This is a genomic window from Blastococcus sp. TF02A-30, from assembly GCF_003319185.1.
GTDB lineage: Bacteria > Actinomycetota > Actinomycetes > Mycobacteriales > Geodermatophilaceae > Blastococcus.
In genome coordinates this window covers 844,740-891,418 of record NZ_QOHJ01000001.1, presented here as the reverse complement: position 1 = coordinate 891,418, position 46,679 = coordinate 844,740, and the positions used below count along the sequence as shown (strand labels likewise).

Below are 46,679 nucleotides of genomic sequence, written 5' to 3'. Positions count from 1 at the left end.
CCGTCCCAGTCGCCGACGTACACCTCGTCGGCGGGCTCGCCGTACCGGAAGACCCGGTTGGCCACCCCGGTGAACCTGTCGTCGAGGAAGTACGCGGACCCGCTGCCCCCGATCGCACTGGAGTTCTCCGCCGGCCCCGCCCACACCGGCGCCACCCCGATGATGATCTGCGGCTGCGCATCGGGGCGGAGCCACCGCAGGATCCCGACCAGCGCATCGCGGTCCATCGACACGCAGCCAGCGGTCGGCCGACCGTTGGAGACGTGCAGGAAGAAGGCGGACCCGGCGCCCGGGACACGGGCCAGGTTGTAGCCGATGTTGACGGCGTAGTCGTAGGACGCCCCGGTGCGGTAGAGGTTCTCGCTAGCTCCGCCCGGGCTCGTCGTCCGCCGCACGTGGGTGTTGTAGGTGGGTGACGACGGGTTGCTGTCCCACCAGTCCGAGGTGTCGCTCCGGAAGTAGGGCATCGCGGTGCCGGGGTTCGGCAACCTGCCGAAGGCCTCGGTCAGCGGAAAGGTCCCCTCCGGTGTGGTCGCGCTCCCTTCCCGCGCAGCGCCGACACCGTTGGCGCCCACGAAGACGCTGTAGGGGCCGGCGACCAGCCGCCAGCCCCCGCCGGACCTCTCCCACGCCCGCAGCTGGCCGGTGCTCGCAGTGCGCGAGGACGTCTCCACGGTCAGCACCTGGCTGCTCGCTGCCGGTGGCGCGGCCTGTGCCGTGCGGAGCGGCCACCCCAGTCCGAGCACCAGGAGCGCGAGCACCAGCGAGGTGCCCAGGAACCGGCGCAGGTGGATCGCGCGTCGTCGCGTGCTGTCGTCGCCCACGCGGTCATCCAACAGGTCGGACCCGCGGGCCGGAAGCGAGCCGCCTCCCAGGCCCCACCCGGCGCACCAGCTCCCCTCCTCGACGCGTCCGGAGCGGCCTGCCCTGGCGGCCCGCCGGCGAGGTGGGCCTCACGGTCTGGCTACAGTGCGCTGGGTTCTACGGAGGAGGCTGGCTGTGCAGAAGGTCTTGATCGCCAACCGTGGTGAGATCGCGGTGCGCGTCGCGCGTGCCTGCAAGGACGCCGGCCTGACCAGCGTGGCGGTCTACGCCGAGCCCGACCGTGACGCGCTGCACGTCCGCGTGGCCGACGAGGCGTTCGCCCTGGGCGGCACCACGCCCGGGGACTCCTACCTGGTCATCGAGAAGATCATCGAGGCCGCGCGGCAGTCCGGCGCCGATGCGATCCACCCCGGCTACGGCTTCCTGTCCGAGAACGCGGACTTCGCCCAGGCGGTCCTCGACGCCGGCCTCACCTGGATCGGCCCCTCCCCCGAGGCGATCATCGCCCTGGGTGACAAGGTGCAGGCCCGGCACATCGCCACCAAGGCCGGCGCCCCGCTGGTGCCCGGCACCAAGGACCCGGTCGGCGGCGCCGACGAGGTCATCGCCTTCGCCGAGGAGCACGGCCTCCCGATCGCCATCAAGGCGGCGTTCGGCGGCGGTGGCCGCGGCCTCAAGGTGGTCCGCGAGAAGGGCGAGATCGCCGAGCTGTTCGACTCCGCCGTGCGCGAGGCGGTCTCCGCGTTCGGCCGCGGCGAGTGCTTCGTGGAGAAGTTCCTGGACAAGCCGCGCCATGTCGAGGCCCAGGTGCTGGCCGACACCCACGGCAACGTGATCGTCGTCGGCACCCGCGACTGCTCGCTGCAGCGGCGCAACCAGAAGCTGGTCGAGGAGGCGCCCGCGCCGTTCCTCACCGAGGAGCAGCGCGCCCGCATCCACTCCTCGGCCAAGGCCATCTGCAAGGAGGCCGGCTACCACGGCGCGGGCACCGTCGAGTACCTCGTCGGCGCCGACGGCTCGATCTCCTTCCTGGAGGTCAACACCCGCCTCCAGGTCGAGCACCCGGTGTCGGAGGAGACCTCCGGCATCGACCTGGTGCGCCAGCAGTTCCGCATCGCCGAGGGCCTGCCGCTGGAGATCACCGAGGACCCGGCGCCGCGCGGGCACAGCATCGAGTTCCGGATCAACGCCGAGGACGCCGGCCGCAACTTCATGCCGGCCCCCGGCCCGGTGGACCGCCTGGAGATCCCGCAGGGCCCGGGCGTGCGCTGGGACTCCGGCGTCGAGACCGGTGGCGAGGTGGCCGGCGCGTTCGACTCGATGCTGGCCAAGCTGATCGTCACCGGCGCCACCCGCGAGGAGGCCCTGCAGCGGGCCCGGCGCGCGCTGGACGAGCTCGTGGTCGAGGGCATGCCCACGGTCATCCCGTTCCACCGCGCCGTCGTCCGCGACGAGGCTTTCACCAGCGAGCCGTTCACCGTGCACACCCGGTGGATCGAGACCGAGTGGGACAACCAGGTCCAGCCCTACGCCGCCGCCCCGTCCGACGAGGACGAGCAGGCGCCCCGGCAGACCGTCGTCGTCGAGGTCGGCGGTCGCCGCCTGGAGGTCTCGCTGCCCGCCGGCCTGGCCGCCGGTGGCGGGGCTGCGGCGGGCGCCCCGGCCAAGCCCCGCAAGCGCGGTGGCGGGGGCAGCGGGTCCGCGGCCTCGGGGGACTCCCTCACCTCGCCCATGCAGGGCACGATCGTGAAGGTGGCCGTCGAGGACGGCGCCACCGTCGCGGCCGGCGACCTGGTCGTGGTGCTCGAGGCGATGAAGATGGAGCAGCCCATCGCCGCGCACAAGGCCGGCACGATCAGCGGCCTCTCGGCCGAAGTGGGCGCGACCGTCACCAGCGGCGCGGTCATCTGCACCATCGCCGACGCCGAGTAGGCCAGGGCGCACGGAGCCCCGGGACCGGTCACCGGTCCCGGGGCTCTGCCGTCAGCGCAGCCGCGCGGCCCGCATCCGGCGCACGAGGAGCAGGGTCGCCCCGGCCAGCGCGGCCCCGGCACCGGCCACCAGCAGCCCGCCGCTCGCCGTCGTCTCCGCGACCGGCTCCAGCCGGGTGGAGCGGGTCAGCGCCGATGCGTCGACGTCCGGGTACCACGGCATCGGCAGCGGCGCCGCCTGCGGCGCCGGCGCAGCGGCCGCGGCGGCCGCAGCGGCTGCTGCGTCCGCCGTCGCGGTGCTCGGCAGCACCCGGCCGGTCCCCCGCTCCCGCGGCGCGGCCGGTGCCGCGGCGGTCCCCGGCGCCGGCGCCGTGGGGACGACGTCCAGGACCGCACCGGCGGCGGTCGCCGCGCGCAGCGTGACGGTGAAGTCGCCACCCGACAGCGGCACGGGGACGCCGACCGGGAGCGCGGACCGGAAGTCGGCGTCCCACCCGGCCGCGCTCGACGGCGTGCCGTCCAGCAGCAGGGAGGTGTCCGGGTAGCCGGCGGAGCGGCGGACCAGGACGCCGGTCTCCAGCTTGTAGCGGTTGGCCGCGGTGCCCAGCCAGGCGTCCTGCCCGGTGGCCGTCCGGTACTCCAGCCAGTAGTCGGTGCCCTCGGCGTCGGTGAGCCGCAGCGCGCGGGTGCCCGCGGGGGCAGATGCGGGGGCGAGCGTCACCGCGGTCGTCGCGTCCGCCACCGTCAGCCGCTGCTCGCGGGCGGCGGGGAGGACGCCGAGCAGCGCGGCCTGGGCGGGGTTCAGCGAGCCGACCTGCGCCCACGTGACGCCCATGACGTCGTAGTAGTCGCGGTACCCGGCGGTGCGGCAGGCGCCGGACTCGACGGCGCCGTCGCACTGCAGGCCCGAGGAGTGGTTGAGGCCGAAGTTGTGCCCCAGCTCGTGGGCGATGCTCGAGGCCAGCTGCTCGGGCTTGGCCAGCCGCTCGCGGACGTAGAGCCGGCCACCGGTGCCGGCACCGCTGCCGATCTCGGCGAGCGCGTAGGCGCAGTTCGGGTCGCTCTTGGCGCCGCCGCTCAGGTACAGCAGCAGGTGCTTGCCGGGCCCGGGCTGGAACCGCACCGCCGTGGCCACCTCGTTCCAGAGGACCCGGGCCTCGGCGCAGGCCGCGGCGGTGCTGACCCACTCCTCGTGCACGGCACCGACGCCGACGCGGATCGCTCCGCCGGTCTGGCCGGACCAGTACTGCGCGACCGGGCCGGCGACGAGCGCAGCCACCTGCGCCGCCGTCACGTCGGTGTCCGGCGTAGCGCCCGCGGGGGCGACGAGGGCGATCGTCACCTCGTTGGTGACCGGGCCGGACAGCGGCGGCTGGACCGGCGGCGGGGTGACCGCGTCGGTGCTCACCACGTCGAGCGGCCGCTCCGCCGTCGCCCCGTCGGCCGGACCGTCGACCGTGAGCCGCACCGAGGAGCCCGACGGGACGTCCTCGACGTCGCCGCCGGCGACGGGCACCGCGCCCTGCGCGGTCTCCACCCAGGCGAGCGTCTCGGGCGCGAGGGCGCCGTGCTGCTCGACGTCGGGCACCGCCTGCACGAGGCGGCCGGTGACCGAGACGCCCTCGTCGGCGGCCGCGACACCGGGCAGGACGACGGTGGAGCCCGCGAGGGCGCCGGCGACCACGAGGGCACGCAGGAGGCGGACGGGACGGGAGGTCCGGGCAGCAGGCATCCACTCCTGCATCGGCGGGCCACGCGCGCGTCGGCACCGACCGCGACGGATCAAGCCGAAAGAGTCGTCACACCGGTCGCACGGATCACGGCGCTCCCTCCAGGCAACTCCTACGCCAGGTGGTCGGCTCCCATGAGCCGGCGGCCGGCCTCGGTGATCGAGCCCGACAGGGACGGGTAGATCGCGAAGGTCTGCGCCAGGTCGGCCACGGTCAGCCCCTTGGTCACCGCGAGCGCCAGCGGCAGGATCAGCTCCGACGCCCCCGGAGCGACGACGACGCCGCCCATGACGACCCCGGTGGAGCGGCGGGCGAAGAGCTTCACGAAGCCGTCGTGCAGGTCGCCCATCTTGGCCCGCGCGTTCGTGGACAGCGGCAGCCGGACGACGTCGACGTCCGACTCGTCCGGGAGGCTCTTCTCCTGGACGCCGACGGTGGCGATCTCGGGGTGGGTGAAGACGTTGGCCGCGACGGTCTTGAGCTTGATCGGCTGCACTGCCTCGCCGAGGGCGTGCCACATGGCGATCCGGCCCTGCATCGCCGCGACGGAGGCGAGCTGGAAGACCCCGGTCACGTCACCGGCGGCGTAGATGCCGGGCACCGAGGTGCGGGAGACGCGGTCGACGACGACGTGGCCGGACTCGGTCACCGCCACACCGCACTGCTCCAAGTTGAGCCCGGCGGTGTTCGGGACGGTGCCCACGGTCATGAGCGCGTGCGAGCCCTCGACCGTGCGGCCGTCGGTGAGCTCGACGACGACGCCCTTCTCGCTGCGGCGCACGCCGGCGGCCCGCCCGCGCTCGAGCTTGCCCCCGCGGGACTGGAACACCTCCTCCAGCACCTCGGCGGCGTCGGAGTCCTCACCGGGGAGGACGCGGTCGCGGGAGGACACCAGGGTGACCGGCACGCCGGCCTCCAGGTAGCCGGACGCGAACTCCGCGCCGGTGACGCCCGAGCCGACGACGACGAGGTGCTCGGGCATCTCGGCCAGGTCGTAGACGTCGCGCCAGTCGAGGATCCGCTGGTGGTCGGGCTCGGCACCGGGCAGCACGCGCGGGTCGGCGCCGGTGGCGATGAGGACGACGTCGCCCTCGAGCTCCTCGGTGACCGCGCCGTCGCCGTCGAGCACCTGCACCCGGTGGGCGGCCAGGCCGCGCAGCTCGTCGGAGAGCCGCGCACTGCCGGCGACGATCCGCACGCCCTCGGCCTCGAGCCGGGCGTGGATGTCGGCCGATTGCGCCATGGCAAGGTGCTTGACCCGCTGGTTCGCGGCGGCGAGGTCCAGACCGACAGCGGCCAGCTCGGCCCCGTGCACGCCGAGCGCGGCGGAGTCGCGGACCGAGGTCATGGCGCCGGCGGAGGCGATGAGGGTCTTGGAGGGCACGCAGTCGGTGAGCACGCTGGCTCCCCCGATGCCGTCCCGCTCGATGACGGTGACCTGCGCGCCGAGCTGCGCGGCGACGAGCGCGGCCTCGTAGCCGGCCGGTCCGCCGCCGATGATCACGATGCGGGTCATGAGGTCCTTCTCCGTCGCGGTGCAGGTGGTCCGGGGCCCATTGTCCCCGGTCGGGGTGTGGCGCGTCCCCACAGGTGCATCGGCTGGAGGGGCCCGGTGGTTAACCTCGGCGGCGATGGGCCTCTACGCCGCCTACGGGTCGAACATGGATCCCGCGCAGATGCTGCGCCGCTGCCCGGCGTCCCCGCACACGGGGACCGGCTGGATCAGGGGCTGGCGGTTGACGTTCGGCGCGGAGGAGTACGGCTGGGAGGGCGCGCTGGCCACGCTCGTGCCCACCGACGACGACGCACCGGGCGTGTTCGTCGCGCTCTACGACCTCACCGAGGCCGACGAGCGTGCCCTCGACGCGTGGGAGGGCGCCGACCACGGCCTCTACCGACGGCTGCACCTGCGGGTGCACACGCTGGCCGGTGACGTCGTCGCCTACGTCTACGTGCTCGACGCGTTCGAGGGCGGGCTGCCCTCGGCCCGGCACCTCGGGGGCATCGCCGACGCCGCCGAGGCGGCCGGCGCCCCCGACGACTACGTCCGCGAGCTCCGGTCCAGGGACTGCCGCACCGCGTTCTGATCGAGGGAGCTCAGCCCTCGAGGAAGGTGTCCAGGATCTGCCGGGCCGCCAGCGCGGGGGTCAGCTCGCCCGCCAGCACGGCCTTCTCCAGCTCGGGCGCGGCCGAGCGCACGCCGGGGTGCGAGCGCAGCGCGTGCTCCAGGCCGTCGCGGACCACCTGCCAGGTCCAGCGCACCTGCTGGGCCCGGCGGCGCTCGTCGAAGCGGCCGTCGGCCTTGGCGCGGTCCTGGTGCTCGACCAGCTTCGCCCACACCTCGTCGAGCCCCTCGCCGGTGAGCCCGGCGCAGGTCAGCACCGGCACCGTCCACGCCTCGTCGTGCCCGCGCAGCATCCGGATCGCGCCGGCGAGCTCGCGCGCCGCCTTCCTGGCGGCGGGCGCGCCGTCGCCGTCGGCCTTGTTGACCGCGATGACGTCGGCGATCTCGAGGATGCCCCGCTTGATCCCCTGCAGCTGATCGCCGGTGCGGGCCAGGGTCAGGAAGAGGAACGAGTCGACCATCTCTGCGACGGTGATCTCCGACTGGCCGACACCGACGGTCTCCACCAGGACGACGTCGTAGCCGGCCGCCTCGACCACCACCATCGACTCCCGCGTCGCCTGCGCGACCCCGCCGAGGGTGCCCGACGTCGGCGAGGGCCGGATGAAGGCGTTCGGGTCGACCGCCAGCCGGGCCATCCGCGTCTTGTCGCCGAGGATGGAGCCACCCGAGCGCGCCGACGACGGGTCGACGGCGAGCACCGCCACCTTGGAGCCGGCCGCGGTCAGCGTGACCCCCAGGTGGTCGATGAAGGTCGACTTCCCGACGCCGGGCACGCCGCTGATGCCCACCCGCCGCGCGCCCCCGGCGTGCGGCAGCAGCTCGACCAGCAGCTCCTGCGCCCGGTCGCGGTGGTCGGCCCGCCGTGACTCCACGAGGGTGATGGCCCGCGCGACGGCCCGCCGGTCAGCGGCGAGGACGCCGTCGACCAGGTCGGCGACCCCCATCAGTGGCCGAGGCGCTGGGACAGCGTCCGCAGCAGCTCCTGCGCCGCCTCGGCGATGACCGTGCCGGGCGGGAAGACCGCGGCGGCGCCCATCTCCTTCAGCGTCGGCACGTCGTCGGGCGGGATGACGCCGCCGACGACGATCAGCACGTCGTCGGCCCCGAGGTCGGCCAGCGCCTGCTTGAGCGCCGGGACCAGGGTGAGGTGACCGGCGGCCAGCGACGAGACGCCCACGACGTGCACGTCGGCCTCGACCGCCTGCCGGGCGACCTCCTCCGGCGTCTGGAACAGCGGGCCGACGTCGACGTCGAAGCCGAGGTCGGCGAAGGCGGTGGCGATGACCTTCTGCCCGCGGTCGTGGCCGTCCTGGCCCATCTTGGCCACGAGGATGCGGGGGCGGCGGCCCTCGGCCTCCTCGAACTGCTCGGCCATGCGGCGGGTCTCCTCCATGGGGCCCGATGCTCCTGCCTCGTCGCGGTACACGCCGGAGATGGTGCGCACCTGGCCGGCGTGCCGCCCGTACACCGCCTCGAGCGCGTCGGAGATCTCCCCGACCGTGGCCTTCGCGCGGGCGGCGTCGACGGCGAGCTTGAGCAGGTTCGCGTCGAGGTCGCTCCCCCGCCGGCCGTCGGCGGCCGCGCGGGCGGCGTCGGTGAGCCGGCGCAGCGACTCCTCGACCGCGCCGGCGTCCCGCTCCGAGCGCAGCTGCTCGAGCTTGGCCTTCTGCTGGGCGAGGACGTCCTTGTTGTCCACCCGCAGGACCTCGATGGCCTCGTCGGCCTCGACCCGGTACTTGTTCACACCGATGACCGGCTGGCGACCCGAGTCGATGCGGGCCTGCGTGCGGGCCGCGGCCTCCTCGATGCGCAGCTTCGGGATGCCGTCGTCGATGGCCTGGGCCATGCCGCCGTGCTCGTCGACCTCCTGGATGTGCGCCCACGCGCGCCGGGCCAGGTCGTAGGTGAGCTTCTCCACGTAGGCCGAGCCGCCCCACGGGTCGATGACCCGCGTGGTGCCCGACTCCTGCTGCAGCAGCAGCTGGGTGTTGCGAGCGATCCGGGCGGAGAAGTCGGTGGGCAGCGCCAGCGCCTCGTCGAGTGCGTTGGTGTGCAGCGACTGGGTGTGCCCCTGGGTGGCGGCCATGGCCTCCAGGCAGGTGCGGACGACGTTGTTGTAGACGTCCTGCGCGGTCAGCGACCAGCCGGAGGTCTGCGAGTGCGTGCGCAGCGACAGCGACTTCGGGTTCTGCGCCCCGGCGTCCTTCACCAGCTTGGCCCACAGCAGCCGGCCGGCGCGGAGCTTGGCGACCTCCATGAAGAAGTTCATGCCGATCGCCCAGAAGAACGACAGGCGGGGCGCGAACGCGTCCACGTCCAGGCCCGCGGCCTGACCGGCCTTCAGGTACTCCACGCCGTCGGCCAGCGTGTACGCCAGCTCCAGATCGGCCGTCGCCCCGGCCTCCTGGATGTGGTAGCCGGAGATCGAGATGGAGTTGAACCGCGGCATCTGCTGGGAGGTGAAGCTGAAGATGTCGCTGATGATCTGCATCGAGGGCTTGGGCGGGTAGATGTAGGTGTTCCGCACCATGAACTCTTTGAGGATGTCGTTCTGGATGGTGCCGGTCAGCTGTTCCGGCTTCACCCCCTGCTCCTCGGCCGCGACGATGTAGAGCGCCAGCACCGGCAGGACGGCGCCGTTCATCGTCATCGAGACGCTCATCCGGTCCAGCGGGATGCCGTCGAACAGCTGCCGCATGTCCAGGATCGAGTCGATCGCCACGCCCGCCATGCCGACGTCGCCGACCACGCGCGGGTGGTCGGAGTCGTAGCCGCGGTGCGTGGGCAGGTCGAAGGCGACCGACAGGCCCTTCTGCCCGGCGGCCAGGTTGCGCCGGTAGAAGGCGTTGGACTCCGACGCGGTGGAGAAGCCCGCGTACTGGCGGACGGTCCACGGCTGGGTGGCGTACATCGTCGGGTAGGGGCCGCGCAGGAACGGCGGCAGACCCGGGAGGGTGTCGAGGAAGTCCAGACCCTCCAGGTCGGCCGGCGTGAACAGCGGCGGGACGGCGATGCCCTCGGGGGTCTCCCAGGCCGCCTCCTCCACGCCGCGGCCGGTGGTCTCCTCGAACGCCTTGGCCCACTCGTCCGCCGAGGCACCGGGGCCCGGACGGCCCAGCTCGACGCCGCTGAAGTCCGGGATGCCGCTCATGCCTGAACTCCTCCGATGCCCAGCTCCGCGTGCACGGTCCGCAGCGCCGCGAGGGCGTCGCACCCGGTGAAGACGTACCCGTCGACGCCGTCGACGGCCAGGTCCGGCTTGCCGGCCAGCCACACCTGCGTGGCGCCGGCGTCCTTCAGCTCGCGGACCAGGCCCGCCGCCTCGGCGGCGTAGTCCTTGTCGGTGCCGCAGATGCAGGCCACCGTCGTGCCGGCGTCGGCCAGCCCGGCGGCGCCGTCGCCGGACGGCGTGGCCAGACCACCGGCCTGGAACAGGTTGCCGGCGAAGGCTGCCCGCGCGGTGTGCCTGGCGATCGGGCCGATGGTGGCGAGGTAGACCGCCGGCCGCTCCCCCACGGCGTCGGCGGCGTCGCGCAGCGCCTCGAACTCCTGCGCCGCGCGCACCCGCGGCAGACCGCCGCTCGGGTGCAGGTCCGCGGCGGGCTGCCGCTCGGGCAGCTTCTCCGCCAGGTTCGGGAACTCGCTGACGCCGGTGATGGCGTCCGCGCGCGTGGCCAGCCGGGCGGCGCGCTCGTCCCACGCGGCGCCGATCCGCTCGCGCACCAGGCCGGAGTCGAGCGCCGCGACCAGGCCGCCGTTCTTCTCGATCTCGGTGAACCACTCCCAGGCGGCCTCGGCCAGCGCGTCGGTCAGCGACTCGACGTACCAGGAGCCGCCGGCGGGGTCGAGGACGCGGGCCAGGTGGCCCTCCTCGACCAGCAGGTTCTGCGTGTTGCGGGCGATCCGCCGGGAGAAGGAGTCCGGCAGGCCGAGTGCGGCGTCGAACGGCTGCACGGTGACGACGTCGGCGCCGCCCACCCCGGCGGCGAAGCAGGCGACCGTGGTCCGCAGCATGTTGACCCAGGGGTCGCGCTTCGTCGTCATCACCGAGGAGGTGACGGCGAGCTGGCGCTGGGCGCGGGCCTCGGGCGAGGCGCCGCTGACCTCGCCGACGCGGTCCCACAGCCGGCGGGCGGCGCGCAGCGCGGCGATCGTCGTGAACTGGTCGGCGGTCGCCGCGTAGCGGAACTCCAGCTGGCCGAAGGCCTTGTCGACGGGCAACCCGCCGTCGGTGAGCGCCCGCAGGTAGGCCACGCCCGCTGCCAGCGAGCAGCCGAGCTCCTCGACGGCCGAGGCGCCGGCGTCGTGGAAGACGGTCGCGTCCACGACGACGGCGCGCATCCCGGCGTGGCCGGCGGCACGACGGGCGACGTCGGCCAGGCCGGACAGGTCCTGCGACCGGCCGGAGGCGGCGTGCACGCCGAGCGGGTCGAGGCCGAGGCTGCTGCCGGGGGCCAGGTCGGTGCGGCCCTCGACCAGGTCGAGGAAGGCGGTGGCCGCGGCCTCGCCGCCCTCGACGGTCACCGGGGCCAGGTCGAGCAGCACGTCGGAGAGCACGTCGCCCAGCCGGTCGACCGGGACGGCGCCCTCGCCGACGACCAGCCACAGCGAGGTGACGCCGTTCTCCAGGTCGGCGGCGATCGCCTCGCGGGTGACCTCGACGTCCGGGTGGGCGTGCCGCTGCCGGACGTCCCAGCCGCCGGGCGCGCCGCCCTCGGCGCCACCGGCGGCGGTCACCTCGGCCGATCCCGCCGGATCGCCCCCGGGCCGGGCGCCCCGGACGAACGGCGGCAGCCCCGGCACGCCGACGGCGCGCGGCAGGTCGCCGGCGTCCTCCGCGGTGTAGAGCGGGGCCACGGTCACGCCGGGGGCGACGGCCACGCGCAGCGCGTCCTCGACCGGGTCGGGCAGGTTCTCGCGGCCGGCCTTGCGGAGCACGCCGGCGACCAGCTCCCGCCACTCGTCGCGGGTCACCGCGGGGAACTCCCCGGCGAGCCGCAGGTCCTCGGGGACCGCGTGCTCGGCCGGGACCTCGGCGTCAGCCTTCTCGGGACTGCTGGTCTGGTCGGTGGAACTCATCGTCGGGTTCCCGCCTCTCGTCGACGGCACGTCGGGCAGAAGTGTCCCCGGGGGCGCGTTTGCCCGTGCGGGTGGGTCCCGCATCGGCCTCCAGCGCGTGCAGCGCGGTGCGCGCCATGAGCCGCACGCCGACGCCGATGGCCCGCTCGTCGACGTCGAAGGTGCCCCGGTGCAGGTCGAGCGGCGCGCCACCGCCGTGGGTGCCCAGGCGGGCCAGCGCGATCGGCATGACGTCGGCGAACCAGCCGAAGTCCTCCCCGCCCATGCTCTGCGGCGAGAGGACCAGGCCCTCGGTGCCCACGGTCTGCAGCGCGGCCGAGCGCAGCAGCGCGACCGAGCGCGGGTCGTTGACCACGGGTGGCACCCCGCGGACGTAGTCGACCTCGACATCGGCGCCGGTGGTGGCGGCCACCCGCTCGACCAGCGAGCGCAGCAGGTCCTCGGCGTCCTTCCAGGTGTCGCGGTCCAGGATGCGGACGGTGCCCCGCAGGTGGCCGCGCTGCGGGATGGCGTTGGCGGCGATGCCGGCGTTGACCGCGCCCCACACCAGCGACATCCCCGCGCGCGGGTCCACCTGCCGCGACAGCAGGGCGGGCAGGTCGGTGATCAGCCGGCCGAGGGCGTCGACCAGGTCGACGGTGAGCTGCGGGCGGGCGGTGTGCCCGCCCGGCCCGATCAGCGTGACGTCGAGCCGGTCGCAGGCGGCGGTGATCGCGCCGGTGCGCAGCCCCACCTTGCCGGCCGGGACCGACGGGTCGCAGTGCAGCGCGAACGCCCGCGTGGCCCCGTCGAGGACGCCGGAGGCGACCACCTCCGAGGCGCCGCCGGGCAGCGTCTCCTCGGCGGGCTGGAAGACGCCGCGCACGGTGCCGGGGAAGCCACCGAGCTCGGCCAGCGCGATGAGCACGCCGAGCAGCACGGTCGTGTGCACGTCGTGCCCGCAGGCGTGGCACAGCCCCTCGCGGTTGGAGGCGTACGGGACGTTCTTGAGGTCGGCCAGGGGCAGCGCGTCGATGTCGGCGCGCAGGACGACGGTCGGCTCCCCCGACCCCACCTCGCAGACCAGCCCGGTGCCGGTCGGCAGGCGCCGGGGCGCGAGCCCGTGCGCGCGCAGCCGCTGCTCGAGGAAGGACGTCGTCTCGAACTCGGCGAAGGCCAGCTCGGGATGGGCGTGCAGGTGCCGGCGGGTGGCGATCAGCTGCGGGGTGTGGGCGCGGACCCACTCGTCGACGCCCGCCCCCACCTTCTCGACGACGGGGTTCACGCCGCGTGCCCCCCGGCGTCGCCGGCGGGTCCGGCAGCGGGGAGACCGTCGCGCAGCTCGGCCAGCAGGCTGTCGACGACGGCGGTCAGGTCGCCGTCGTGCGCGGCGGCGACGGCGCGCTGCCGCTGGTAGGAGGCGCCCAGCTCGACGATCCGGACGACGTCGGCGAGCTCGGCCTCGCAGCCCAGCCGCTTCGCCGTCGGGGTGAGCTCCTCGACCAGGTCCAGGATCGCCTGCCGGACCGGCCGGACGGTGCCCTTCTCGTCGACCACGATGTCGGCGTCGAGGCCCCAGCGGACCGCACGCCACTTGTTCTCCCGGATCACCCACTCGGCCGGCGTGGGGAGCGTGTAGCCGCGGTCGAGCTGGGTGTCGAACTGCTCGACGAGGCACTGCGCCAGGGCGGCGACGGCCCCGATCTCGTCGAGGGTCGGCAGCCCGTCGCAGATGCGCAGCTCGACGGTGCCGAAGTCGGGGTGCGGCCGGACGTCCCACCACACCTCGCGGACGCTCTGGATCGCGCCCGTGCGGATGAGCGTGTCCATGTACTCCTCGAACTCGGCCCAGTCGGCGAGCTGGTGCGGCAGCCCGCCGGTGGGCATGCCCTCGAAGACCTTGGTGCGGGCCGAGGCCAGCCCGGTGTCGCAGCCGGACCAGAAGGGTGAGGACGCCGACAGCGCGAGCAGGTGCGGCAGGTACTGGGTCAGCGCGTTGACGATGGGGATGATCTTGTCCGGTGAGCGGACGCCGACGTGCACGTGGACGCCGAAGATCTGCAGCCGGCGGGCCAGCCACTGCATCCGCTCGACCAGCTCGAGGTAGCGCTCCTTGGGCGAGATCTCCTGCGAGTCCCAGCGGGTGAACGGGTGGCTGCCCGCGCACATCACCCCGAGCCCCCGCCGGTCGGCTGCGGCCACCACCTCGGCCAGCGTGCCGGCGAGGTCGGCCTTCGCCTCGGCGACCGTGGTGCAGACCCCGGTGATGATCTCGACGGTCGACTGCAGCAGCTCGTGCTTGGCCTTGGGGTGCTCCTCGGCGCCCTCGGGCCGCAGCTCCTCCAGGATCTCGACGGCGCCGGCGGTCAGCTCGCGCGTCTCGCGGTCGACGAGCTGCAGCTCCCACTCCACGCCCAGGCTGGCGCGCTCGGAGGAGCGGAAAGGGATCTCCACCTCCGGAAGTCTAGGGAGGATCGGCGCGGCCCACCGGGCGAGATCGGCCCGTCACCCGCCCGGAGGAACGCCCAGGTCAGCGGGCCGGCCGCGGGTCGTCGGGCAGCAGCGAGTACATGACGTCGTCGACCTCCTGGCCCCGGTGCACCGAGCGCCGCCGCAGCACGCCCTCGCGGACGAACCCGGCGCTCTCCGCGGTGCGGCACGAGGCGGTGTTGCGCACGTCGGCGACCAGCTCGACCCGGCGGACGTCGGGCCGGTCCAGCAGGTGGGTGGCGAGGACCCGCAGCGCCTCGCCCGTGTACCCCCGGCCCCGGTGCTCGACCGCGGTCCAGTAGCCGATGCTCGCCACGCCCTCGCGCAGCGCCAGCAGCGACATGCTGCCGACGAGCGGACCGCCGTCGCGAAACTCGACGGCGAAGAGCGCGCCGCCCCGCTCGGCGGCCGACGGGGCGACCTCGAGCACGAACGCCTCGGCGTCCTCCCGGCGGTAGGGCACCGGGACCGTCGTCCAGCGCTGGACCTCGGGGTCCTGGCAGGCGGCGAGCACGGCGTCGACGTCGTCCGGCCGCCAGGGGCGCAGCCGCACCCGCGGGCCGGTCAGGGTCGGCTGCTCTGCGGAGGGCAGGGAGGGCACCGCCGGAGTATCGCCTCGGCGTCGTCCGGTGTCGTCTGCGTTAGCGTCCCTGCGTGAGCCAGCCCCCCGGAACCGACCCGCAGACCCTCGCCACCCTCGCCGCCGAGGAGCTGGCACGCACCGTCGGCGGCCCGCACGACGTCGCCGTCGTCATGGGCTCCGGCTGGGCGCCGGCCGCCGAGGCGTTCGGTGAGCCGGAGTCGACCGTCGCCATCGGCGACCTCCCCGGCTTCGCCGCCCCCACGGCCGTCGGCCACGGCGGCTCCATCCGCTCGGTGCGGGTGGACGACCGCAAGGTGCTGCTCTTCCTCGGGCGCACCCACTTCTACGAGGGCCGCGGCATCGACCCGGTCGTGCACGGAGTCCGCACCGCCGCGGCGGCGGGCGTGAAGACCGTGGTCCTCACCAACGCGGCCGGTGGGCTGGACCCGCAGCACCGGGTGGGCCAGGCGGTGCTGATCTCCGACCACCTCAACCTCACCGCGCGCTCCCCGCTGGTCGGCGCGAACTTCGTCGACCTGACCGACCTCTACTCCTCGCGGCTGCGCGCGCTCGCGCGCGAGCTGGACCCGTCGCTCGCCGAGGGCGTCTACGCCCAGCTGCCGGGCCCGCACTACGAGACGCCGGCCGAGATCCGGATGCTGCGGACGCTCGGCGCCGACCTGGTGGGCATGTCGACGGCGCTGGAGGCGATCGCGGCGCGGGCCGCGGGCGTCGAGGTCGTGGGCCTGTCGATGGTGACCAACGCGGCCGCCGGCATCACCGGCGAGAAGCTCGACCACGAGGAGGTGCTGGCCGCGGGTCGCGAGGCCGCCGGGCGGCTGGGTGAGTTCCTCGTGCAGTTCATCGGCCGGCTCCCGTGACGGCTGCGCCCGACCAGCTCCTCGCCACCGCCCGCGCCTGGGCCGAGGCGGACGCGCACGCCGGTGACGCCGCGGAGATCCTCGCGCTGGTCGAGTCCGGGGACGTCGCCGAGCTCGGCCGCCGGTTCGCCGGCCCGCTGACGTTCGGGACGGCGGGGCTGCGCGGTCCGCTGCGCGCCGGACCGGCCGGGATGAACGCCGCCGTCGTCACCCGTGCCGCCGCAGGGCTGGGCGCGTGGCTGTCCGGCTCGGGATCCGCGGGCGGAGGCATCGTCATCGGCTTCGACGCCCGCCGTCGCTCCGACGAGTTCGCCCGGATCTCCGCGGCCGTCCTGTCCGCGGCCGGGTTCGCGGTGCAGGTGATGCCCCGGGCGCTGCCCACGCCGGTGCTGTCCTTCGCCGTCCGCCACCTCGGCTGCGTCGCCGGGATCATGGTGACGGCCAGCCACAACCCGCCCGACGACAACGGTTACAAGGTCTACCTCGGCGACGGCGCGCAGCTGGTGCCGCCGGCCGACCGGGAGATCGAGGCCGCGATCGCCGCAGTCGGCGCCCCCCGGGACGTCCAGCTCTCCGACGACTGGGTCACGCTCGGCGACGACGTCGTCGACGACTACGTGGCCGCCGTCGTCGCCGCGCTGGAGCCGACGCGGGTGGCCTCTCGCGGCGAACTGGTCGTCGCCTACACGGCGATGCACGGCGTGGGTGCGGAGACGACGCGCGCGGTGTTCGAGGCGGCGGGCCTGGCCCGGCCGGTGAGCGTGCCGGAGCAGGACGAGCCCGACCCGACCTTCCGCACCGTGGCCTTCCCCAACCCCGAGGAGCCCGGGGCGACCGACCTGCTCAAGGCGCTGGCGCCCCGCGTGGGCGCGGACGTGGCGATCGCCGAGGACCCGGACGCCGATCGCTGCGCCGTGGTGTGCGGTGGGCGGCAGCTGACCGGTGACGAGGTCGGCGCGCTGCTGGCCGACTGGCTGCTGCGGCGCGGAGTGCGCGGGACGTACGCCTCGTCCCTGGTGAGCGGCTCGCTGATGCACGTGGTCGCGGCCGCGCACGGGGCGCCGTCGGCGGAGACCCCGACCGGCTTCAAGTGGATCATGCGCGCGGGCTCGCCCGAGGCGCCGCTGGTGTACGGGTACGAGGAGGCGCTCGGCTACTCGGTGGCGCCGTCGGTGGCGCGGGACAAGGACGGCATCTCGGCCGCGCTGGCCGTGGCGCTCCTGGCCGCGGAGCTGAAGGCCTCGGGGCGGACGCTGCTGGACCGGCTGGACGAGCTGGCCCGCGAGCACGGGTTGTTCGTGACCGGGCAGCTGTCGGTGCGCGTCGAGGACCTGACGCTGATCTCCGACGCGATGGCCCGGCTGCGCTCGGCGCCGCCCGCGACGTTGCTGGGGCGGCCGGTCGCCTTCGCCGACCTGGCGGAGCAGACGCCGTCGGTCGACGCGGTCCGGCTCCTCGGGGACGGCGTGCGCGTGATCGTGCGGCCCTCGGGCACCGAACCCAAGCTCAAGGCCTACCTCGAGTCGGTGGTGCCGGTCCACGACGACGCGGGGCTGATCGCGGCTCGCGGCCGCGGCGAGGACGAGCTGGACCAGCTGCGTGCGGAGATGTCGGCGGCACTCGGGCTCTGAACGCTCCCGGGCCGTGGATGACCCGGAAGCGCGAACTGGGCCCCGGGAGCGATCGGGTGGTTGTCCACAACCGGGAGTGCGTGCGGGTTCCTGATCTGCGTAGTCTCCGCTCGACCGAGATCAACACGGGGGTGACGACGTGACGCGACGCTGGTCCCTGCGGCTGCTGGCCTGCCTGGGCGCGGGCGCGCTCGTGCTCACCGGCTGCTCGGAGAAGCAGGAGGCGAGCGATGCGCTGCCGTCGAGCAGCAGCGCCGCCCCCACCGAGGACGAGCTGCCGCCGCTCGGCCCTGAGGACATGCCGATGCCGGAGGAGGCGCGAACCCAGGACGCCGCCGGCGCCGAGGCCTTCGTCCGGTACTACATCGACCTGATCAACCGGACCTCGACGGTCATGGACGCGAAGCCGCTCCGCGACCTCAGCGACGGCTGCCGCGACTGCGACCGCATCGCCACGAACACGGAAGCGGATGGCGCCGCTGGGCACAGCTATCGGGGCGGAGAGATCGAGATCGCCAGCTTCCCGGCTCCGCTTCTGAAAGAGTCGACGGCTTCTATCGCCCTGCGCATCAACCAGGCCCCGCTAAGCGTGGTTGATGCGGCTGGCCAATCGATAGACGGTGGGTCGGACGCTTACACGGACCTCCCTGCCGGGATCGGGCTTGCGTGGGACGCATCGCGGTCCACATGGCTCATGACGGACTTCACTGTCGGATGATCAGACGACAAGTCGGGGTGGTCCTGTCGCTCCCACTCATTGCGCTGATCGCAGTCATACCCTCCGCATCTGCAGCGGACTGCGGCGCTCGGCTCTGTCCGGAGGTCGACTACGCGCCGGGATCGCTGACAGCTGCCCACGTAGATCGCGGGTCGGGCGGACTGTGGACGGCTACCAACGCTGCAGCGTCTGAGGAGCCGTACACCTATCGTCTGTCGACTCCGTGCGTGGCGGACGATCGCGAGAACCAGGGGTGCCGCAGCACCGACTTCTTCGAATGCCCTCAGCCTGATGGGCGCGTGGTCGAGGATCTGGTTCTTGAGCAAAGGCGCCTCGTGCTCGCCAATAACAGCACCGTGGACGGCTACCCCACGGCGGGCGGCGCCCCGGGCACCGCGGTTGGCGAGTGGATGCGCGTTGTGCGAGCTTGTTTCGACGTCACGGCGTTGAACCCGCCGCCGTCGCCGGACGAGGTGTTCCGCTACTTCCAGACGCTTCCGCTCCCCCAACTGCCCACCCAGCAGCAGCCACCGGGCAACGGTTTGGTCGGCCTGCCGATCATCTTCTTCACCGACGGCCCGACAACCCAGACGTTCACCCTGGACATCCGCGGCTTCAGCGTCGACATCGTCGCCCGCGCCACCGGCTTCACCTGGCACACCGGCGACGGCACGGACCTCACGACGACCACCCCGGGCGCCCCCTACCCGGACCACACGATCAGCCACGACTACCGCAGCGGCACGTACACCGCCTCGCTCACCACCACCTGGTCGGCCAGCTTCAGCGTCGACGGCGGAGCGAGCGTCCCCGTCCCGGGCAGCACCACGACCGAGGGCCCACCGGTCACCTTCGAGGTCCTGCAGTCGCGGCCGGTCCTCACCAACCCCTACGACTGACGCGCACCGCCCGGGTCAGCGGGCGACGGTCTCCCGGCAGCCGGTCTCCAGCGCGCGCACCGCGGTCTCCAGCACCTGGACCACGTCGCGGCCGAAGCCGACGTCGCACGGGTGGACCCCGCCGGCGACCGCGGCCTGGCCCAGCTCGTCGACGGCCACGGAGAACGCCTGCACGGCGGTCTCGGTGTCGGGCAGCAGCACCAGCCGGCCGGCGTCGCCGTGCACGAAGAACTCGATGCCCGTCGACATCGGGGTCACGGTGTGCGACAGCGTCACCGTCGACGCCACCCCCGACTCGTGGGTCAGCACCAGGTGCACCGTGTCGCGCAGCCCTGCGCCGGCCTGGACGGCGACGACCGGACCGAGCGCGGGGACCAGCAGCGACAGCGCGTGCGGGCCGATGTCCCACAGCGCCCCGTGCTCCTGCCGCCACGGCGAGGCCGCGAACGGCGTCCCGGCCAGCGACGACAGCCACGACCCGGCCCCACCAGCCAGGTGGGTCCGCGCGGCCTGGGTCAGCCAGGTCGAGGTGGCCGCCTGGAACCGGAACGTGAAGAAGACGACCGACGCCACGCCGGACGCCTGCACCGCCGCGACCACCCGGTCGGCGGCCTCCGTCGTGAGCGCGATCGGCTTCTCGAGGAGCAGGTGCTTGCCCGCGGCCGCGGCTCTCTCCGCCAGTGGCGCCTGCACGTCCGGCGGCAGCGCGATCGCCACGGCGTCCACCTGGCCGAGCAGCTCGTCCACGTCGGCGAACCCGGGCACGTCGAACTCCGCGCCCAGCGCCTTGGCCTTGGCGACGTCGCGACCCCAGATCCCGACCAGTTCCGCGGTCGGGTGCGCGGCCAGGGCCGTGGCGTGCACGGCCCGCGCCCAGTGGCCGGTGCCCAGCACCCCGAAGCGCACGGTCAGACCGCGCCGAACTGGCGATCGCCGGCGTCGCCCAGACCCGGGACGATGTAGGCGTGCTCGTTGAGCCCCTCGTCGACGCTGGCGGTGAACACCCGCAGCGGGAGGCCGCTCTCCTCGAGCCGCTGGATGCCCTCCGGCGCGGCGAGGGCGCAGAGCACGGTGATCTGCGTGGCGCCGCGGGCGGTGAGCAGCCCGCAGCAGTGCACCAGCGAGCCGCCGGTCGCCAGCATCGGGTCGAGCACGAAGACGTGCCGGTCGACCAGGGTCTCCGGCAGCGAGGCCATGTACGCCTCGGGCTGGAAGGTCTCCTCGTTGCGCGCCAGGCCGACGAAGCCCATCTGCGACTCCGGCAGCATCCCGTGCGCCGTGTCGGCCATGCCGAGGCCGGCGCGCAGCACCGGGACGATCAGCGGCGGGGCGGCCAGCCGGTAGCCGGTGGTCTCGGTGACCGGCGTGCGGATCGGGTCCTCGGCGATCTCGAGGTCGCGGGTGGCCTCGTACACGAGCATCTGGGTCAGCTCGGCGAGCGCGGCCCGGAACGAGGCGTTGTCCGTCCGCTCGTCCCGCATCTTGCTGAGACGGGCACGGGCCAACGGGTGGTCGACGACGGTCAGCTGCACGGGCTGCACGGTAGCGGCCCCGGGGCCAGGGCGTTCCCGCGGGAACGCCGGAACCCCGATCCCGCTCCCCCGGGTGAGCGGGTTCGGGCCTCGGCGGCACCGCAGGGGAGAATGGCCGCATGACCCACGTGCTCGACCCCGACGCGCTGTCGCACGACGCGCGTGCGCTCGTCGCACCGCTCCCCCCGTACGACGACGTCACCAGGTCCGATGCGGCGTTCCGCGCCTTCCTGCACGGCCTGCCGGGTGTCGACCAGGTGGGCGCGGAGGCGCGCGCGGCCCAGCTCGGCACCCGGTCGATCAAGACGACGTCGAAGGCGTGGGCGATCGACACCGCGATCTCGATGGTCGACCTCACCACGCTGGAGGGCGCTGACACCCCCGGCAAGGTGCGCAGCCTGGCCGCCAAGGCCAAGCAGCCCGACCCGACCGACCCGACCACGCCGAAGGTCGCCGCCGTCTGCGTCTACGGCGACCTGGCCGGCGTCGCCCGCGAGGCCCTGCAGGGCACCGGCATCCACGTCGCCGCGGTGGCCACCGCGTTCCCGAGCGGCCGCGCCAGCAAGGCGGTGAAGCTGGCCGACGTCCGCGACGCCGTCGACAACGGCGCAGACGAGATCGACATGGTCATCGACCGCGGGGCCTTCCTGGCCGGGCGCTACCTCGACGTCTACGACGAGATCGTCGCGGTCAAGGAGGCCTGCGGCGACGCGCACCTCAAGGTCATCCTCGAGACCGGTGAGCTGAAGACGCTGGACAACGTCCGCCGCGCCAGCTGGATCGCGATGCTGGCCGGCGGTGACTTCATCAAGACCTCCACCGGCAAGATCAACCCCGCTGCGACCCTGCCGGTGTGCCTCGTGATGCTCGAGGCGGTGCGCGACTTCCGCGCCGCCACCGGCCGCCAGATCGGCATGAAGCCCGCCGGTGGCATCCGCACCACCAAGGACGCGATCAAGCACCTGGTGATGATCAACGAGACGGTCGGCCCCGACTGGCTGGACCCCGACTGGTTCCGCTTCGGCGCCTCCAGCCTGCTCAACGACCTCCTGCTGCAGCGGCAGAAGCTGCGCACCGGCCACTACTCCGGCCCCGACTACGTCACGGTGGACTGACCGCAGATGACCAGCACGCCTTTCGAGTACGCCCCCGCCCCCGAGTCGCGGTCCATCGTCGACATCGCCCCCTCCTACGGGCTGTTCATCGACGGCGAGTTCGTCGACGGCACCGGTGAGGCGTTCAAGAGCGTCAACCCGGCCACCGAGGAGGTCCTCTCCGAGGTGGCCTCCGGCAGCGAGGCCGACGTCGACCGCGCCGTCCGCGCCGCTCGTCGCGCCTTCGAGAAGACCTGGGGCCCGATGCGCCCCGCCGACCGCGGCAAGTACCTGTTCCGCATCGCCCGGCTGCTGCAGGAGCGGGCCCGCGAGTTCGCGGTGCTCGAGTCCCTGGACAACGGCAAGCCGATCCGCGAGTCCCGCGACGTCGACGTCCCGCTCGCCGCGGCCCACTTCTTCTACTACGCCGGCTGGGCCGACAAGCTCGAGCACGTCGGCCTGGGCACGCAGCCCCGCCCGCTCGGCGTCGCCGGGCAGGTCATCCCGTGGAACTTCCCGCTGCTCATGCTGGCGTGGAAGGTCGCCCCCGCCCTGGCCGCCGGCAACACCGTCGTCCTCAAGCCCGCCGAGACCACGCCGCTGAGCGCGCTGCTGTTCGCCGAGATCTGCCGCCAGGCCGACCTCCCGGCCGGCGTGGTCAACATCGTCACCGGCGCCGGCGACACCGGCCGCGCGGTCGTCGAGCACCCGGACGTCGACAAGGTGGCCTTCACCGGATCGACGGACGTCGGCCGCTCCATCGCCCGCGCCGTCGCCGGCACCCGCAAGAAGCTCACCCTGGAGCTCGGCGGCAAGGCGGCGAACATCGTGTGCGACGACGCCCCGATCGACCAGGCCGTCGAGGGCATCGTGCAGGGCATCTTCTTCAACCAGGGGCACGTCTGCTGCGCCGGTTCCCGGCTGCTGGTGCAGGAGTCGATCCACGACGAGGTGATCGCCAGCCTGCAGCGGCGGATCGGCACGCTGCGCGTCGGCGACCCGCTGGACAAGAACACCGACATCGGCGCCATCAACTCCGCCGAGCAGCTGGCCCGCATCCGCGAGCTGTCGGACATCGGCGAGGCCGAGGGCGCGCAGCGCTGGCAGCCGGCGTGCGAGCTGCCGGCCAAGGGCTTCTGGTACCCGCCGACCGTCTTCACCGACGTCTCCCCCGCGCACCGCATCGCCCGCGACGAGATCTTCGGGCCGGTCCTGAGCGTGCTCACCTTCCGGACGCCCGACGAGGCCGTCGCCAAGGCGAACAACACCACGTACGGGCTGTCGGCCGGCATCTGGAGCGAGAAGGGCTCCCGCATCCTGAAGATCGCCGACCAGCTGCGCGCCGGCGTGGTGTGGGCCAACACCTTCAACAAGTTCGACCCGACGTCGCCCTTCGGCGGCTACAAGCAGTCCGGCTACGGGCGTGAGGGCGGCCGCCACGGCCTGGCCGCGTACCTGAAGGGTGCTGACCAGTGATCGGCAACGACCGGCTCGCCGTCCGCAAGACCTACAAGCTCTACGTGAACGGCGCCTTCCCGCGCTCGGAGTCCGGCCGCACCTACGAGGTCACCGACGCGAAGGGCCACTTCCTGGCCAACGCCGCGTGGGCCAGCCGCAAGGACGCCCGCGACGCGGTCGTCGCCGCCCGTGGCGCCTTCGCGAAGTGGTCCGGGGCCACCGCCTACAACCGCGGCCAGGTGCTCTACCGCGTCGCCGAGGTGATGGAGGGCCGGCACGCGCAGTTCTGCGAGGAGGTCGCCGCCGGCGAAGGGCTGTCGTCGTCCAAGGCGCGGGCCGCCGTCGACGCCGCCATCGACCGCTGGGTCTGGTACGCCGGGTGGACCGACAAGCTCGGCGCCGTCCTCGGTGGGTCCAACCCCGTCGCCGGCCCGTACTTCGACTTCAGCCTCCCCGAGCCGACCGGCGTCGTCGCCGTCCTCGCCCCGCAGCAGTCCAGCCTCCTGGGCCTGGTCAGCGTGTTCGCGCCGGTGCTCGCCACCGGCAACACCGCGGTGGTCGTCAGCTCCAAGGAGCGCCCGCTGCCGGCCGTGACCCTCGGCGAGGTGCTGGCCACCAGCGACGTCCCCGGCGGGGTGGTCAACCTGCTCACCGGCGACGCCGAGGAGCTCGGGCCGTGGCTGGCCGAGCACGCCGACGTCGACGCCATCGACCTCACCGGCGCCCCCGCCGGCCGGGCGATGGAGTTCGAGCGGGAGGCGGCCGGGACCATCAAGCGGGTCGTGCGCGCACCGGCCGGCGGCGAGCCCGACTGGGCCGCCGACCCGGGCATCACCCGCATGACCCCGTTCCTGGAGACCAAGACGGTCTGGCACCCGATGGGGCTGTAGGCCTCACCGCCCGCGCGGCCGGTCGCCCGACCGGCCGCGCGCGTGCAGCAGCAGCGCCGCCGCGGTGGCGACGACGAGGTGCTCGTGCGCCGCGGGGTCGTCGACCGAGTGCCCCAGGAGCGCCTCGATCCGCTCGAGCCGCTGGTACAGCGACTGGCGGTGCACGTGCAGCGCCCCCGCGGACCGCACCCGGCTGCCGTGGCGCAGGTGCACGGCGAGGGTGTGCACGAGGTCGCTCCCGTGGGCCCGGTCCCAGGCCACCAGCGGCGCGAGCGCGTCGTCGACGAGCCGCACCAGCGCCGCGTCGTCCAGCTCGCCGAGCAGCCGGGGCAGGGTGAGCTCGCGGGTGGGAACCGTGCCCCGGCCGAGCACCGCTGCCGTGGGCAGCGCCGCGTGCGCCTCGCGCAGCGAGTGACCGGCCTCCGCCATCGGCACCGCCGGCCCGATCGCGGTCAGCACCCCGTCGAGGGCGAGCACCTCCGCGAGCCACCCGGCCGGGTCGCTCCGATCCGGGCCGACCGGGACGGCGACCAGCCCCAGCGGCTCTCCGCGCACCCGGTCGGCGAGCAGCTCCAGCCGGTGCGCGTGCGCGACGTGCGCCCAGGCGGCGATGACCTGCCGCGGGTCGGGCGCCGTCGCGGCCAGCCCCAGCACGCGCGCGGACGGCGACGGGTGGAAGTCGGCCAGTCCCGCCCGCAGCAGCAGCTCACGCGTTCCGGGCACGGTCCCCGCGAGGAGGTCGGCCAGCAGCGGCGCGGCGGGATCGCCGTCCGTGCCGGTGCCGGACTGGCCCACCGCCACCGCGGCCACCCCGGCGAGCCGATCGGCGAGCAGTTCCAGCCCGGGCAGGTCGGTCCCCGGCCCGCTGCCGAGCAGGACGGCACCCCAGTCCAGGTCCCAGAGCCGCACGGGCGCAGCGGCAGCGGGCCGGCGCAGCAGCCGGTCGGTCGCCCGCTGGTCCCGCATGCCGGCTGCGGCCACCACCTGACCGGACCTGGTCACCAGCGCCGCCGGACCGCCGGTGGCCTCGGCGGCGACGGCGACCAGCCCCGGCGTCCCTCCCCCACCGGCCAGGGCGGCGTGGACGCGGCCCAGCACGGCGTCGACCAGGCGCAGCCGGCCGGCGTCGGCCTGCAGGATCGCCCCGTTCGCCTCCTCGCAGACGCGGATGAACGGCACCACCCGGTGCAGGACGTACAGGGGGACGCCGGCCCGGCGTGCCTCGTCGAGCAGCTCGTCGGGCAGCGTCGGCAACGAGCGGCCGAGCTCCAGCGCGACGGCCGCCACCCCGCGGGCGGCCAGCTCGCGCACCCAGTGCCGGCGCGCGCCGGCGTCGACGCCGGCCAGCCCCAGGCCGGTCGTGAGCAGCAGGTCCCCCGCCGAGAGCAGCGGTCCGATCTCGTAGATCTCGCTCGAGTGCACCCACCGGACGGGGACGTCGTCGGCGCGCGGGGTGACCGCGGGCTCGGGCGCGGCGTCGCGGACGGCGGGGAGCTCCAGGAACCGGGCGAGGGTGAGCACGGGCGCCTCCGTCTTCGACTGACGATCCGTCCAGGACCGCAGGGCCGATCCGGAACGTCCTGAGCATTGCGGCTCGGCGCCCGCTGCAACAGCCTCCTAGGCCATCGGCGCGGGAACCGGCCCGCGTCCGCACCCGGGAGGACACGCGTGAGCGCACCGCACCCACCACTGGACCCGTCGACGGCGCGCAGCTGGCTCGCCGTCGCCCTGGAGGAAGCGCGGGCGGGGGGCGCCTCCGGGGGCGTGCCCATCGGCGCCGCGCTGATCGCCCCCGACGGCACCGTGCTGGGGCGCGGTCACAACCGGAGGGTCCAGGACGGCGACCCCTCGGTGCACGCGGAGACCGCCGCGTTCAAGGCCGCGGGCCGCCAGCGCAGCTACCGCGGCACCACGATGGTCACCACCCTCTCGCCCTGCTGGTACTGCAGCGGGCTGGTGCGCCAGTTCGGCATCTCCCGCCTCGTGATCGGCGAGGCGACGAACTTCAGCGGTGGCCACGACTGGCTCGCGCAGCACGGCGTCGAGGTCGTCGTCCTCGACGACCCCGACTGCACGGCGCTCATGACCGCCTTCATCGAGGAGCACCCCGAGCTCTGGCACGAGGACATCGGTTCCGACCACGACGAGTACGAGGCGAGCACCCGATGAGCAGCAGCGTGCGGAACGACCCGGTCGGCGAGGTCGACCCCGACTACCCCATCGATCCCGTGCCGTCGGCGGCGCGGAAGTCGCTGTTCTCCCTGGCGATCGTGCTGCTCGGGTTCACCTTCTTCACGCCCACCATGCTGGCCGGCGCCCAGGTGGGCACGGCGTTCTCCGCCGGCACGCTGTTCTGGGTGCTGCTGCTGGGCAGCGTCGTCCTGGGGATCTACGTGGCCGCGATCGGCGGCATCGGCGCCCGCACCGGGCTCACCACGGTGATGATGTGCCGCTACTCCCTCGGGACGACGGGCTCGAAGCTCGCCTCGCTGCTGCTGGGCGGCACGCAGGTCGGCTGGTACGGCGTCACGGTCGCCACCTTCGCCGGGCTCACCGCCAGCGCGCTGGAGTGGGAGGGCCGGGCCGCCGAGGTCGGGCTCATGCTGGCCGGGGGCGCGGTGATGGGCGTGACCGCCTACTACGGCTACAAGGGCATGTACGCCCTGTCCGTGGTCTCGGTACCGCTGATGCTGGTGCTGGCCGGCTGGGTGACCTGGCGCTCGCTGGACGAGGTCGGCGGCTGGAGCGGGCTGAGCGCGATCGAGCCCACGAGCTCCATGACGATCGCCGTCGCGGTCACCGTCGTGGTCGGGACGTTCGCCTCCGGTGGCACCCAGGCGCCCAACTGGACCCGCTTCGCGCGGACCCCGGCAGCCGGCTTCTGGGCCTGCCTGGTCGCCTTCCTCATCGGCGAGTTCCTGATGCTCTTCTTCGGCGCGATCGGGGCGCTGTCCTTCGGCGAGGGCGACTTCGTGCTCGTGCTGTACCAGCTGGGCCTGGTCGGCTGGGGCCTGGTGTTCCTGGTGGCCAACCTGTGGACCACGAACGACAACACCGCCTACAACTTCGGCGTCGCGGGCGCGGAGATCGCCAACTCCCGGTCCAAGAAGCCCTTCGTCGTCGGCGGCGTGGTGCTGGGGACGCTCCTGGCCGTCACCGGGATCTACGACAACCTCATCGAGTACCTGGTGTGGCTGGGCATCCTCGTCCCGCCGCTGGGCGGCGTCGTGATCGGTGACTTCCTCGCCCGGTGGCGCGGCGGCATGACCGTCGCCGCGGACCGGCTGCCGGCCGTCGAGTGGCGCAACCTCGCCGTGTACGCGGTGGCCGCGGTCGCCGCGTGGTGGAGCAACGAGGCGGAGTGGTTCATCCCGCCGGTCGTCGGCGTCGTGGTCGCGATCGCGGGGGTGCTGGCCGTCCAGCGAACCGGTCGCACGGCGGCAACCGCGGCGTGACCCGCGGTGGGCCGCCCGTCCTCCCCGCACCCAGGGAGGACGGGCGGCCCATCTGGCAGGGTGTGCCCGTGGCCAGGCCGAGCATCGTTCCCATCGCACTGACCCTCGACGACCGCACCGGGTACACCCTGTGGGCCCCGCCGTGGGAAGAGGACGGCGAGGAGTGGCAGGCGTTCCTCGGCACCACCGTCGAGGTCCGGGCCGACATCAACGACGACGACCCTGAACCGCCGACGTCGACGGCCGTCGTCCACCTCTTCCCGTCGCCGGCCGCGCTCGCCGCGTTCTGCCGGTCCAGCACCGACCACGACCTCGCCGACCACCCGGTGTGGCCGGTCGTGGCCGGGCTCGGCGCCGCCGACCTGACCCCCGACGACGACCACCGCTACGACTTCGACGGCGTGTACGACATCGCCGCCGAGAACCCCGACCGCTGGGCGGTCGAGGAGCTGGCGGCGACCGTCGACATCGTCAGCCGGCTCGCCGAGTGCCTGGACGCCGGTGGCGACGAGGACGACGACGAGTTCGACGAGGACGAGACCGAGTTCGAGGCGGTGGCCGAGCTGGTCGCCAAGCCCGAGATCGGCTCGCTGGGCCTGGGTGTGGACGCCTTCGCCGGCCGCTCCGGCGAGGACGCCTGGATCGGCGTGGGCAGCGCCTTCGACGACCTGTGGGAGGACGTCGTCGAGGAGCTCTCGGCGCACCTGGACTGGACCGGCGCCGGCACCGCCTCGCTGGACGACTACCCGTCGGTCGCCGAGGCCGAGCCCGACATCGTCGACCTGCCGGACGAGGACGAGGAGGCGCTGGACGACGACGCCGTCGCCGCGCCGGTGCGCACCATCGCCCGGGGCAGCCGGCTGAGCCACGACCCGGCCGCGGTCGCCGCGGCCGCCGCCTTCTGGGAGGGCGTCGGCATCCTGCCCGTGGAGGTCGTGGTCCCCGAGGGCGCCGGGGTCACCCTGCGCTGCTACGTGGAGGACGTCGCCCGGTTCCTGGGCCGCGACGGCGAGGTGTTCCTCTTCGCCTCCCCCACCGACCTGGCCCGCTTCTGCGCGGGCACCGAGCCGCACGACCTCACCGAGATCGCCTCCTGGCCCGAGGTGGTCGACACCGGCACGCTGCCCCTGCCGGCCGAGCAGGACCGCTACGACCTGACCGAGCTGTCGGAGGTGCTCGCCGAGGTCGCCGACGGCGCCGCGGGGCTGGTCGACCACCGGGCCTTCGTCCAGCCGGTCGAGGGCGTCCGCGACCTGGCCGAGTACACCGGCCTGGCCCGCGTCGAGGAGCTCCTCTCCCCAGCCGAGCCGCTGGGCCGGGCCGTGGCGCGCGCCGAGCGGGACCCGTCGGCCGCGCTCCGGGCCGAGGACGCCGCCGTCCTGCGCCCGGCGTGGGACGAGGTCGTGGGCCTGGTCAGCGGGAAGCTCGTCTTCCGCGACTGAGCGGACCCCGTCAGACGCCGAACGGCCGGCCCGGGGAGTCCCGGACCGGCCGTTCTGCCGTTCAGCTCAGCTGCTGTGCCGCGGCGGGCGCCCGGAGCGCTCGCCGCCGAACCGCCGCTCGCCGCCACCGGAGCGCGGGCCCCGGTCGCCGTAGGAGCGGCGCGGGCCACCGCGGTGGCCGCCGCCGGGGCGGTCACCGTCGCGGCGCGGACGCCCACCCGGGCCACCGGAGCGACGCGAGTCGCGCACCGGGCGCTCGACCGGCTCCACGTGCACGCCGCTGGCGACGAGGTCCGCGATCTCCTGGTCGCCGGGGGTGATCCGGCGCAGCGCCGGGTCGACCTTGGCCTGGCGGAAGCGGCGCTTGGACTGGCCGACCTGGTCGGGCAGCAGCAGCGACACGACCACACCCGCCGCACCGGCGCGGGCGGTGCGGCCCGAGCGGTGCAGGTAGGTCTTGGAGTCCGCCGGCGGGTCGTAGTGCAGGACCAGCGAGACGTCGTCGACGTGGATGCCACGGGCGGCGACGTCGGTGGCGACGAGCACCGGCGAGCGCGCGTCGGTGAACGCCTCCAGCGCGCGCTTGCGCGCCGACTGCGGCAGACCGCCGTGGATCGCGGCGGCCTTGATGCCGGCCTCGAGCAGGTGCTCGGTCAGCCGGTCGGCCCCCAGCTGGGTGCGGACGAAGATGATCGTCCGGCCGGGACGCCGGGCCAGCTCCTTGGTTAGCGCGACCTTGTCGCGGAAGGCCAGGGTGTAGGCGCGGTGCTCGGCCGGCGGGGCGTCGTCCCCGGGGCGCTTGACCTCGTGCCGCGCCGGGTCCTTGAGGTAGCGGCGCACCAGCGAGTCGACCTCGCCGTCCAGCGTGGCCGAGAACAGCAGCCGCTGGGCGTCGGGGGCGGTCTGGTCGAGCAGCTCCTGCACGACCGGCAGGAAGCCGAGGTCGGCCATGAAGTCGGCCTCGTCGAGGACGGTGACCACGACCTGGTCGAGGGTGGCCTCGCCCTGGCTGATCAGGTCCTGCAGCCGGCCGGGGGTGGCGATGACGACGTCGACGCCGCGGCGCAGCTGCTGGATCTGGCGGTACATCGGGGCGCCGCCGTAGACGGTGGCGACGTGCACGCCGATGGCCTGCCCGAGCGGGGCCAGGTTGTCGGCGACCTGCTGGGCGAGCTCACGGGTGGGCACGAGCACCAGGCCGCGCGGGGCGCGCGGTCCGCGGCCGAGCTCGGCGCCGATGCGGGCGAGCAGCGGCAGGCCGAAGGCCAGGGTCTTGCCCGAGCCGGTGGCAGCCTTGCCGAGCACGTCGCGCCCGGCGAGGGCGTCGGGCAGCGCGGAGGTCTGGATGGCGAACGGGCGGTGGATGCCGCGCCGCTCGAGGGCGGTCACGAGCTGCTGGGGCAGGCCCAGCTGGCCGAAGGTGGGTCCGGTCGGCTCGGCGGGCGCCTCGACGACGGTGTTGCTGTTCTCAGAGGTGTTCTCAGCGTTGTTCGACTCGAACGACACAGGGTTGACCAACGTCATGCGGGGTGGGGCTCCGATACTGCTCGGAGCGCGTCCCGTGGAAGAGGAGGAGTGCCGCGGACTGCCGGCGTCCTCACTTGGCGATCGCTAGCGCCCAGAAGTGGAACGCGGGATCTGCACGGATGCGCTCATGCCCGGACAAACCGTCCGGGAGGATGACCGGCCTTGTGCCGGTACTCCCACCGTAGCAGCGGGAACGCGGCGGTGATTCCCGCGAACGGGGGTGACCGTCGGCACCCGGTCAGCCGGCGAGCGCGGCGTACCCCGGCCGGACGACCTCGTCGAGCAGCCGCTGCTTGTCGGCCTCGGGCAGGAAGGCGGCGGTGACCGCGCGCTCGGTGACCGTGCGGACGTCGTCCCACGTCCAGCCGAACGTCGTCGCCACGTCGGTGACCTCGCTGGTGACCGAGACGCCGCTCATCAGCCGGTTGTCGGTGTTGAGGGTGACGGCGAAGCCGGCGCGGTGCAGCCGGTCGACCGGGTGCGCCGCCAGCGACGGGTAGGCGCCGGTCTGGACGTTCGACGACGGCGCGACCTCCAGCGGGATCCGCTGGTCGCGGACGCGCTGCGCCACCGGCCCGAGGGCGCCGTCCTCGGGCACCTCGTCGGCGATCCGGACGCCGTGGCCCAGGCGCTCGGCGTGCGCGCCGTCCAGCGCGCCCCGGATCGACCCGATACCGGCCGCCTCGCCGGCGTGCACGGTCCGGTGGGCGCCGGCGCGGTCCAGCAGCGCGAGCGCCGACGGGATGCGGTCCGGCGGGAAGCCGTCCTCCGGTCCGGCGAGGTCGAAGCCGACGACGCCGGCGTCCCGGTAGCGGACGACCAGGCCCGCGACCTCCTCCCAGCGGTCGTTCTGGCGCATCGCGCACAGCAGCGTGCCGACGCCGATCGGGGTCCCCGCCGCGGCGGCCTCGCGGCTGCCCTGGGCGTAGCCGTCGAGCATCGCCTCGACGGCCTCCTCGATCCGCATCGCGGTCAGCAGCTCCGGCGCCATGCGCACCTCGGCGTGCACGACGCCGTCGGCGGCGAGGTCCAGCGCGCACTCGCGGGCGACCCGCTGGACGGCGGACGGGGTCTGCATGACCGCGACCGTGTGCGCGAACGTCTCCAGGTACTGCACCAGCGAGCCGGAGTCCGCGGCCTGGCGGAACCAGCGGCCGAGGCTCTCGGCGTCGCCGGCCGGCAGGTCGCGGTAGCCGATCTCGTCGGCCAGCTCGAGCACCGTCTGCGGGCGCAGACCGCCGTCCAGGTGGTCGTGCAGCAGGACCTTCGGGGCGCGGCGGACGTTCTCGGCGTTCAGCGGTGCAGGCACACCGGGAACGCTACAGAGCCGTGACGCACGGCCCGCCGACCCCCACGGCGACCGATCCTCCGCTCCGCGGCCGCCTTCCGTGGCAAGGTGCGCCCAGCCGAGACGAAGGAGCGCCCCGGGTGCAGGACCTCGATCAGCTGCGGGACGTCGCCGAGGCCCGGGTGCCGGTGGTGACCGAGCAGGAGCTGGGCGCCCACCTGGAGCGCTCGGGCCGGCGGGTCGTGGAGCACCGCGGCCGGCTCTGGACGCAGTCCATGCCCGGCTTCTACCGGCCGGTGCACCTCCTGGCGCGGCTCTCCGCGCGCGAGGCCACCCGCCCGGTGCGCGCCGCCTGGGGTTACCAGGCGTGCCTCGCTCCCGCTGACGCCGGCCGGGCCAACGCCGCCGTCCCCACCCACCTGGTGACCGACCTGGCCGCCTTCGACGAGCCGGCGCTGTCCAAGTCGCGCCGGCGCAGCCTCCGCAAGGCGCGCGAGCGGGTCCGGTTCGTCGAGCTGACCGGCCCGGCGCTGCTGCGCCGTGAGGGGTACGAGGTGCTGCGCTCCGCCCACGAGCGCACGGGGGCGGGGCGCCTGCCGAACCGAGAGGGCTACCTCGCCGAGGTGGAGCACGTGGGCCGGCCGGAGCACGGCCTGGTGATCGCCGGCCTCGTCGACGGGCGGCTGGCCGGCTACACCTCCGGCCACGCCGTCGACGGCACCGCCTACGCCCGCGACATGGTCGTCGCGTCGTGGGCGCTGGACACGAGCATCAGCGCGGGGCTGGTGTACGAGTTCTTCTGGGCCTGCCGGCGCAGCGGCCGGGTGCACGAGGTGGTCGACGGGCTGCACGCCCGCGAGGACGAGGGGCTGTGCCGGTACAAGGAGATGATCGGCGTCCCCGTGCACCGGGTGCCCGCGCGGCTGTCCATGCTGCCCGGCGCGGCCACCGTCATCCGCCGCCGCGCCCCGCACAAGTACTACCGGCTGAGCGGCCGGGGCTGAGGCCCCGGCCCCCGGCTCAGCCCGTGCCGCGGTCCTGCCAGCGGAAGGTCCTGACGCACAGCAGGAGGCCCACGACGCACCAGACCGCCAGCACGAGCGCGACCCGGCCCAGCTCCCACGAGCCGGCCGGCTCGTCGGCCGCCAGGGCGTCGGGGAGGAAGACCGACCGCAGGCCCTGGGCCATCCACTTCAGCGGGAAGACCGAGGCGACGGTCTGCATCCAGGTCGGGATCTCGCTGAACTGGAAGAAGACCCCGGAGATGAACTGCAGGACCAGCGCGAACGGCGTCACCGTCGCCGACGCCGACCGGCCGTTCTTCGCCAGGCTCGACAGCGCGATGCCCAGCAGCGTGCAGGCGGCCGCGCCCAGCGCGGACACCCAGGCGAACACCAGCCAGTCGGAGCCCGAGGGCAGGTCGATCCCGTAGAAGACCACGCCGATCAGCAGCAGCACGACGATGATCGCCACCGTCACCGCGAGGACCTGCACCACCTTGCCGACGAAGAAGGCGCTGCGCGGCATCGGTGTACCGGACAGGTGCTTGAGCGTCCCGTCGGACCGCTCGGTGGCGATGCTGATCGCCATGTTCTGCAGGCTGGCGCCGAGGATGCCCGCGGCGATGATCCCGGCCATGAAGTACTGGGTGAAGCTGACGCCGGAGCCCAGGTCGAAGTTCAGCACCGCGCCGAAGACGACCAGCAGCAGCACCGGCAGCAGCAGCGTGAACACCACCGACTCGCGCTGCCGGAAGAACTCCTTGAGCTCCACCGTGGCCCGCGAGCGGTAGACCGACGGCAGGGACGGCAGCGCCGCCTCGGGTGCGGGGGCGCTCATCGCTCGTGGCCGATCATCTGCAGGTACACGTCCTCGAGGGTGGGTCGGGCGACGGCCAGGTCGGGCACCTCGCCGGAGAAGCGCTCGGCGAGCGCGCGGACGAAGGCCGTCGGCGTCGCGGTGGCCTCCGTGCGGCGGGCGCCGTCCTCGGTCCAGCTGACCACCGCCGGGGCGGTCTCCCGCCCGCCCAGGGCGCTGGGGACGGCGACCTCGACCAGCCGCCCGCGCGCGATGACGCCGACCCGGTCGGCCAGCGCCTCGGCCTCGTCGAGGTAGTGCGTGGTGAGCAGCATGGTGGTGCCCAGGTCGCGCAGCGAGCGGATCAGCGACCAGAACTGCCGGCGCGCCTCGGGGTCGAACCCGGTGGTCGGCTCGTCCAGGAAGAGCAGCTCCGGGCGGCCGACGATGCCCAGCGCCACGTCCAGCCGGCGGCGCTGCCCCCCGGAGAGCGCCCGGCCCCGGACGCCGGCCTTCTCGGTCAGCCCCACCAGCTCGAGGACCTCGTCCGCGTCGCGCGGGTCGGGGTAGTACGACGCCTGCGCCCGGACCAGCTCGCGGACGGTCAGCTGGCTGTCGCCGCCGCCGCTCTGCAGCACGATGCCGAGCCGGGCCTTCCACCGGCGGCTGCCCTCGGCCGGGTCGGCGCCCAGCACGCGCACCTCCCCGGCGTCGCGGCCGCGGTAGCCCTCGCAGATCTCCACGGTCGTCGTCTTGCCGGCGCCGTTGGGTCCCAGCAGGGCGAAGATCTCGCCCCGGTGGATGTCGAGGTCCAGGCCGTCGACGGCGGTGAACTCCCCGTACCGCTTCACCAGGCCGCGGATCGAGATCGCGGCGGTCGGGTCGAGCGGATCACCGGGCGCGGGCCGCACCGCGGCGGCCGCGGGAGTACTCGTCACGGGTGGACAGTCTCCTCTCCGATCCCGGGCCCGCTGCCGCGCACCCCCCGCGATCGGGTCAGGCGGTGATCCGCTCCAGGACCAGGGGCAGGGGCTCGTCGTCGGTGTCGACACCGATCGCGCCCTCCAGCGCCTCCAGGGCCCGCGGGATGCGGTCGGCGTCGTCGGTGTGCAGCTCCAGCAGGGGCTGCCCGGCGGTCACCTGCTCCCCCACCCCGGCCGTCCAGGTGATGCCCGCCGCGGCCTGCACCGGGTCCTCCTTGCGGGCCCGGCCGGCGCCCAGCCGCCAGGCGGCCACGCCGAGCGCGTAGGCGTCCAGCCGGGTGAGCGTGCCGGTCGCCGGCGCGGTGACCACGTGCGTCTCCGCCGGACGCGGCAGCGGCGCGTCGGGGTCGCCGCCCTGCGCGGCGATCATGCGGCGCCACACGTCCATGGCCCGGCCGTCGGCCAGCGCCGCGGCGGGATCGACGTCGGGACGCCCGGCACCGGCCAGCATCTCCCGTGCCAGCGCGAGGGTCAGCTCGACGACGTCGGCCGGCCCACCCCCGGCGAGCACCTCGACCGACTCGGCCACCTCGACGGCGTTGCCCGCCGCGCGGCCCAGCGGGCGGTCCATCGCCGTCACGAGGGCGACGGTCCGCACACCCGCCGCCTCACCGAGGCCGACCATCGTGCGGGCCAGCTCCACCGACGAGGCGACGTCCTTCATGAACGCACCCGAACCGGTCTTGACGTCCAGCACCAGCGCGTCGGCACCCTCGGCGATCTTCTTGCTCATGATCGAGCTGGCGATCAGCGGGATCGACTCGACGGTGCCGGTGACGTCGCGCAGCGCGTAGAGCTTCTTGTCCGCCGGCGCGAGGTCGTGCCCCGCGGCGCAGATGACCGCCCCGACGTCGCGCAGCTGCGCCAGGTAGGCCTCCTCGTGCACGTCGGCCCGCCAGCCGGGGATCGCCTCCAGCTTGTCCAGCGTGCCGCCGGTGTGCCCGAGTCCGCGGCCGGACAGCTGCGGCACCGCGACGCCGCAGGCGGCCACGAGCGGCGCCAGCGGCAGGGTGATCTTGTCGCCCACGCCGCCGGTGGAGTGCTTGTCGGCGGTCGGGCGGCCGAGGGAGGAGAGGTCCTTGCGCTCCCCCGAGTCGATCATCGCCTGCGTCCAGGCGGCGAGCTCCTCCGGCGCCATGCCCCGGAAGAAGACGGCCATGAGCAGCGCGCTCATCTGCTCGTCGGGCACCGCGCCGCGGGTGTAGGCGTCGATGACCCAGCGGATCTGCTCGGCCGAGAGCTGCCCGCCGTCGCGCTTGGTCCGGAGGACGTCGATCGCGTCCATCAGCCCTGCCCCCGCTCCGCCGCCGCTGCACCGTCGGCCGACCGCGCGGCGGCAGCCGTCAGGTCGTCGGGACCGAACGCGTCGGGCAGCACCTCGCGCATCGGCACGATGCCGAGCGAGACGGTCTCGATGAGCATCTCCGCGCCGCCGTGCTCCCACAGCAGCTGCCGGCACCGGCCGCACGGCATGAGCGGCTGCCCGTCCCCGCCGACGCAGGCGACGGCGACCAGCCGGCCGCCGCCGGTGCGGGCCAGGTCGCTGACCATCCCGCACTCCGCGCACAAGCCGAGCCCGTACGAGGCGTTCTCGACGTTGCACCCGGTGACCACGCGACCGTCGTCGACCAGGCCCGCGACGCCCACGGGGAACTCCGAGTACGGCGCGTACGCGTGGGTCATCGCCTCGCGGGCGGCGGCACGCAGGCCGTCCCAGTCGATACCCACTAGTGCTCCCCTCGCCGGTAGACCAGGCCGTCGGCCTTCGGCATCCGCAATCGCTGCGAGGCCAGCGAGAGCACCAGCAGCGTGACCAGGTGCGGGGTGAACGACACGATGCCCGGGGGCAGCTCGTCGATGGTCAGGTAGGCGATCAGGCTGCCGACGGCGAAGATCCCCGCGGTCACGCCCTGCAGCAGCTTGCCGCGCAGCACCTGCACGACTGCGACGGCCGCCAAGAGCACGGCCAGCAGCAGGAGCAGCGCGACGACGGCGCTGCGGCTGCGCAGCTGCAGCGCGTCGGCGTAGCCGAACAGACCCGCACCGGCGGCCAGGCCACCGGGCCGCCAGTTGCCGAAGATCAGCGCGGCGAGACCGATGAACCCGCGCCCGTTGGTCTGCGCCTCGCGGTAGATGCCGGCGATGAAGACCAGGAAGACGCCGCCCATGCCGGCGAGCCCGCCGGAGACGATGACCGCGATGTACTTCAGCCGGTAGACCGGGACGCCGAGGGAGTCGGCGGCCGCCGGGTTCTCGCCGCAGGACCGCAGGCGCAGCCCGAACGCCGTCCGCCACAGCAGGAGGTAGGACGCCGGCACGAGCAGCACCGCCAGGATGGTGAGCACGCCGACGCCGCTGGTGAGGCCGCGCAGGATGCCGGCCGCGTCGCTGAGCAGAAACCAGCCCTGCCGCTCCAGGTCACCGAGCAGGTCGGGCCCTGAGGAGAGCACCGGCAGCGAGAGCTCCGGCGGCCGGCTGGACAGCGCCGGGGACTGCGTGACACCACCGCCGGCCGGGTTGTCGGTGTAGAAGAGCTCGGAGAGGAAGCGCACCAGGCCCGCCGCGAGGATGTTGATCGCGACGCCGGAGACGACGTGGTCCACCCCGAAGGTGACCGTCGCGACGGCGTGCAGCAGCCCGCCCAGCGCGCCGAACAGGATGCCGCCCACCAGCGCGGCGGCCCAGCCCCACTGGTAGCCGGCGAACCCGGCTCCCCAGGTGCCCAGCGTCATCATCCCGTCGAGGCCGATGTTGACGACGCCCGCGCGCTCGGCGAACAGACCACCGAGCGCGGCCAGCCCGATCGGGACGGCGAGCAGCAGCGCGGCCGCGATCGTCGACGACGAGGTGAGCGCCTGCTCGCCGCTGATGACGCGCACGGCCGAGAACAGCACCACGATCGCGACGAGGATCCAGGTGACGCGGCGGGCCGTACCGCCGCCGAGGAAGAGCTCCGCGACCGGCCCGCGGGCCGGTCGGGCGTCCGATGTCCTGAGCGCGCTGCTCACGCCTGGGCCCCCTGCCGCTGGTCGGTACCGCCGGACGGCGGGGTGGTCGGAGGTGCTGCCTGCGACGCCGGACCGGTGCCGCCGTCACCGGCGACGGGTGCCGGGGCCGGCGCGGCGCCACCGCGCTCGGCCGAACGCCGGGCGATCCGCCGGGCCAGCTCGTTGGCGACGACGACGGCGAGCACGATCGTGCCCTGGATGATCGTCACCACCGACGCCGGGTAATCGGCGATCTGCAACGGGACGAGCGACCGGTCGAGGAAGGCGAACAGCAGCGCGCCGAAGGCGATGCCGACCGGCTTGTTCCGGCCCAGCAGCGCCACCGCGATGCCGAGGAAGCCCAGCCCGGCGGTGAAGTCGGTCGTGTAGCGGTGCGTCTGCCCCAGCAGGTCCGGGAGACCGATGAGGCCGGCGACCGCACCCGAGAGCAGCATGGTCTTGATGACCATCCCGCGGGCGTCGACGCCGCTGGCGGTCGCGGCCGACGGCGACAGGCCCGACGCCTTGAGGTCGAACCCGAAGCGGGTGCGGTTGAGCAGCACGGCGATCACGACGCCCACGACGATCGCGATCGGCAGGAAGCCGTAGAGCTGCCGCGGTGGGCTCGCCAGCCCGATCGCGGAGAAGATGGAGTTGAGCCCACCGAGCTGGCCGGACGCCGGGATCTCGGCGGTCGCGATGATCGAGGCGCCCTCCTCGCTGCCCCGGAACGGCCCGGTGAGCAGGTAGGACGCCAGCCCCAGCGCGATGAAGTTGAGCATGATCGAGCTGATGACCTCGCTGACGCCGCGGGTCACCTTGAGCACCGCGACGATCGCCGCCCAGATGGCGCCGACGCTCATGGCCACCACGATGATCAGCAGGATGTGCAGCCACCCGGGGAGCGCGACCGCGGCCCCGACGGCGGCGGCGATGATCGTGGCCAGCCGGTACTGCCCCTCGACGCCGATGTTGAACAGGCCCATCCGGAAGGCGATGGCCACGGCGAGACCGGCGAGGAAGAGCGGGATGGCCCGGTTGAGGACGACCACGAGCGCGGTCACCTGCTGGCTCGGGGAGTCCCCGAAGTCGAGCATGACCTCGTAGACCGCGAACGGGTTCACCTGCAGCGCGGCCATCACCAGTGAGGAGATGACGAGCGCGACGACGACGGCGAGGACGGGCGCGAAGAGCGAGACGCCGATCCGGCGGAGGGCGCTCACGCGGCACCTTCCGCGGTCCGCGCGCCGGTCATGTAGCCGCCGAGCTCCTCGGGGGTGACCCCAGCCGGGTCCAGGGTGGCGACGAGCCGGCCCCGGAGCATCACCTTCAGCGTGTCCGACAAGCCGATCAGCTCGTCCAGGTCCGCGGAGATCAGCAGGATCCCCATCCCTTCGGCTCGGGCGTCCTTGAGCAGTTCCCAGATGGCGGCCTGGGCGCCGATGTCCACGCCGCGGGTGGGGTGCGCTGCGATGAGCAGGCGCGGGTTCGAGCTCATCTCCCGCCCGACGATCAGCTTCTGCTGGTTGCCGCCGGACAGAGCGACGGCGAGCGTGTCCGGCCCCGGCGCTCGGACGTCGTACTCGCGCATGATCCGCTCGGTGTCGGTCCGGGCCGCCCGGCGGTCGATGAACAGGCCCTTGGCCGCCGGCGGGCGGGTCTGGTGGCCGAGGATCCGGTTCTCCCAGAGCGGCGCGTCCAGGAGCATGCCCTGGCGGTGCCGGTCCTCGGGGATGAAGCCGAGGCCGGCCTCGCGACGGGCGCGCGTGCTCCACGCGGTGATGTCCTCGAGCGCGGGACCGCCCCGGTCGGCGCTGCCGTCGCCGGTCACGCCGCCGTCGAGCCGCACGGTGCCGGAGGCGAGCGGGCGCAGCCCCATGATCGCGTCCACGAGCTCGGCCTGCCCGTTGCCCTCGACGCCGGCCAGCCCGACGACCTCGCCGGCCCGGACGGTCAGGGCGACGTGGTCGACGAGCGCGCGCCCCTCGGGTGTCAGGACGGTGAGGTCCTCCAGGACCAGGACCGGCTCGTCGCGGACGGTCGAGGTGCGGGTCTCGGGCGAGGGTAGCTCCGCCCCCACCATCATCTCGGCGAGCTGGCGCACCGTCGTCGTGCGCGGATCGGCCTCGCCCACCGTGGTGCCGCGCCGGATGACGGTGATCGCGTCGCAGACGCGGCGGACCTCGTCGAGCTTGTGCGAGATGAAGATGACGGTGAGGCCTTCGGCGGTCAGCTGCCGGAGGTTGCCGAAGAGCTCGTCGACCTCGTGCGGCACCAGCACGGCGGTGGGCTCGTCGAGGATGAGGATCGTCGCCCCGCGGTAGAGCACCTTGGCGATCTCGACCCGCTGGCGGGCACCGACGCCGAGGTCCTCCACCAGGTCGTCGGGGTCGAGGTCGAGCGCGTAGCGCGCGGAGATGTCGCGGATCCGGCGGCGGGCCTCGGCGCGGTCGAGCCGGCCCCCCTTCGTCGGCTCGCTGCCCAGGACGATGTTCTCGAGGACGGTGAAGTTGTCCGCCAGCATGAAGTGCTGGTGGACCATGCCGATCCCGGCCTCGATGGCGTCGGCCGGGCTCTTGAAGTGCACCTCGCGGCCGTCGACCAGGATCGAGCCCTCGTCCGGCCGGTGCATGCCGTAGAGCGTCTTCATCAGGGTGGACTTGCCGGCGCCGTTCTCGCCGACGATGGCGTGCACCTCGCCGCGGCGGACCCTGAGCTCGATGTCCTTGTTGGCGACGACGCCGGGGAAGCGCTTGGTGATCCCACGCAGCTCCACCGCGTAGGGGGCGGTACCCGCCGGGGCTCCCTCGACGGAGCCGGCCCCGGACGCGCCGGTCCCTGCTGTTGCGGCCATGGGTCGGCCTCTCCCTCGTGTGCCACCACGGGGTGCGCGGTGCACGTTCTGCTGTCTGAGTGGGCCTCGGCGGGGTCGACCGCGGGCTCGCCGCATGATGTCGCACCTCGGGGTCGCACGGGACCCTGGGGGGTCGTCGTCACCCGGTCGCGGGTGGTCGGGACCACGACGGCGGGCCCGGGCGACGTGCGCCCGAGCCCGCCGAGGGGGTGGTCCTGGGGGCGCGGGCCGCCGCTGCGGCCCGCGCCCAGGCATCACGGGGTGGTCGGGACCTCGATCTCGCCGTCCACGATCTGCTGGCGGTACTGGTCGATCTGGTCCTGGATGTCGTCGATGAACCCACCGGTGGTGGACAGGCCGACGCCCTCGGACTCGAGGTCGTAGACGACGTCCTCGCCGCCCTGGACGTTGCCCTCGACGAAGCTGTCCAGGAACTCCTGGACGGCGTTGTCGACCCGCTTCAGCATCGAGGTCATGATCACGGCCTGGAGGGCCGGGTCGTCCACGGTGTTGTACTGGTCGGAGTCGACGCCGATGGCGCGACCGTTCGACGCGGCAGCCGCCTGGAACACGCCGATGCCCGAGCCGCCCGCCGCGTGGTAGACCACGTCGGCGCCGGCGTCGAACATGCCCTGGGCCACGATCTGACCGCGGGCCGGGTCGTTGAAGCCGGAGAAGTCACCGGCCGGCGAGATGTACTGCCGGTCGATCACGATCTCGGGCTTGACCGCCTGGGCACCGGCCACGAAGCCGGCCTCGAACTTCTGGATCAGCGGGGTCTCGACGCCACCGACGAACCCGACGTGGTCGGTCGTCGTCTTGGTGGCCGCCGCGACGCCGGCCAGGAAGGAGCCCTGCTCCTCGGCGAACAGCAGGCCGACCAGGTTGTCCTGGCCCAGCTCGGCCACCGACGAGTCGACGATGGCGAAGGTGGTGTCCGGGTACTGCTCGGCCACGTCACCGATGATGTCGCCGTAGGCGAACCCGACGGCGATGACGGGGTTGTAGCCCTCGTCGGCCAGCTGGGTCAGCAGGTCGGCCCGGTTGGACGCGTCGGAGTTCGGGGAGAGGTCGCGGACCTCACCGCCGTGCTCCGCGATCGCGGCCTCGACGCCGGCGATCGCCGAGTCGTTGAACGAGCGGTCACCACGACCGCCGGTGTCGTACGCGACACCGACCTTGAGCTCGTCACTGCTGCCGCCGCCGTCGCCGCCGGCGGAGCCGCTCGGCTCCTCGTCGCTGGCGCAGGCCGACAGGGCCAGGCCGCCGGCCAGCAGCAGCGCCGCGGCCTTCGTCATCCGCGCTCGGCGCAAGACGATCTCCTCTCTGGGGGGACGGGCCGGCCCGGGGGCCAGCGCGTCCCGGTGGAATTCCTCCCGTGCACCACCGGACCGGTCCGGTACGCGGCGACACACGACGCGAAGCACGCTAACCGCGCCCTCGCGCGGGGCCACCAGCCCCGGCATGGACTGAGACACGATCGTTGCGAACACCGCGGCGCCGCCGTCCGGACGGGTGACGGGTGGGTGTCCTGCGTCACGCGGGACGGCGCTCCGGGGCGGCGGCGTCACCCCCGGAGGCCTAGGTTCGCCAGCCATGGGACGACGGCGCCGGGTGCGCGCCCTGCTGACGGCGGCGCTGGTCGGGTGCGTCGTCGTCCTGCCCGCCACCGGCGCGCACGCCGAGCAGCCCCGGCCGACCGCGGATCCCGGAGCACCCACCCCCACCGCGCCGCGGACCGCGCCCCCGCCGCAGGGGTCGGCGCCGGACGGCAGCACCGTCGGCGGCGAGCGGCTGGGCACCCGGGGCCAGGTGGTGGCCGCCGGCGCGCCACCGCTGCCGGACGGGCTCGCCGCCTCCGGCTGGCTCGTCGCCGACGCCGGCAGCGGGGCGGTGCTGGCCGCCCGCGACCCGCACGGCCGCTACTACCCCGCCAGCACGCTCAAGACGCTGACCCTGCTCACCCTGGCGCACCGGCTGGACCCGGCCGCCGTCGTCGTCGGCACCGCCGAGGAGGAGCAGGTGGAGGGCAGCCGGGTCGGGCTGGTCACCGGCGGCGAGTACCCGGTACCGCTGCTCCTCCGGGCGCTGATCCTGCAGTCGGGCAACGATGCGGCCACGGCGCTGACGCGTGCCGCCGGCGGGACCGACGCCGTGGTCGCCGCGATGACGAGCACCGCCGAGTCGCTGGGCGCCTACGACACCGTCGTCGGCCACCCGTCGGGGCTGGACGTCGCCGGGCAGTCGACCTCCCCCTACGACCTGGCCCTGTTCTTCCGCGCCCTCGTCGAGGACCCGCTCACCGCCGAGGTCCTCACCACGCCCACCGCGCAGATCCCCGAGGTGCCCGGCCGCGCTCCCGGCTTCCAGATCCAGAACCAGAACCCGCTGGCCGGCTACCCCGGCACGCTGGGCGGCAAGACCGGCTTCACCGACGCCGCCCGGCACGCCTTCGTCACCGGAGCCGAGCGCGACGGCCGCCGCCTGGTGGTCAGCGTCCTCGACACCGAGAACGAGCCGCTGCGGGCCGCCGACCAGGCGCGGCTGCTGCTCGACTGGGGCTTCACCGTGCCGGCCTCCGCGCGGGAGGTGGGCCGGCTGGTGCGCCCCGGCGACCTCGCCGCGTCGACGCCGGCGCCCGCGCCGTCCGCTGCGCCCACCCCGGATGCGGCTCCCGCCGCGACCGCCGAGGACGACGACGGGGCGGCACCGCTGCTGGCCGGGCTGGCCGGCGGCGCCGTCGTCATCGCGGGAGCGGCTCTGGCGCGGCGGCGGTGGGCGCGGCGTCGAACCGCCGCAGGGTCGCCGTCCACGCGGCGGTGAAGAAGGCGAACCGCGCCACCACGTTGATCCAGACGAGCAGCCCGACGGCGCCGCCGAACGCCGAGGCCGTGACGCTGTCGGAGATCAGCGCCAGGTAGTAGCCGCCGACCAGCTTGAGCACCTCGAAGCCGGCCGCGCCGAACAGCGCACCCAGCAGCAGCGCGCGCAGCGGGTGGGACACCGAGGGCACCACCCGCAGCAGCCACAGGAAGACGACCACGTCGGCCCCGATCGCCAGCGCGACGCCCACCACCCAGGTGAGCAGCCCGTAGCCGGGCTCATCGGCCAGCCCCAGCCAGTCGAGCACGTGCGAGGTGGCCTGGGTGGCCGCCCCGGTCAGGCCGAGGCTGAGCAGGCCGACAGCACCGAGCGCCACCAGCGCCACGACGTCGGCGATGTTGTCGCGCAGGACATCGGGCTCGTCGACCCGGCCCTTCCAGATCTGCTCCATGCCGATGCGCAGCTTGTCGATGGTGCGCAGCCCGGCGTAGACGAAGCCCACCAGGCCGATCAGCCCGACGACCCCCGCGGAGTCGATGGCGTCGTCCAGCTGCTCGGCCAGCCGCCTCCCCAGGCTCCCGGGGAACGCCTCGCGGATCGAGTCGTACAACTCCTGCTGCAGGAGCGCGTCACCCGCAAGGAACAGGCCGACGACGGACGCGACGAGCAGCAGGACCGGGAACAGGCCGAGGAAGGCGAAGTAGGTGACGGCGGCGGCCAGCAGGTCGCCCTGGCTGCGCTGGTAGCGACCGCCGGCGCGGGCCAGGTGGTCGAACCACCGCCAGCGGCGGCGCAGGTCGGTGATCCCCCGTTCCACCGCCGACCAGACCCGGGCCGTCCACGCGCGCACCGCCCGAGTCTGGGGCCTTACGCCGGCGGCGGCCCGGTGAGCGGGTACTCGTGGGCGATCGCCCAGGCGCCGCCCGGCGTCTGCTCGAACTCGGTGAAGTGGCCGACGTGGAACTCCGCCTGCAGGTCGGCCAGCCCCGCGTAGGCGAGCTCCAGCATGTCGGGGTCGACGTCGTGGGCCACGGTCACGTGCGGGTGGTACGGGAACGCCAGCTCGCGCTCGAGCGGGCCGGACCGCACGTCGTTGGCGATCAGCTCGCAGTTGCCGATGCCCCGGGCCACCGCGATGAACACCACGTCGGAGACCGGCTTGAACGTGCCGGTGCCCGACAGGTGCATGTCGAAGGCGGCGTGCCGCCGGGCGACGTCGGCCAGGTGCGCGCTGACGGCGGAGCGCTCGGCCACCGGCACCTCGGTGGGCGGCAGCAGGGTGACGTGCGGCGGCACGAGGTTGGCCTGCGGGTCGCCGACCTTGGCGCGCCAGTCGACCAGCAGCTGGGCCCACGGCTCCGGGACGGCGACGACGACGCCGATGACCGTCGTCTCGTCGGTCACGCGGGCGCTCCCGGGGCGAGGAAGCCCACCTTGTCGTAGACGTCGGCCACCGTGCGGGCGGCGACCTCCCGTGCACGGGCGGCGCCGGCGGCCAGCAGCCGCTCCAGCTCGGCGCGGTCGTCCAGCAGCTCCTGCGTGCGGGCGCGCACGGGGGTGACGAAGTCGGTGACGACCTCGGCCAGCTCCTTCTTGAGGTCGCCGTAGCCGCGGCCGGCGAAGTCCTGCTCCAGCTCCGGGATCGTGCGCCCGGAGAGCGCGCTGTGGATGGTCAGCAGGTTGCTGACGCCGGCCTTCTCCGCCGGGTCGAAGACCACCTCGCGGCCGGTGTCGGTGACCGCGGACCGGATCTTCTTCGCCGTCACCTTCGGGTCGTCGAGCAGGAAGACGCAGCCGGCCGGCGGCAGGCTCTTGCTCATCTTCTTCTCCGGCGACTGCAGGTCCATGATCCGCGCGCCGGCCTCGGGGATGAACCCGGAGGGCACGGTGAAGGCCTTGCCGAACCGGTTGTTGAACCGGGTGGCGACGTCGCGGGTCAGCTCGAGGTGCTGCCGCTGGTCGTCACCCACGGGCACCTGGTCGGCCTGGTAGATCAGGATGTCGGCGGCCATGAGCACCGGGTAGGTGAACAGCCCGACCGAGGAACCGTCGGTGCCCTCGCGCTGGCTCTTGTCCTTGAACTGCGTCATCCGGCTCGCCTCGCCGAACCGCGCGATGCACTCGAGCACCCAGGACAGCTGCAGGTGCTCCGGCACGTGGCTCTGCACGAACAGCGTGCTGCGGGACGGGTCGACGCCCAGCGCGAGCAGCTGGGCCGCCGAGGCCAGCGAGTTCCGCCGCAGCTCCTCGGGGTCCCAGTCCGCCGTGATCGCGTGCAGGTCGACGACGCAGTAGAAGGTCTCGGCGGCGTCCTGCAGGGCCACCCACTGCCGCACCGCACCCAGGTAGTTGCCGAGGTGGAAGGAGCCCGCCGTCGGCTGGATGCCGGAGAGGACACGGGGAAGAGGCACGTCCGCCATCAAACCAGCCGACGGGCCGCCGCGTTCCGGCCTCCCCCGTTCCGTGGCCCCTCCGGGGGACGGCTCAGCGCGGGACGGCGACCCCGCGGACGTCGTCCAGGACGGCGTCGAGCGCGGCCAGGAACGCGTCGTCCTCCTCGGGCGCGCCGATGGTCACCCGCACGCCCTCACCGGCGAACGGACGGGTGATGACCGCCCGCGCCTCGAGTGCCGCGGCCAGGGGGGCCGCCTGCTCGCCGACCGGCAGCCAGACGAAGTTGGCCTGGCTGTCGGAGACCTCCAGGCCCCGCTCGCGCAGCGCGGCGGTCAGCCGGCCGCGCTCCTCGACGACGGCCGCGCAGCGGGCGCGGACCTCGTCCTCGCTGGCCAGGGCGGCGACCGCGGCGGCCTGGGCCACCATCGAGACGCTGAACGGCACGTGCGTCTTGCGCACCGCCTCGGCGACGGCGGGGTCCTCGGCCAGCAGGTAGCCCACCCGGAGCCCGGCCAGGCCCCACGCCTTGGAGAACGTGCGGAGCACCGCGACGTTGGGCCGGCCGCGCATCAGCTCCACGCCGTCGGGGACGTCGGGGTCGCTGACGAACTCGCGGTAGGCCTCGTCCAGGACGACGAGCGTGCCGGCGGGGACCGCGTCGAGGAACCGCTCGAGCTCCGCCCGCCGCACCGCCGTCCCCGTCGGGTTGTTGGGGTTGCAGACGAAGACCAGGCGGGTGGTGTCGTCGATGGCGGCGAGGAGGGCGTCGAGGTCGTGGGTGTCGGCCGGCCCGCCGGGCCGCCCGGGCACGAGCGGCACCTGGATCGCGCGGGCGCCGGCCACCCGCGCCAGCAGCGGGTACATCTCGAAGGAGCGCCAGGCGAAGGCGATGCTGGAGCCCGGGTCGTTGTAGGCCTGCGCCAGCTCCTGGCACAGGGTGACCGCTCCGCAGCCGGTGGCGACCTGCGCCGGGTCCACGCCGTAGCGCCGCGCGAGGGCATCCGTGAGGACCACCGCCCCGTTGTCGGGGTAGCGGTTGGTCTCGGCCGCGGCCGCGGCGACGGCCTGGACGACGGCCGGCAGGGGCGGGAACGCCACCTCGTTGCTGGCCAGCTTGATCGCCCGGTCCACGCCGATCTCACGGGCCAGGTCGGCGGGGTTGCGGCCGGGCTTGTAGGCCGGCAGGGCCTGCACCGCCGGGCGTGCGATCACCACGGAACCTCGGACCTCCTCCGCGCCACCCCTAGGGTGGCGGTATGCGCGTTCTGGTCGCCGGTGGGG

The 46,679-nt window shown here is 74.1% G+C and carries 41 protein-coding genes (1 of these 41 only partly in view); 15 read left to right on the top strand and 26 right to left on the bottom strand.

Annotated elements, in window-relative coordinates; all coding sequences use genetic code 11:
• The coding region (locus tag DQ241_RS04345; protein WP_113828852.1) for a L,D-transpeptidase at positions 1-824 on the bottom strand (824 nt) is incomplete at its 3' end.
• Between the two features lie 175 nt (positions 825-999).
• Between DQ241_RS04345 and DQ241_RS04340 the strand changes: the two genes are divergently transcribed.
• The gene (locus tag DQ241_RS04340; protein WP_113828851.1) at positions 1,000-2,757 is read left to right on the top strand and encodes a biotin carboxylase N-terminal domain-containing protein; all 1,758 of its coding nucleotides are present in this window, start codon (positions 1,000-1,002) and stop codon (positions 2,755-2,757) included.
• A gap of 51 nt (positions 2,758-2,808) precedes the next feature.
• On the opposite strand, the gene DQ241_RS04335 is transcribed toward DQ241_RS04340, so the two are convergent.
• Positions 2,809-4,488 (bottom strand): hypothetical protein, encoded by a 1,680-nt coding sequence (locus tag DQ241_RS04335; RefSeq protein WP_147252323.1) that lies wholly within the window; start codon positions 4,486-4,488, stop codon positions 2,809-2,811.
• Positions 4,489-4,598: 110 nt separating this feature from the next.
• Positions 4,599-6,002, bottom strand: a complete 1,404-nt coding sequence (locus DQ241_RS04330; RefSeq protein WP_113828849.1) for an NAD(P)H-quinone dehydrogenase — start codon at positions 6,000-6,002, stop codon at positions 4,599-4,601.
• A 115-nt stretch (positions 6,003-6,117) separates the two neighbouring features.
• On the opposite strand from DQ241_RS04330, the gene DQ241_RS04325 reads away from it, so the two are divergent.
• Entirely contained in the window at positions 6,118-6,573 is a 456-nt protein-coding gene (locus DQ241_RS04325) for a gamma-glutamylcyclotransferase family protein (RefSeq protein WP_113828848.1), read from the top strand.
• Positions 6,574-6,583: 10 nt separating this feature from the next.
• On the opposite strand, the gene meaB is transcribed toward DQ241_RS04325, so the two are convergent.
• The 6 genes from meaB to DQ241_RS04295 all read right to left on the bottom strand — a co-directional run bounded on the left by meaB (position 6,584) and on the right by DQ241_RS04295 (position 14,763).
• Positions 6,584-7,558 (bottom strand): methylmalonyl Co-A mutase-associated GTPase MeaB, encoded by a 975-nt coding sequence (gene meaB, locus DQ241_RS04320; RefSeq protein ID WP_113828847.1) that lies wholly within the window; start codon positions 7,556-7,558, stop codon positions 6,584-6,586.
• Complete coding sequence (gene scpA / locus DQ241_RS04315) at positions 7,558-9,765, bottom strand: methylmalonyl-CoA mutase (protein ID WP_113828846.1); 2,208 nt, start codon at positions 9,763-9,765, stop codon at positions 7,558-7,560. Before scpA ends, meaB begins: the two co-directional genes overlap by 1 nt.
• Positions 9,762-11,693 (bottom strand): methylmalonyl-CoA mutase subunit beta, encoded by a 1,932-nt coding sequence (locus DQ241_RS04310; RefSeq protein ID WP_113828845.1) that lies wholly within the window; start codon positions 11,691-11,693, stop codon positions 9,762-9,764. The genes scpA and DQ241_RS04310 overlap by 4 nt, the downstream gene beginning before the upstream one ends.
• Entirely contained in the window at positions 11,653-12,957 is a 1,305-nt protein-coding gene (locus DQ241_RS04305; RefSeq protein ID WP_113828844.1) for an amidohydrolase, read from the bottom strand. Before DQ241_RS04305 ends, DQ241_RS04310 begins: the two co-directional genes overlap by 41 nt.
• Complete coding sequence (locus tag DQ241_RS04300) at positions 12,954-14,126, bottom strand: glutamate--cysteine ligase (protein WP_113828843.1); 1,173 nt, start codon at positions 14,124-14,126, stop codon at positions 12,954-12,956. Before DQ241_RS04300 ends, DQ241_RS04305 begins: the two co-directional genes overlap by 4 nt.
• A 76-nt stretch (positions 14,127-14,202) precedes the next feature.
• On the bottom strand, positions 14,203-14,763 hold the full coding sequence (locus tag DQ241_RS04295) for a GNAT family N-acetyltransferase (RefSeq protein ID WP_158545868.1): 561 nt from the start codon (positions 14,761-14,763) through the stop codon (positions 14,203-14,205).
• Between the two features lie 53 nt (positions 14,764-14,816).
• On the opposite strand from DQ241_RS04295, the gene DQ241_RS04290 reads away from it, so the two are divergent.
• From DQ241_RS04290 to DQ241_RS04275, 4 genes are all read left to right on the top strand, one after another.
• A complete protein-coding gene (locus DQ241_RS04290; RefSeq protein WP_113828841.1) occupies positions 14,817-15,626 on the top strand; it encodes a purine-nucleoside phosphorylase in 810 nt (269 codons plus the stop codon).
• Positions 15,623-17,257 carry a phospho-sugar mutase gene (locus DQ241_RS04285; RefSeq protein ID WP_113828840.1) on the top strand — a complete coding sequence of 545 codons (1,635 nt, stop codon included), beginning with the start codon at positions 15,623-15,625 and terminating at the stop codon, positions 17,255-17,257. Before DQ241_RS04290 ends, DQ241_RS04285 begins: the two co-directional genes overlap by 4 nt.
• Positions 17,258-17,396: 139 nt before the next feature.
• Positions 17,397-17,975 (top strand): DUF6318 family protein, encoded by a 579-nt coding sequence (locus DQ241_RS04280; protein WP_113828839.1) that lies wholly within the window; start codon positions 17,397-17,399, stop codon positions 17,973-17,975.
• Positions 17,976-18,202: 227 nt separating this feature from the next.
• On the top strand, positions 18,203-18,874 hold the full coding sequence (locus DQ241_RS04275) for a hypothetical protein (protein WP_233492194.1): 672 nt from the start codon (positions 18,203-18,205) through the stop codon (positions 18,872-18,874).
• A gap of 15 nt (positions 18,875-18,889) precedes the next feature.
• On the opposite strand, the gene DQ241_RS04270 is transcribed toward DQ241_RS04275, so the two are convergent.
• A complete protein-coding gene (locus DQ241_RS04270) occupies positions 18,890-19,780 on the bottom strand; it encodes a Gfo/Idh/MocA family protein (RefSeq protein ID WP_113828838.1) in 891 nt (296 codons plus the stop codon).
• A 2-nt stretch (positions 19,781-19,782) separates the two neighbouring features.
• Positions 19,783-20,406, bottom strand: a complete 624-nt coding sequence (upp, locus tag DQ241_RS04265; protein ID WP_113828837.1) for a uracil phosphoribosyltransferase — start codon at positions 20,404-20,406, stop codon at positions 19,783-19,785.
• Positions 20,407-20,525: 119 nt separating this feature from the next.
• Here upp and deoC point away from each other — a divergent pair, with 119 nt between their 5' ends.
• The 3 genes from deoC to DQ241_RS04250 are packed head-to-tail and all read left to right on the top strand — an operon-like array spanning position 20,526 to position 23,848.
• Positions 20,526-21,521 carry a deoxyribose-phosphate aldolase gene (gene deoC, locus DQ241_RS04260; protein ID WP_113828836.1) on the top strand — a complete coding sequence of 332 codons (996 nt, stop codon included), beginning with the start codon at positions 20,526-20,528 and terminating at the stop codon, positions 21,519-21,521.
• 6 nt (positions 21,522-21,527) lie between these two features.
• Entirely contained in the window at positions 21,528-22,976 is a 1,449-nt protein-coding gene (locus DQ241_RS04255; RefSeq protein ID WP_113828835.1) for an aldehyde dehydrogenase family protein, read from the top strand.
• Positions 22,973-23,848, top strand: a complete 876-nt coding sequence (locus tag DQ241_RS04250; RefSeq protein WP_233492193.1) for an aldehyde dehydrogenase family protein — start codon at positions 22,973-22,975, stop codon at positions 23,846-23,848. Before DQ241_RS04255 ends, DQ241_RS04250 begins: the two co-directional genes overlap by 4 nt.
• Before the next feature lie 3 nt (positions 23,849-23,851).
• Here the strand turns inward: DQ241_RS04250 and DQ241_RS04245 are convergent, their stop codons facing one another.
• Positions 23,852-25,369, bottom strand: coding sequence for a PucR family transcriptional regulator ligand-binding domain-containing protein (locus DQ241_RS04245; protein WP_113828834.1), 1,518 nt, complete (start codon positions 25,367-25,369; stop codon positions 23,852-23,854).
• 147 nt (positions 25,370-25,516) lie between these two features.
• On the opposite strand from DQ241_RS04245, the gene DQ241_RS04240 reads away from it, so the two are divergent.
• The 3 genes from DQ241_RS04240 to DQ241_RS04230 all read left to right on the top strand — a co-directional run bounded on the left by DQ241_RS04240 (position 25,517) and on the right by DQ241_RS04230 (position 28,745).
• The gene (locus DQ241_RS04240) at positions 25,517-26,017 is read left to right on the top strand and encodes a nucleoside deaminase (RefSeq protein ID WP_199584029.1); all 501 of its coding nucleotides are present in this window, start codon (positions 25,517-25,519) and stop codon (positions 26,015-26,017) included.
• Complete coding sequence (codB, locus tag DQ241_RS04235) at positions 26,014-27,303, top strand: cytosine permease (RefSeq protein ID WP_113828833.1); 1,290 nt, start codon at positions 26,014-26,016, stop codon at positions 27,301-27,303. Before DQ241_RS04240 ends, codB begins: the two co-directional genes overlap by 4 nt.
• Positions 27,304-27,371: 68 nt before the next feature.
• A complete protein-coding gene (locus tag DQ241_RS04230; protein WP_113828832.1) occupies positions 27,372-28,745 on the top strand; it encodes a hypothetical protein in 1,374 nt (457 codons plus the stop codon).
• A 66-nt stretch (positions 28,746-28,811) separates the two neighbouring features.
• On the opposite strand, the gene DQ241_RS04225 is transcribed toward DQ241_RS04230, so the two are convergent.
• On the bottom strand, positions 28,812-30,269 hold the full coding sequence (locus tag DQ241_RS04225) for a DEAD/DEAH box helicase (protein ID WP_113828831.1): 1,458 nt from the start codon (positions 30,267-30,269) through the stop codon (positions 28,812-28,814).
• Between the two features lie 241 nt (positions 30,270-30,510).
• Positions 30,511-31,581, bottom strand: coding sequence for an adenosine deaminase (locus DQ241_RS04220; RefSeq protein ID WP_113828830.1), 1,071 nt, complete (start codon positions 31,579-31,581; stop codon positions 30,511-30,513).
• Positions 31,582-31,700: 119 nt separating this feature from the next.
• Here DQ241_RS04220 and DQ241_RS04215 point away from each other — a divergent pair, with 119 nt between their 5' ends.
• Positions 31,701-32,564, top strand: a complete 864-nt coding sequence (locus tag DQ241_RS04215; RefSeq protein WP_113828829.1) for a hypothetical protein — start codon at positions 31,701-31,703, stop codon at positions 32,562-32,564.
• 16 nt (positions 32,565-32,580) lie between these two features.
• On the opposite strand, the gene DQ241_RS04210 is transcribed toward DQ241_RS04215, so the two are convergent.
• The 8 genes from DQ241_RS04210 to DQ241_RS04175 form a co-directional block, all read right to left on the bottom strand.
• On the bottom strand, positions 32,581-33,399 hold the full coding sequence (locus DQ241_RS04210) for an ABC transporter permease (RefSeq protein WP_113828828.1): 819 nt from the start codon (positions 33,397-33,399) through the stop codon (positions 32,581-32,583).
• Positions 33,396-34,295, bottom strand: a complete 900-nt coding sequence (locus tag DQ241_RS04205; RefSeq protein WP_233492192.1) for an ABC transporter ATP-binding protein — start codon at positions 34,293-34,295, stop codon at positions 33,396-33,398. Before DQ241_RS04205 ends, DQ241_RS04210 begins: the two co-directional genes overlap by 4 nt.
• Before the next feature lie 58 nt (positions 34,296-34,353).
• Entirely contained in the window at positions 34,354-35,625 is a 1,272-nt protein-coding gene (locus DQ241_RS04200; RefSeq protein ID WP_113828826.1) for a thymidine phosphorylase, read from the bottom strand.
• Entirely contained in the window at positions 35,625-36,068 is a 444-nt protein-coding gene (locus DQ241_RS04195) for a cytidine deaminase (RefSeq protein WP_113828825.1), read from the bottom strand. The genes DQ241_RS04200 and DQ241_RS04195 overlap by 1 nt, the downstream gene beginning before the upstream one ends.
• Positions 36,068-37,348 carry an ABC transporter permease gene (locus DQ241_RS04190; protein WP_113828824.1) on the bottom strand — a complete coding sequence of 427 codons (1,281 nt, stop codon included), beginning with the start codon at positions 37,346-37,348 and terminating at the stop codon, positions 36,068-36,070. Before DQ241_RS04190 ends, DQ241_RS04195 begins: the two co-directional genes overlap by 1 nt.
• On the bottom strand, positions 37,345-38,550 hold the full coding sequence (locus tag DQ241_RS04185) for an ABC transporter permease (RefSeq protein ID WP_113828823.1): 1,206 nt from the start codon (positions 38,548-38,550) through the stop codon (positions 37,345-37,347). The genes DQ241_RS04190 and DQ241_RS04185 overlap by 4 nt, the downstream gene beginning before the upstream one ends.
• On the bottom strand, positions 38,547-40,181 hold the full coding sequence (locus DQ241_RS04180) for an ABC transporter ATP-binding protein (protein ID WP_113828822.1): 1,635 nt from the start codon (positions 40,179-40,181) through the stop codon (positions 38,547-38,549). The genes DQ241_RS04185 and DQ241_RS04180 overlap by 4 nt, the downstream gene beginning before the upstream one ends.
• Before the next feature lie 254 nt (positions 40,182-40,435).
• Entirely contained in the window at positions 40,436-41,494 is a 1,059-nt protein-coding gene (locus DQ241_RS04175) for a BMP family protein (RefSeq protein ID WP_233492191.1), read from the bottom strand.
• A gap of 283 nt (positions 41,495-41,777) precedes the next feature.
• On the opposite strand from DQ241_RS04175, the gene DQ241_RS04170 reads away from it, so the two are divergent.
• Positions 41,778-43,004 (top strand): D-alanyl-D-alanine carboxypeptidase family protein, encoded by a 1,227-nt coding sequence (locus tag DQ241_RS04170; RefSeq protein ID WP_113828820.1) that lies wholly within the window; start codon positions 41,778-41,780, stop codon positions 43,002-43,004.
• Here the strand turns inward: DQ241_RS04170 and DQ241_RS04165 are convergent.
• From DQ241_RS04165 to hisC, 4 genes are all read right to left on the bottom strand, one after another.
• Complete coding sequence (locus DQ241_RS04165; protein ID WP_233492190.1) at positions 42,925-43,854, bottom strand: YihY/virulence factor BrkB family protein; 930 nt, start codon at positions 43,852-43,854, stop codon at positions 42,925-42,927. The genes DQ241_RS04170 and DQ241_RS04165 overlap by 80 nt on opposite strands.
• 17 nt (positions 43,855-43,871) lie before the next feature.
• On the bottom strand, positions 43,872-44,408 hold the full coding sequence (locus DQ241_RS04160) for a 2'-5' RNA ligase family protein (RefSeq protein WP_113828818.1): 537 nt from the start codon (positions 44,406-44,408) through the stop codon (positions 43,872-43,874).
• Positions 44,405-45,424, bottom strand: a complete 1,020-nt coding sequence (gene trpS / locus DQ241_RS04155) for a tryptophan--tRNA ligase (protein WP_113828817.1) — start codon at positions 45,422-45,424, stop codon at positions 44,405-44,407. Before trpS ends, DQ241_RS04160 begins: the two co-directional genes overlap by 4 nt.
• A gap of 64 nt (positions 45,425-45,488) precedes the next feature.
• Entirely contained in the window at positions 45,489-46,610 is a 1,122-nt protein-coding gene (gene hisC, locus DQ241_RS04150) for a histidinol-phosphate transaminase (protein WP_233492189.1), read from the bottom strand.
• A 44-nt stretch (positions 46,611-46,654) separates the two neighbouring features.
• On the opposite strand from hisC, the gene galE reads away from it, so the two are divergent.
• On the top strand, positions 46,655-46,679 hold the beginning of the coding sequence (gene galE / locus DQ241_RS04145; RefSeq protein WP_113828815.1) for a UDP-glucose 4-epimerase GalE. It continues 929 nt past the right edge of the window; 25 of the gene's 954 nt are visible here — the first part of the coding sequence; its start codon is at positions 46,655-46,657; its stop codon lies beyond the right edge, outside the window.

Coding starts and splice junctions, on each gene's coding strand:
- DQ241_RS04335 (WP_147252323.1), bottom strand. CDS start 4,488: ATGCCTGCTGCCCGGACCTCCCGTCCCGTCCGCCTCCTGCGTGCCCTC.
- DQ241_RS04330 (WP_113828849.1), bottom strand. CDS start 6,002: ATGACCCGCATCGTGATCATCGGCGGCGGACCGGCCGGCTACGAGGCC.
- DQ241_RS04325 (WP_113828848.1), top strand. CDS start 6,118: ATGGGCCTCTACGCCGCCTACGGGTCGAACATGGATCCCGCGCAGATG.
- meaB (WP_113828847.1), bottom strand. CDS start 7,558: ATGGGGGTCGCCGACCTGGTCGACGGCGTCCTCGCCGCTGACCGGCGG.
- scpA (WP_113828846.1), bottom strand. CDS start 9,765: ATGAGCGGCATCCCGGACTTCAGCGGCGTCGAGCTGGGCCGTCCGGGC.
- DQ241_RS04310 (WP_113828845.1), bottom strand. CDS start 11,693: ATGAGTTCCACCGACCAGACCAGCAGTCCCGAGAAGGCTGACGCCGAG.
- deoC (WP_113828836.1), top strand. CDS start 20,526: ATGACCCACGTGCTCGACCCCGACGCGCTGTCGCACGACGCGCGTGCG.
- DQ241_RS04255 (WP_113828835.1), top strand. CDS start 21,528: ATGACCAGCACGCCTTTCGAGTACGCCCCCGCCCCCGAGTCGCGGTCC.
- codB (WP_113828833.1), top strand. CDS start 26,014: ATGAGCAGCAGCGTGCGGAACGACCCGGTCGGCGAGGTCGACCCCGAC.
- DQ241_RS04225 (WP_113828831.1), bottom strand. CDS start 30,269: ATGACGTTGGTCAACCCTGTGTCGTTCGAGTCGAACAACGCTGAGAAC.
- DQ241_RS04210 (WP_113828828.1), bottom strand. CDS start 33,399: ATGAGCGCCCCCGCACCCGAGGCGGCGCTGCCGTCCCTGCCGTCGGTC.
- DQ241_RS04200 (WP_113828826.1), bottom strand. CDS start 35,625: ATGGACGCGATCGACGTCCTCCGGACCAAGCGCGACGGCGGGCAGCTC.
- DQ241_RS04180 (WP_113828822.1), bottom strand. CDS start 40,181: ATGGCCGCAACAGCAGGGACCGGCGCGTCCGGGGCCGGCTCCGTCGAG.
- DQ241_RS04170 (WP_113828820.1), top strand. CDS start 41,778: ATGGGACGACGGCGCCGGGTGCGCGCCCTGCTGACGGCGGCGCTGGTC.
- trpS (WP_113828817.1), bottom strand. CDS start 45,424: ATGGCGGACGTGCCTCTTCCCCGTGTCCTCTCCGGCATCCAGCCGACG.